Origin of the sequence: Pseudomonas sp. NPDC090201, from assembly GCF_044746825.1 — a bacterium.
In the GTDB taxonomy this organism is placed as follows: domain Bacteria; phylum Pseudomonadota; class Gammaproteobacteria; order Pseudomonadales; family Pseudomonadaceae; genus Aquipseudomonas; species Aquipseudomonas putida_AD.
In genome coordinates, this window is the sequence record NZ_JBIVCX010000010.1 from 82,787 (window position 1) to 140,457 (window position 57,671).

At 62.0% G+C, this 57,671-nt stretch carries 51 protein-coding genes (2 of these 51 running past the window's edge); 2 read left to right on the forward strand and 49 right to left on the reverse strand.

Translation table 11 applies throughout. The annotated features are described in order from the left end of the window. The 17 genes from ACIPOO_RS21735 to ACIPOO_RS21815 all read right to left on the reverse strand — a co-directional run. Positions 1-152: the start of a fused response regulator/phosphatase gene (locus tag ACIPOO_RS21735; protein ID WP_274132379.1), read on the reverse strand. The gene continues 1,561 nt to the left of window position 1, outside the view; 152 of the gene's 1,713 nt are visible here — the first part of the coding sequence; its start codon is at positions 150-152; its stop codon lies beyond the left edge, outside the window. Continuing rightward, positions 152-454 (reverse strand): STAS domain-containing protein, encoded by a 303-nt coding sequence (locus ACIPOO_RS21740; protein WP_274132378.1) that lies wholly within the window; start codon positions 452-454, stop codon positions 152-154. Before ACIPOO_RS21740 ends, ACIPOO_RS21735 begins: the two co-directional genes overlap by 1 nt. A gap of 403 nt (positions 455-857) precedes the next feature. Continuing rightward, positions 858-1,307: a flagellar export protein FliJ gene (fliJ, locus tag ACIPOO_RS21745; RefSeq protein WP_274132377.1), complete on the reverse strand. Its 450-nt coding sequence runs from the start codon at positions 1,305-1,307 to the stop codon at positions 858-860. A gap of 6 nt (positions 1,308-1,313) precedes the next feature. Next, complete coding sequence (gene fliI, locus ACIPOO_RS21750) at positions 1,314-2,672, reverse strand: flagellar protein export ATPase FliI (protein ID WP_274132376.1); 1,359 nt, start codon at positions 2,670-2,672, stop codon at positions 1,314-1,316. Beyond that, positions 2,662-3,477, reverse strand: coding sequence for a flagellar assembly protein FliH (gene fliH, locus ACIPOO_RS21755; RefSeq protein ID WP_274132375.1), 816 nt, complete (start codon positions 3,475-3,477; stop codon positions 2,662-2,664). Before fliH ends, fliI begins: the two co-directional genes overlap by 11 nt. Before the next feature lie 15 nt (positions 3,478-3,492). Then, entirely contained in the window at positions 3,493-4,509 is a 1,017-nt protein-coding gene (fliG, locus tag ACIPOO_RS21760; protein WP_274132374.1) for a flagellar motor switch protein FliG, read from the reverse strand. Further along, the gene (fliF, locus tag ACIPOO_RS21765; RefSeq protein ID WP_274132373.1) at positions 4,502-6,277 is read right to left on the reverse strand and encodes a flagellar basal-body MS-ring/collar protein FliF; all 1,776 of its coding nucleotides are present in this window, start codon (positions 6,275-6,277) and stop codon (positions 4,502-4,504) included. The genes fliG and fliF overlap by 8 nt, the downstream gene beginning before the upstream one ends. A gap of 14 nt (positions 6,278-6,291) precedes the next feature. Next, positions 6,292-6,621 carry a flagellar hook-basal body complex protein FliE gene (fliE, locus tag ACIPOO_RS21770; protein WP_274132372.1) on the reverse strand — a complete coding sequence of 110 codons (330 nt, stop codon included), beginning with the start codon at positions 6,619-6,621 and terminating at the stop codon, positions 6,292-6,294. Between the two features lie 245 nt (positions 6,622-6,866). Further along, a complete protein-coding gene (locus ACIPOO_RS21775) occupies positions 6,867-8,294 on the reverse strand; it encodes a sigma-54 dependent transcriptional regulator (protein WP_274132371.1) in 1,428 nt (475 codons plus the stop codon). Then, positions 8,291-9,532 carry a sensor histidine kinase gene (locus ACIPOO_RS21780; RefSeq protein WP_400609736.1) on the reverse strand — a complete coding sequence of 414 codons (1,242 nt, stop codon included), beginning with the start codon at positions 9,530-9,532 and terminating at the stop codon, positions 8,291-8,293. Before ACIPOO_RS21780 ends, ACIPOO_RS21775 begins: the two co-directional genes overlap by 4 nt. A 122-nt stretch (positions 9,533-9,654) precedes the next feature. Further along, positions 9,655-11,130, reverse strand: a complete 1,476-nt coding sequence (gene fleQ, locus ACIPOO_RS21785) for a transcriptional regulator FleQ (protein WP_274132370.1) — start codon at positions 11,128-11,130, stop codon at positions 9,655-9,657. Positions 11,131-11,300: 170 nt separating this feature from the next. Continuing rightward, positions 11,301-11,597 carry a flagellar protein FliT gene (gene fliT / locus ACIPOO_RS21790; RefSeq protein ID WP_400609738.1) on the reverse strand — a complete coding sequence of 99 codons (297 nt, stop codon included), beginning with the start codon at positions 11,595-11,597 and terminating at the stop codon, positions 11,301-11,303. A 12-nt stretch (positions 11,598-11,609) separates the two neighbouring features. Then, positions 11,610-12,005, reverse strand: coding sequence for a flagellar export chaperone FliS (fliS, locus tag ACIPOO_RS21795; protein ID WP_274132368.1), 396 nt, complete (start codon positions 12,003-12,005; stop codon positions 11,610-11,612). Positions 12,006-12,126: 121 nt separating this feature from the next. Continuing rightward, the gene (fliD, locus tag ACIPOO_RS21800) at positions 12,127-13,551 is read right to left on the reverse strand and encodes a flagellar filament capping protein FliD (RefSeq protein WP_400609740.1); all 1,425 of its coding nucleotides are present in this window, start codon (positions 13,549-13,551) and stop codon (positions 12,127-12,129) included. 77 nt (positions 13,552-13,628) lie between these two features. Next, positions 13,629-14,012: a flagellar protein FlaG gene (locus ACIPOO_RS21805; RefSeq protein WP_274132366.1), complete on the reverse strand. Its 384-nt coding sequence runs from the start codon at positions 14,010-14,012 to the stop codon at positions 13,629-13,631. A 72-nt stretch (positions 14,013-14,084) separates the two neighbouring features. Then, a complete protein-coding gene (locus ACIPOO_RS21810) occupies positions 14,085-14,933 on the reverse strand; it encodes a flagellin domain-containing protein (RefSeq protein ID WP_274132365.1) in 849 nt (282 codons plus the stop codon). 282 nt (positions 14,934-15,215) lie between these two features. Continuing rightward, positions 15,216-16,346 (reverse strand): flagellin, encoded by a 1,131-nt coding sequence (locus ACIPOO_RS21815; RefSeq protein WP_400609743.1) that lies wholly within the window; start codon positions 16,344-16,346, stop codon positions 15,216-15,218. 420 nt (positions 16,347-16,766) lie between these two features. Here ACIPOO_RS21815 and ACIPOO_RS21820 point away from each other — a divergent pair, with 420 nt between their 5' ends. Further along, entirely contained in the window at positions 16,767-17,165 is a 399-nt protein-coding gene (locus tag ACIPOO_RS21820; RefSeq protein WP_400609745.1) for a hypothetical protein, read from the forward strand. Between the two features lie 55 nt (positions 17,166-17,220). Here ACIPOO_RS21820 and ACIPOO_RS21825 read toward each other — a convergent pair whose 3' ends face one another. The 25 genes from ACIPOO_RS21825 to ACIPOO_RS21945 form a co-directional block, all read right to left on the reverse strand. Next, on the reverse strand, positions 17,221-17,472 hold the full coding sequence (locus ACIPOO_RS21825) for a hypothetical protein (RefSeq protein WP_400609747.1): 252 nt from the start codon (positions 17,470-17,472) through the stop codon (positions 17,221-17,223). Then, a complete protein-coding gene (locus ACIPOO_RS21830) occupies positions 17,469-18,764 on the reverse strand; it encodes a motility associated factor glycosyltransferase family protein (RefSeq protein WP_400609749.1) in 1,296 nt (431 codons plus the stop codon). The genes ACIPOO_RS21825 and ACIPOO_RS21830 overlap by 4 nt, the downstream gene beginning before the upstream one ends. A gap of 79 nt (positions 18,765-18,843) precedes the next feature. Beyond that, positions 18,844-19,776: a ketoacyl-ACP synthase III gene (locus ACIPOO_RS21835; protein ID WP_274132361.1), complete on the reverse strand. Its 933-nt coding sequence runs from the start codon at positions 19,774-19,776 to the stop codon at positions 18,844-18,846. Positions 19,777-20,719: 943 nt separating this feature from the next. After that, a complete protein-coding gene (gene pseI / locus ACIPOO_RS21840) occupies positions 20,720-21,772 on the reverse strand; it encodes a pseudaminic acid synthase (RefSeq protein WP_400609751.1) in 1,053 nt (350 codons plus the stop codon). Continuing rightward, positions 21,765-23,267: a UDP-2,4-diacetamido-2,4,6-trideoxy-beta-L-altropyranose hydrolase gene (gene pseG, locus ACIPOO_RS21845; protein ID WP_400609753.1), complete on the reverse strand. Its 1,503-nt coding sequence runs from the start codon at positions 23,265-23,267 to the stop codon at positions 21,765-21,767. The genes pseI and pseG overlap by 8 nt, the downstream gene beginning before the upstream one ends. Next, positions 23,264-23,965 (reverse strand): pseudaminic acid cytidylyltransferase, encoded by a 702-nt coding sequence (gene pseF / locus ACIPOO_RS21850; RefSeq protein WP_274132358.1) that lies wholly within the window; start codon positions 23,963-23,965, stop codon positions 23,264-23,266. The genes pseG and pseF overlap by 4 nt, the downstream gene beginning before the upstream one ends. Further along, the gene (locus ACIPOO_RS21855) at positions 23,962-24,582 is read right to left on the reverse strand and encodes a pseudaminic acid biosynthesis-associated methylase (protein ID WP_274132357.1); all 621 of its coding nucleotides are present in this window, start codon (positions 24,580-24,582) and stop codon (positions 23,962-23,964) included. The genes pseF and ACIPOO_RS21855 overlap by 4 nt, the downstream gene beginning before the upstream one ends. Before the next feature lie 12 nt (positions 24,583-24,594). After that, positions 24,595-25,761, reverse strand: coding sequence for a UDP-4-amino-4,6-dideoxy-N-acetyl-beta-L-altrosamine transaminase (gene pseC / locus ACIPOO_RS21860; RefSeq protein WP_274132356.1), 1,167 nt, complete (start codon positions 25,759-25,761; stop codon positions 24,595-24,597). Beyond that, positions 25,758-26,759, reverse strand: coding sequence for a UDP-N-acetylglucosamine 4,6-dehydratase (inverting) (pseB, locus tag ACIPOO_RS21865; protein WP_400609756.1), 1,002 nt, complete (start codon positions 26,757-26,759; stop codon positions 25,758-25,760). Before pseB ends, pseC begins: the two co-directional genes overlap by 4 nt. Before the next feature lie 24 nt (positions 26,760-26,783). Then, the gene (locus ACIPOO_RS21870) at positions 26,784-29,729 is read right to left on the reverse strand and encodes a TIGR00180 family glycosyltransferase (RefSeq protein WP_400609758.1); all 2,946 of its coding nucleotides are present in this window, start codon (positions 29,727-29,729) and stop codon (positions 26,784-26,786) included. Between the two features lie 58 nt (positions 29,730-29,787). Further along, positions 29,788-30,522 (reverse strand): cephalosporin hydroxylase family protein, encoded by a 735-nt coding sequence (locus ACIPOO_RS21875; RefSeq protein ID WP_274132353.1) that lies wholly within the window; start codon positions 30,520-30,522, stop codon positions 29,788-29,790. After that, a complete protein-coding gene (locus ACIPOO_RS21880) occupies positions 30,519-31,613 on the reverse strand; it encodes a class I SAM-dependent methyltransferase (protein ID WP_400609760.1) in 1,095 nt (364 codons plus the stop codon). Before ACIPOO_RS21880 ends, ACIPOO_RS21875 begins: the two co-directional genes overlap by 4 nt. Beyond that, positions 31,603-32,475 (reverse strand): NAD-dependent epimerase/dehydratase family protein, encoded by an 873-nt coding sequence (locus tag ACIPOO_RS21885; RefSeq protein ID WP_400609762.1) that lies wholly within the window; start codon positions 32,473-32,475, stop codon positions 31,603-31,605. The genes ACIPOO_RS21880 and ACIPOO_RS21885 overlap by 11 nt, the downstream gene beginning before the upstream one ends. Next, positions 32,472-33,707: a methyltransferase domain-containing protein gene (locus ACIPOO_RS21890; protein WP_400609764.1), complete on the reverse strand. Its 1,236-nt coding sequence runs from the start codon at positions 33,705-33,707 to the stop codon at positions 32,472-32,474. Before ACIPOO_RS21890 ends, ACIPOO_RS21885 begins: the two co-directional genes overlap by 4 nt. Further along, entirely contained in the window at positions 33,704-34,264 is a 561-nt protein-coding gene (locus tag ACIPOO_RS21895; RefSeq protein ID WP_400609766.1) for a dTDP-4-dehydrorhamnose 3,5-epimerase family protein, read from the reverse strand. Before ACIPOO_RS21895 ends, ACIPOO_RS21890 begins: the two co-directional genes overlap by 4 nt. Continuing rightward, positions 34,261-35,343: a CDP-glucose 4,6-dehydratase gene (gene rfbG, locus ACIPOO_RS21900; protein WP_400609768.1), complete on the reverse strand. Its 1,083-nt coding sequence runs from the start codon at positions 35,341-35,343 to the stop codon at positions 34,261-34,263. The genes ACIPOO_RS21895 and rfbG overlap by 4 nt, the downstream gene beginning before the upstream one ends. Continuing rightward, the gene (rfbF, locus tag ACIPOO_RS21905; RefSeq protein ID WP_274132347.1) at positions 35,325-36,098 is read right to left on the reverse strand and encodes a glucose-1-phosphate cytidylyltransferase; all 774 of its coding nucleotides are present in this window, start codon (positions 36,096-36,098) and stop codon (positions 35,325-35,327) included. The genes rfbG and rfbF overlap by 19 nt, the downstream gene beginning before the upstream one ends. A gap of 1,411 nt (positions 36,099-37,509) precedes the next feature. Next, a complete protein-coding gene (locus tag ACIPOO_RS21910; protein ID WP_400609770.1) occupies positions 37,510-41,124 on the reverse strand; it encodes a glycosyltransferase in 3,615 nt (1,204 codons plus the stop codon). 123 nt (positions 41,125-41,247) lie between these two features. Beyond that, complete coding sequence (locus ACIPOO_RS21915) at positions 41,248-42,837, reverse strand: flagellar hook-associated protein 3 (RefSeq protein WP_274132345.1); 1,590 nt, start codon at positions 42,835-42,837, stop codon at positions 41,248-41,250. A 13-nt stretch (positions 42,838-42,850) separates the two neighbouring features. Next, positions 42,851-44,899, reverse strand: a complete 2,049-nt coding sequence (gene flgK, locus ACIPOO_RS21920) for a flagellar hook-associated protein FlgK (RefSeq protein WP_400609772.1) — start codon at positions 44,897-44,899, stop codon at positions 42,851-42,853. A 10-nt stretch (positions 44,900-44,909) separates the two neighbouring features. Further along, the gene (gene flgJ, locus ACIPOO_RS21925; RefSeq protein WP_400609774.1) at positions 44,910-46,187 is read right to left on the reverse strand and encodes a flagellar assembly peptidoglycan hydrolase FlgJ; all 1,278 of its coding nucleotides are present in this window, start codon (positions 46,185-46,187) and stop codon (positions 44,910-44,912) included. 10 nt (positions 46,188-46,197) lie between these two features. Continuing rightward, positions 46,198-47,307, reverse strand: coding sequence for a flagellar basal body P-ring protein FlgI (locus tag ACIPOO_RS21930; RefSeq protein WP_274132342.1), 1,110 nt, complete (start codon positions 47,305-47,307; stop codon positions 46,198-46,200). A 13-nt stretch (positions 47,308-47,320) separates the two neighbouring features. Beyond that, on the reverse strand, positions 47,321-48,034 hold the full coding sequence (gene flgH / locus ACIPOO_RS21935) for a flagellar basal body L-ring protein FlgH (protein WP_274132341.1): 714 nt from the start codon (positions 48,032-48,034) through the stop codon (positions 47,321-47,323). 91 nt (positions 48,035-48,125) lie between these two features. Then, positions 48,126-48,914, reverse strand: coding sequence for a flagellar basal-body rod protein FlgG (flgG, locus tag ACIPOO_RS21940; protein WP_274132340.1), 789 nt, complete (start codon positions 48,912-48,914; stop codon positions 48,126-48,128). Positions 48,915-48,962: 48 nt separating this feature from the next. Continuing rightward, a complete protein-coding gene (locus ACIPOO_RS21945; protein WP_274132339.1) occupies positions 48,963-49,703 on the reverse strand; it encodes a flagellar basal body rod protein FlgF in 741 nt (246 codons plus the stop codon). 273 nt (positions 49,704-49,976) lie between these two features. Here ACIPOO_RS21945 and ACIPOO_RS21950 point away from each other — a divergent pair, with 273 nt between their 5' ends. Continuing rightward, positions 49,977-50,153: a hypothetical protein gene (locus ACIPOO_RS21950; protein ID WP_400609777.1), complete on the forward strand. Its 177-nt coding sequence runs from the start codon at positions 49,977-49,979 to the stop codon at positions 50,151-50,153. A 122-nt stretch (positions 50,154-50,275) separates the two neighbouring features. Here the strand turns inward: ACIPOO_RS21950 and ACIPOO_RS21955 are convergent, their stop codons facing one another. The 7 genes from ACIPOO_RS21955 to ACIPOO_RS21985 all read right to left on the reverse strand — a co-directional run. Next, positions 50,276-52,087 (reverse strand): flagellar hook protein FlgE, encoded by a 1,812-nt coding sequence (locus ACIPOO_RS21955; protein ID WP_400609779.1) that lies wholly within the window; start codon positions 52,085-52,087, stop codon positions 50,276-50,278. A 254-nt stretch (positions 52,088-52,341) separates the two neighbouring features. Then, complete coding sequence (flgE, locus tag ACIPOO_RS21960) at positions 52,342-53,664, reverse strand: flagellar hook protein FlgE (RefSeq protein ID WP_274136397.1); 1,323 nt, start codon at positions 53,662-53,664, stop codon at positions 52,342-52,344. Between the two features lie 28 nt (positions 53,665-53,692). Further along, positions 53,693-54,388 carry a flagellar hook assembly protein FlgD gene (locus ACIPOO_RS21965; protein ID WP_274136396.1) on the reverse strand — a complete coding sequence of 232 codons (696 nt, stop codon included), beginning with the start codon at positions 54,386-54,388 and terminating at the stop codon, positions 53,693-53,695. Positions 54,389-54,403: 15 nt separating this feature from the next. Next, entirely contained in the window at positions 54,404-54,847 is a 444-nt protein-coding gene (gene flgC / locus ACIPOO_RS21970; RefSeq protein ID WP_274136394.1) for a flagellar basal body rod protein FlgC, read from the reverse strand. Between the two features lie 3 nt (positions 54,848-54,850). Further along, entirely contained in the window at positions 54,851-55,258 is a 408-nt protein-coding gene (gene flgB, locus ACIPOO_RS21975) for a flagellar basal body rod protein FlgB (protein ID WP_274136392.1), read from the reverse strand. A 738-nt stretch (positions 55,259-55,996) separates the two neighbouring features. Next, positions 55,997-56,824 (reverse strand): protein-glutamate O-methyltransferase CheR, encoded by an 828-nt coding sequence (cheR, locus tag ACIPOO_RS21980; protein ID WP_274136390.1) that lies wholly within the window; start codon positions 56,822-56,824, stop codon positions 55,997-55,999. Positions 56,825-56,868: 44 nt separating this feature from the next. Then, positions 56,869-57,671, reverse strand: partial view of a chemotaxis protein CheV gene (locus ACIPOO_RS21985; RefSeq protein WP_274136389.1) — the 3' portion only. 130 nt of this gene lie beyond the right edge of the window; the window shows 803 of its 933 coding nt (coding positions 131-933); the start codon falls outside the window, past its right edge — the gene reads right to left on this strand; it ends in the stop codon at positions 56,869-56,871.

Below are 57,671 nucleotides of genomic sequence, written 5' to 3' on the forward strand. Positions count from 1 at the left end.
CGCTCGAACAGTCCGACGGCTTCTTCGCCATCGCATGCGCTCTGGACCTCATGCCCCAGGCGGCTGATGATCGCCGAGAGCAGCATGCGGTCGCTGGCGTTGTCGTCGGCGATGAGTATCGTCAGGCGCTCGGGTGGCGCAGAACCCGCCATTAGCCGATGTTGAAGAGTTTGGAGAAGTTGGAAATGGCGAGGATTTTGATGACGTCGGCGCTGCAGTTTTCCAACCGTACATCGGCGCGTTCGCCGCCGGCATGATCGCGCAGCAGCAGGAGCATGCCCAGCGCCGAGCTGTCGAGGTAGTTGGTTTCCTTCAGATCGACTACGTAATGCTTGGCGTCGGTTTCTCGCTCGTACGCACCGCGAAAATCCTGGTGCGTGGAAAAATCGAACCGTCCTTTGATCTTGATGGTCAGCTTCTGCTTGTCAGGAGAGCGCTCGGAAGTAACTGACATTGGCAAATCCCTTATATGAAACGGCGTCAGACGGATGAAGTTTTAGCACCCCTTGTGCGGCGCGGCAAATGGAAGATTCCTACAGTCATGATGGAAGTGATCTGACTGGGGTGGAGTTGGGTGGTTTGGATTGGTGGCCTGACGTCGCGCACCACCGGCCGGGCATGCGGTGCCTGTGCCTGTAGGAGCGCGCTTGCCCGCGATGACGCCCTCGAAATCGCCCCCGCCGGCAAGCCGTGCTGCTACGGGACTGGGGATCATAGAAGTGTGGGAGCGGGCTTGCCCGCGAAGGGGGCGGACCATACGACATTGAAGGGTCCGATATGACGCTTTCGCGGGCAAGCCCGCTCCCACAGGGATTCATCGCTGACGCGCCACACATCACAGCCGACACCTGAAGCGGTTAGAACGGCTGCTGCCGGGGGAGGCGTTGGGAGAGTTCGTCGAGGAGTTTTTGCTCGCGTTTGTCTTCCGCGGCGCGGGCTTCGTCGATGTAGCGTTGCACCAGTTTGCGCAGGCCTTCGACGCGGGCGTATGCCTTTTGCCACTCGCCGCGGGCTTTGTTGAGGTTGTTCTGGTGCCAGGTCAGGCTCTGGCGTTGCTGGCTGACGGCCGTTTCCAGCTGATTGAGAAAGCGCTGGTAGTTCATCAGCCACTGGCCAGACACACCCACCGAGCCTTTGTCGATCCACTGCTGCTGGTAATCGGCGCGGAATTTTTCGAGCTCGCCGAGTTTGTTCTCGGCCAGCCGGACCTGGCCCTGAAAATGCCCCAAACGCTGGGCGGCGGTCTTTTCGGCGCTTTCGGCCATGTCCACCACGGGCGCCAGGCGCGATGCGCGGGTCTGGGCCATGGGTTATCAGCCAGCCGCCTGAGGATTGAAGATGCGCGCCAACTGCGCCTCGCTGCTTTGCATGCTCTCGTTGTCGTGCAAGCCCTGACGCAGGTACTGCACCAGTTGCGGTTGCAGGTTGATCGCAAGGTCTGTCTCGCGGTCGCCGCCGGCCACATAGGCGCCCACGCTGATGAGGTCGCGGCTCTGTTGATAGCGCGACCACAGCTGTTTGAAGTACTGCGCCTGGGTCATGTGCTGCGCATCGACCACCGACGGCATGACCCGGCTGATGGACGCTTCGATGTCGATGGCCGGGTAATGCCCCTCCTCGGCCAGCCGCCTGGACAGCACGATGTGACCGTCCAGCACGCCCCGCGCCGAGTCGGCAATCGGGTCTTGCTGGTCGTCGCCTTCAGACAGTACGGTGTAGAACGCGGTGATCGACCCGCCGCCTTTCTCCGCATTGCCCGCGCGCTCCACCAGCTTGGGCAGCTTGGCGAACACCGAGGGCGGATAGCCCTTGGTCGCGGGCGGCTCGCCGATGGCCAGGGCGATTTCCCGCTGGGCCTGGGCGAAACGGGTCAGCGAATCCATCAGCAACAGGACGTTCTTGCCCTTGTCGCGGAAATATTCTGCGATGCGCGTGCAATACATGGCAGCGCGCAGACGCATCAGCGGCGCGTCGTCGGCTGGGGACGCCACCACCACCGAACGCTTGAGGCCCTCTTCGCCAAGAATGTGCTCGATGAACTCCTTCACCTCGCGGCCCCGTTCGCCGATCAGCCCGACCACGATGATGTCGGCCTCGGTGAAGCGGGTCATCATGCCCAGCAGCACCGATTTACCCACACCGGTACCGGCGAACAGGCCCAGACGCTGGCCGCGACCTACCGTCAACAAACCGTTGATGCAACGAATGCCCACATCCAGCGGCTGGCTGATCGGGTCGCGCTTGAGCGGGTTGATGGTCGGGCCGTCCAGCGGCACCCAGTCTTCGGCCTTCATGCCGCCCTTGCCGTCCAGCGGACGACCGGCGCCATCGAGGACGCGACCGAGCATGGTCATGCCCATGGGCAAGCGACCGGTATCAGGCAGAGGCACCACGCGCGCACCCGGCGCAATTCCGGCCACGCTGCCCACCGGCATCAGGAACACCTTGCCGCCGGCGAAGCCCATGACTTCCGCTTCGACTTCAACCGGGTGATGGCTGTCGTCGTTGATGACCACACAACGGCTGCCCATGGCGGCGCGCAGGCCCTCGGCTTCGAGGGTCAGGCCGACCATGCGCAGCAGGCGCCCTTCCACCACCGGCTGTACCGGCAAGGTAATGGCATCGGCGTAGGTGCTCAGGCGCTTGCCGAAGCTGGTGCGCTCAAGACGCATCGGAGGCGTCCGACTGTTTCTGCAGGGCGCTTTCGGCGCTCTTGATCGCGGCGTCCAGATCGACACTCACGTCCGGTACGGCCGGGTGCAGCGCCTGTTCGTGAAGCTGGTCGAACATCTTGGCGATCGCTACGCTCAGGCGCGTCTCGACGCTGGCATCGATGCGGCTGTGTTCGGTTTCCACGCGGCAACCGCCGGGTTGCAGGGTGTCGTCTTCAAGGATGCGCCAGTTTTCTTCATGGCGATCACGCAGGGCCTTCACCTGGTCGAAATCCTGGGAATTGATCAGGATCCGCACGTTGGTGGCACCCATCGGCAGCATGCGCAGGGCATCCTGCAATACTTTGCCGATCTGGCTGGAATCGGTTTTCAGCTCGCGCTGGATCACCTGGCGGGCGACGTGCTCGACCAGGGTGACCATGGCCTTCTCGATGTGCGCGTCCTGATCGGCGATAGGCTCGAACAGATGGCTCATCAGGGTCTCCAGGCTTTGCAGCTTGGCGGCCAGGGCGATGTCCGCCTCCTGGCGAACCTTGAGCTGGGTGCTGTGGAAGCCTTCCTTCTCACCGATGGCAAAGCCCTCGTTGTAGGCGTCCTGACGGATGCTCTCCAACTCTTCGAGGGTCATGGGCTGGACTTCTTCCAGCGGCACTTCTTCGCTTTCGGCAGGTTCGGGCTCGGGCGCAGGTTCCGGCTCGGGTTCTTCGACATGGGGATCGAAGCTGGGCAAGGCCCAGACATCGAATCCACTGAGGTCCTTGGCGCGGATGAGCTCGCTAGGCGTTTCTTTATCGGAGCTGAACATCGACTGCACCTGCTGTTAAATCATTTCCTCGCCACCTTTGCCACCGAGAACGATCTCCCCGGCCTCCGCCATACGACGGGCAATGGTGAGGATCTCTTTCTGTGCAGTTTCCACGTCGCTGACGCGAACCGGGCCCTTGGCTTCCAGGTCGTCGCGCAGCAATTCGGCGGCACGCTTGGACATGTTCTTGAAAATCTTTTCCTTGATGGCGTCGTCCGAACCCTTGAGGGCCAGCACCAGCACATCGGAAGACACTTCGCGCAGCAAGGCCTGGATGCCACGGTCGTCGACATCGGCCAGGTTGTTGAAGACGAACATGAGGTCTTCGATCTGGGTCGAGAGGTCTTCGTCCACTTCGCGGATCGAATCCATGAGCTGGCCTTCGACCGAACTGTCGAGGAAGTTCATGATGTCCGCAGCACGCTTGATACCGCCCAGGGTGGTACGCGAGGTGTTGGCGTTGCCCGAGAACTGCTTCTCGAGAATCTGGTTCAATTCCTTGAGCGCCGCAGGCTGCACGGTGTTCAGCGACGAGACGCGCAGGATGATGTCCAGACGCACCTTGTGGTCGAAATGGCCCAGCACTTCACCGGCCTGGTCGGCATCCAGATACGCGACGACGATGGCCTGGATCTGCGGGTGCTCGTAACGAATGACGTCGGCGACCGCGCGCGGTTCCATCCACTTCAGGCTGTCCAGACCGCTGGTGTTGCCACCCAGCAGGATGCGGTCGATCAGACCGTTGGCCTTGTCCTCGCCCAGCGCCTGGGTGAGCATCTTGCGGATGTATCCGTCCGAGCCTATGCCGACGCCGGTCTGGTCACCGACCAGATCGACGAACTCGCCCATCACCTGCTCGACCTGCTCGCGGTGCACACTGCGCATCTGCGCCATGGCCACGCCCACACGCTGGACCTCCTTGGGCCCCATGTGACGCAGAACCTGCGCGGCATCCGTCTCACCCAGGGTGAGCAGCAGGATCGCGGCCTTGTCAACGCGGGTCAATTTGACCGCTGCACGAGTCTCACTCATCTGTGTTGATCCACTCTTTTACGACCTGAGCCACACGGGCCGGGTCTTCGGCCACCAGGCTCTTGATTGCGTTGAGCTGCGCGTCATAACCCTCGGTAGGGCTAGGCAGCAGGATGCTTTGCGGACCGCCAAGGCTCACGCGGTCATTGGCCAGCTCGCCGTCCAGGCCGACCATGCCGCCCAGTTCCACGTCACCGTCGGCATGCTTGCCTTTGGGATTGGTGATGTTGTTGAGCACCGGACGCAGCACGCCGAACACCAGCACCAGGATGAAGATCACGCCCATCGCCTGTTTGACGATGTCCCAGAACCACGGCTGCTGATAGAAGGCAATGTCCGGGATCACTTCGCCACGCTCGGTGGAGAACGGCACGTTGATCACGCTGACGCTGTCGCCACGGGCGGCATCGAAGCCCACCGCGTCCTGCACCAGGCGAGTGAAGCGCGCCAACTGGTCGGCGGTCCACGGCACGGTGGTGGTTTCACCATTGGCCGGGTTGACCTTGACCTGATCGTCCACCACTACCGCAACCGACAGGCGATTGATCTTGCCCTGCTGCTGCTTGGTGTGGCTGATGGAACGGTCCAGCTCGAAGTTCTTGGTCGACTGGTTACGCTTGTCCGACGGGTACGGCGCGAGCATTGGCTGGCCGGTGGCCGGGTCCATGATCTGCTGACCGTTGGCGTCCAGCAGTGGCTGGCCAGGGGCAATCGGGCCTGCGGCACCGGCTGCACCACCACCGGTGGTCTGCGGCGCGGTGGCCGGGCCAGGTGGCTGGTTGCTCAGGGCACCGGGCACGCCTTGCGGACCGCTGCTGCTGGAGCGTTGTTCGTTGGTGGTCTGCTCGCTGCGCAGTGCAGGCTGATCGGGGTTGAAGCTTTCGGCAGTGGACTCCACGGCGCTGAAGTCAACGTCGGCCGACACTTCCGCCTTGTAGCGATCATTGCCCAGCACCGGTTGCAGGATGTTCTGCACACGCTGGGTCAGCATGCCTTCCATGCGACGGGTGTAGTCGAATTGCTTGCCGGCCATGGTCAGTTCGGAATTTTCCGCCTGATCGGACAGCAGGTTGCCTTTCTGGTCGACCACGGTGACCTGGGACTTGGTCAGCTCGGGAACGCTGGTCGCCACCAGATTGACGATCGCGGCCACCTGCCCGGGCTCCAGGGTGCGGCCGGCGTACATCTCGACCAGCACCGAGGCGGTAGGTTTGCGATCGTCACGCACGAACACCGAACTCTTCGGGATCGCCAGGTGCACGCGGGCGGCCTTGATGTTGTTCAGGGCAGAAATGGTACGCGCAAGCTCGCCTTCCAGGCCGCGACGGTAACGGGTCGCTTCCATGAACTGGCTGGTGCCCAGGCCCTGGTCCTTGTCGAGGATCTCGAAGCCGACGTTGCCGTCGTTCTGCGCGATGCCGGCACCGGCCAGCTTGATGCGGGCACGGGACAGGTCTTCGGACTTGACCAGCAAGGCGCCGGAGTTGGGCTCGACGGTGTACGGGATGTCAGCCTGGGCCAGGGTATCCATCACCTGCTTGGTGTCCATGCCCGACAGGCTGCCATACAGCGGCTTGTAGTCCGGCTGTTGCGACCAGAGCACGACGGCAAAACCAATCGCCACGCTGGCCGCCAGACCGACCATGAGGCCAACCTGCCGCAGCATGGTCATCTCGGAAAGATTTTGCAGGAACGCCAGGCCGAACATCGGCTTGCTTCCTGTCGCACCCGCTTTTGCGGGCACGTTATCGGCGACGGCTTCAGCCATGACTTAAATCGTCCTCAAACCGGCATTTGCATGATGTCTTGGTACGCCTGCACAAGCTTGTTGCGTACCTGGGTCAGCGCCTGGAACGACACGCTGGCTTTCTGCGAGGAAATCATCACGTCGGTGAGATCCACGCCGCTCTTGCCCATCTCGAAGGCGGTGGCCAGCTGGTTGGAGGCCTGCTGCGTGTCATTGACCTTGTTCACGGCCATGCCGAGCATGTCGGAAAAGCTGGTCGCACCCGCCTGCTGCGGGGCATCGATGGCCTTAGGCTTGGCCATTGCGTCCATCTGCATGGAACGCATGTCCAACATCAAGCGATTAAATTCAACACCCTGGCTCATGGACTTCTCTCTTAAAAGGGCCGCAAATTTTTGACACCGATTCAGCGGTTACCCATGTAGTAGCAACAACAATGCCAGACCAATAGAGGCACTGTGCCAGCTTTTCATGAAAGTATTTGGGTGGTTACCGAATAGACAAACCTGTGGGAGCGGGCTTGCCCGCGAAGGCGCAGCGTCAGGCGAAACGCGCGGCCCGACACACCCCATTCGCGGGCAAGCCCGCTCCCACAGGCTCATTGCAAAGCTCAAGAAGCGAACAGATACCCTTCGACATCCATTCCCGCATCACGCATCTGCGCCAGCTTGTAGCGCAAGGTACGCGGGCTGATACCCAGGCGTTCGGCGGCTTCCTTGCGGCGGCCGCGCTCGGCGCGCAGGGTGTCGATGATCATCTGGAACTCCCGGCGGCGCAGATCTTCCCCCAGCGCACCGGCCATTTCACCGCCCGCCGCTTCCGGCGACGATTCCATGACACCCGGCGTTGTCGGCAGCGTCGGCAAAACCTGAAGGGCCGGCGCTGCGAGTGGCGCCGATGCAAAGCTCACGGGACCGGCCAGGCAGAAGTCCTCGGCCTGGATCACCCCGCCCTGCTGCAGAATCAGCGCCCGCTGCACGGCGTTGTCCAGTTCGCGCACGTTGCCTGGCCAGCTGTACCCGACCAGACACTTTTGCGCTTCGGGCGACAGGCTCACCGGAGCGTGCTTCATTTTATTGACGTGCTTGGCCAGCAGACGCTCGGCCAGCGGCAGAATGTCGGCAGGACGCTGACGCAGCGACTGCCAGGCCAGCGGAAACACCGACAGACGATAGAACAGGTCTTCGCGGAAGCGCCCTGCCGCCACCTCCCCCGCCAGGTCGCGGTTGGTGGTGGCCAGCACGCGAATGTCCAGCTCGATGGGCTTGCGCGCACCGACCCGCTCAACTTCGCGCTCCTGCAACACCCGCAGCAGCTTGGCCTGCAGGCCCATGGGCATTTCGGAAATCTCGTCGAGCAGAATGGTGCCACCATCAGCCTGTTCGAACTTGCCCGGCTGGGCGGCGATGGCGCCGGTAAAGGAGCCTTTCTCGTGGCCGAACAGGGTGGCTTCGAGCATGTTGTCCGGGATTGCCGCGCAGTTGATGGCAATGAACGGCTTGCCTGCCCGGGGTGACTGCTGGTGAATGAAGCGCGCGAGCACTTCCTTGCCGGTTCCCGACTCGCCGGAAATCAGCACGGTGGAATCACTTTTGGCAACCCGGCTTGCCAGGTTGAGCAACTGGACGCTGGCAGGCTCGACCGCAATTGGCCCCTCGCCATCGGCAGGCCCCAGGCGTCCCAGCGCATGTCGGGCCACCAGCGCCAGCAGCGCCTTGGGCTCGAATGGCTTGACCAGGTAGTCGGCAGCGCCCTGACGCATCGCGTCCACGGCTCGATCCACCGAGCCATGAGCGGTCATCAACAGCACCGGCAACTGCGGATAGCGGCTGCGCAACTGGCTGAGCAACTGATGGCCGTCCATGCCCGGCATGTTGACGTCACTGACCACCAGGTTGAACGAGGCTTGCCCTGCTGCCAGCAAAGCTTCCTCGGCCGAGCCGACGGCCTGGTAATCGTGGCCGGCCAGCGCCAGGGTTTCGCCCAGGGCCTCGCGCAGAGAATGGTCGTCCTCGACCAGCAACACCTTGATCGTCATGATGGGTTCTCCACTCCAGCCACTGCACCGCCGGTGCCTGGAACCAGCGGCAAGGAAACGATGGCACAGGTGCCCCGCCCCGGACGCGAGCGAAATTGCACCTGCCCCTGATGTGCCCGGGCGACCGCCGTGACCACCGCCAGCCCCAGGCCCGTGCCCGTGGTCTTGGTGGTAAAGAAGGGTTCGCCGATACGGGCGAGCGCGGCGGCGTCGATGCCGCTGCCGTTGTCACTGATGCACAGCCGCAGCGTCGCGCCGCGACTGTACGCATGAACCTTGATACGCGATGCCCCGGCACTGGCCTGCACCGCGTTTTCGATCAGATTGAGCAACGCCCCCACCAGCGTGTCGCGGTTGCACAGCAACTCGCCGTCGAGGCTGTCGCACTGCCAGCGAACCGCCGCATCGCGCACATGGGTCTGGGCCGCCGACTCCAGCGCGCCGAGCAGACCCGCGGGGCTTACGCGGTCGGTCAAGGGCAATTCGCCACGGGCGAACACCAGCATGTCGCGCACCTGGTGCTCCAGCTCATGCAGGCGCTCTTTCAAGCGGCCGGCGAAGCGCTGCTGGGTTTCGGTATTCAGGGCCTGCTCGGTCAGGTGGCTGGCGTAGATCATGGCCGCCGACAACGGCGTACGAATCTGATGGGCAAGGGATGCGACCATCCGCCCCAGCGACGACAGGCGCTCATGGCGGGCCAGCTGGCTTTGCAGATGACGGGTTTCAGTCAGGTCGTTGAGCAGCACCAACTGGCCAGGCTCGGCGTCCAGGGAGCGGGTGGAGATCGACAGGCGACGCCCGTCTTTCAGGGAGATTTCATGACCGTCGTCTTCGCGAGGCGCGAAACAACGTGCGATGACATGGCGCCACAGCATGCCGATCAACGGCTCACCCAACAGGTCCAGCGCCGCGGGGTTGGCCTCGCGCACCATGCCGTGGGCGTCGATGACGATCACGCCACCTGGCAGCAGGTCCAGCAGGTTCTGCAAACGATTGGCCAGGCGCTCTTTTTCCGCCAGTTCCTGCATGCGCTGGGCGCTGACCACCGCCAGCTCACCCTTGAGCTCGGTGACCCGCGCTTCCAGCAGGCTGTAGGAATCCGTCAATTGCGCCGACATCTGGTTAAACAGGGCGAATGCCTGCTCCAACCCTTGTCGACTTTCCAATTCCGGGGACGGCTGCACTTGCAAACCCGCTGTCGTGGCAGGTTTGGAAGACATCGGAGCGGCCTGGGACATAAATGATCTCTCGCGTGGCGAACCGTCAGTTAAACGGTATGTTGCAAGAGACTTAGCAATCCTCGTGCCGAAAAAAAACCGCTGAAAAATCAGCGGTTTATTTTTGACGCGTCAATCGGGTGTCAGTCGTCGCCCTGATCATCGCCCTCGCGACGGCTCATGCCGTACTTGCGCATCTTTTCCACCAGCGTGGTACGACGGATACGCAAGCGCTCGGCTGCCCGTGCGACGATCCCGTTGGCATCGTCCAGCGCCTGCTGGATGAGGCCCTGCTCCAGACCACCGAGGTAGTCCTTCAGGTCCAGGCCTTCAGGCGGCAACATGGCGCTGTTGGCGAAGTTGGGCGTGTGGCCGTTGATGGCGACGCGCTCTTCCAGGTCGCTGCGCAGGCTGTCGACCAGTTGCTCGTCTTCGTCGTCGACGTAGCGGAATTTCTTCGGCAGTTCAGCGACACCGATCACCCCGTACGGGTGCATGATCGCCATGCGCTCCACCAGGTTGGCCAGCTCGCGAACGTTGCCCGGCCAGCCGTGACGGCACAGCGACATGATCGCCGCCGAATTGAACCGGATCGAGCCGCGCTTCTCGTGCTCCATGCGCGAGATCAGCTCGTTCATCAGCAGCGGGATGTCTTCCACACGCTCACGCAACGGCGCCATCTCGATCGGGAACACGTTCAGGCGGTAGTACAGGTCTTCACGGAAACCGCCGGTCTCGATCATGTCTTCGAGATTCTTGTGGGTGGCCGCGATGATCCGCACATCGACGCTCTGGGTCTTGTTGCTGCCCACGCGCTCGAAGGTGCGCTCCTGCAATACGCGCAGCAGCTTGACCTGCATCGGCAACGGCATGTCACCGATTTCATCGAGAAACAGCGTGCCACCGTTGGCCAGCTCGAAACGCCCTGCCCGGCTGGTGATCGCACCGGTGAAGGCGCCCTTCTCGTGGCCGAACAGTTCGCTTTCCAGAAGCTCGGCCGGGATCGCGCCGCAGTTGACCGGCACGAAGGGCGCATCACGCCGCTTGGAATGGTAATGGAGGTTGCGCGCGACCACTTCCTTGCCCGTGCCCGACTCGCCCAGGATCAGCACGCTGGCGTCGGTGTCGGCCACCTGCTGCATCATCTGGCGCACGTGCTGGATGGCACGGCTGGTGCCGACCAGGCTGCGGAACAGGTTGGGTTCGCGCTGGCGACCGCGCTCGCGGGCCTGATCGTACATCTCGCGATAGACCTGGGCACGGTGCAGGGAATCCAGCAGCTTGCTGTAGCTGGGGGGCATTTCGACGGTGGACAACACGCGCCGACGCAAGTCCTCGGCCAGGTCGACCGAAGAATTTTCGCCCATCAGCAGGACAGGAAGGAACTCATCCCACGCAGCGATGGTCTTAAGCAGCCCCTGGAGACTGCCCGGGGCGTTCACGGTGCCAACCAGCACGCAAAGGACTTCCCGAGTGGACGCCAGAGCGCCTACCACTTGCTGCCAGTCAGTGCTGGAGCAGGACAGGTTCTCATCGCCGAGGAAATTCAGAATGACCGCCATGTCACGGCGGCGCTGGCTATCGTCATCGATTAGCAGAATCTTGATTTCACGCCACATGCAATAGCAACTTCCCTAGTCAACTCGATGCCCGCTCAGGGGCAAGCTTGGCTCTGTATGGGGTGCGATCAACGCCACACAAACCAGAAATTAGTGAACATCACTAGTTAAGTCAAAAAACCGTACACAGTCAATTTTATGGCGCACAATTTTTTCGATCAACCTAAGCGTCAACCAAACAGATGGTATACCTTTGCGGCGCTTTTCGCTCGCTGGATCTGTGACATTTCATCGACAATTGCCTGACGCTCTTCCACCGCAACGTCTATCAACTGGCGGTACACACCCAGCAGCTCCTCCAGATTGCTGCGCAACTGCGGCTCATCGTCGCTGGCCTCGCGGATGACCTCGTCAACGCAGGCACGGCAGGCCAGATCGAGCTTGCCGATGGCCTCCCAGTCACGTTCGGCCAGGGCACCGACCAGAGCTTCGCGGGTTTCTTCGATTCGCTTGAGTGCAGCACTCATGGTGATTTCCTCTTACAGGACAGGTGGCTGATCGCCAATGGCGTCCCAACCTTCCTTCACGGTAGTCAACAATCCGCTGACTTCATCGAGAATTTTCGGGTCAGTCTTGATATTGGCTTCGGCCAGACGCTTCATCATGTAGACGTACAGGTTGTCGACATGCGCCAGTTGTTCGGCCTGCTTTTCCATGTCGAGCCCTTCGCGAAGGCCGCCGACGATCTCGATGGCCTTGCCGATCAGCACGCCCTTGGAGGGAATGTCCTTGCGCTCGATGGCACCCTTGGCCTGGGCGATGCGGTCAAGACCCGCTTCCATCAGCATCTGCACCAGACGGTGCGGTGTCGCGACGGCGGTCTGCGCGTGTGAATTGACCTTCTGATACTGCCGAAGGGCTGCCATCCGGTTCATGTACTTACCTCACACCACTTGAAGTTTCTATATTCAGGATATCGACGAGGCCTTGAGAAACTTTAGGCCCAGATGCCAAAAACCCGGCACTTTGGCCGGGTCCTGGTTTATCAGTCAAGCATCAGCTGGATTTCTGCGCATTCAACGAATCGAAGAACGAAGTGATGCTGGAAGCCGAGGCCTTCAACTGCCCCACCACCAGGTCCATCGCGTTGTATTTGGCGGTCAGCGTCGCGGTCAGGTTGGTCACGCGCAAGTCCAGAGCCGCCTGCTGATCCTGCAGATCGTTCTGCTGGGTGTTCAGGCTGCTCTTGCGGGTGTCGAACATGCCGCCGGTCTGGGTGTAGGGCGTCAGCGCGGCGTTCATGCGTGCGACCAGGCCGTTGCTGTCGGTGGTGCCGCTGAACAGCTGCTGCACGTCACCGGCCAGGCCCTTGTCCATCGCCGCCTTGAACTGGGTGTCATTGAGCGACAGCGTACCGTCGGTCTGCGAAGTGGTGATACCCAACTGCGCCAGCACCGACAGGTCACCAGCGGCACCGGTGGTCACCAGTTCGTTGCGCATGGCGGTCAGGATCGAACGCGGCATCGAGTCGCCGGTCAGCGCAGCCGGGGTCACAGTGGCGCCGGTGGTTGGATCGGGCGTGGAACTGATCGTCGCCTTGGTCACGCTGGACACGGCGGCAACCACTGCGTTGTAGGCAGTGATGAAGGTTTGCAGCGAGGTTTTCAGGCCGTCGGTGTTGGTCGCGACGTTGACGGTGGAAGTGCCTTTGGCCACCAGGGTCATGGTCACGCCACCCAGGGTCGAATCCAGGGTGTTGCTCTTGCTGGTCACCGGCAGACCGTTGATGGTCAGCGACGCGTCCACGGCCTGAGCGCCGATGTAACCGGCCGAGCTTCCCGAGGTCGAATCGAGCTTGGTGTTGGCATTGATCGTGAAGCCTGCGATATCACTGGTGGTGGTGATATCGGAGCCGGCACCGGTGGTGGTCGAACCCAGCACCAGACGCGAACCGTTGGCGTCGGTGATGATGTTCGCACTGATCTTGGTGCTGTCGGTATCGGCGTTGATCTGCTTGACCACCGAGGCCAGGGTGGCGCCGGCAGGAATGGTGTAGCTGGTGGAAATGCCATTTTGAGTGATGGTCAGGTTACCACTCGGAATGGCACTGGCAGTGCCGCCGGAAAAGGCAGCGGTGGCGACGCTGGAACTGGTCGCGATATTGCCGACTTCAACGGTGTAGTTGCCTGGCACCGCATTGTTGTCGGAGGTGACGGTCAGCTTGGTTTCGTCGGACGACTTGGCCGCATAGCCGTTGAATGACGGGTTCTTCGCGTCAGAAAGGCCTTTAAGGGCTGTCTGAAATGCAGACACCGCCGACTGCAGGGTACCGATCCCGGACAGTTTGGTAGTGACCAGCTTGGTCTGCGTGGTGATCTGCGTCTGCTTGGCCAGCTTGTCGGAAGCGACCAGGGCATTGACGATATCGCCAATTGCCAGGCCCGATCCGAGACCGGTGGATGGAGTGATTGGACTAGCCATGTGTGTCTCCCTTCAGTTTGAGTCGGTCTTTTGACTAAGTCACCGTTCAAAAGTACCGCGTTCACGTTTCATGCCACTTACACTTTTGCGTCGAACAACAAGCTGTGAGCGTTCTGCAGGCTGTCGGCGATCTTCAGCGCCTCTGCAGAGGGCAATTGCCGCACGACTTCGCCGGTTTCACTGGCAATCACTTTAACGACGACCTTGCCCGAAGCCTCATCTATCGAGAACTCCAGATTGCGGCGCACCGACTGAACGAACTTTTCGATTTCCTGGACTGCGGCTTTCAATGCGTCGGGATCACTTTCGGAATGCGAGTCTTTACTTGTTTGCGCATCGGCCTTGGCGGTGTCAGGCACCGGGGTGACGGCTTTTTGAGGGGTGACAGCAGGCTTGTCCGCGACCGCAGGCAGGGGTTGTACAGCAGCGTAAGACTGATTGAGCTTGGCGGTCATGTCCATGTCTACTACCTCTCAACGTAAAAAGGCGGAAGAGTACGCAAGCACACTCCTCCGCCAAAACTCATTCCGATATTACTGAAGCAGTTTCAGTACAGCGGATGGCAGTTGGTTAGCCTGGGCCAGAACAGCGGTGGAAGCCTGTTGCAGAGTCTGCTGCTTGGTCAGGTTAGCGGTTTCAGCTGCGAAGTCGGTGTCTTGTACACGGCCTTGTGCAGCAGTGGTGTTTTCCACGATGTTCTGCAGGTTGGAGATGGTGCTGGTCAGACGGTTTTGCGCAGCACCCAGGTCAGCACGGGTTGCACCGATGTTGGCGATTGCCAGGTCGATGGCAGTGATGGCCTTGTCGATGTTGCCGCTGAAGTTGGCGCTGGTACCGGAAATCGAGATGGTACCGCTGCCAGCCGACAGGGATGCGGAGTCAAACTTGCTGCTCAGCACGATGTCGATGTGGTTGGCGGAGCCAGTGTCAGCACCGACTTGCAGGGTCATGGTGCCAGCCGAGCCGTCCAGCAGGTTCTTGCCGTTCAGGTTGGTCGAACCTGCGGTACGGTCCAGTTCCGATTGCATCTGCACGAATTCTTTTTGCAGAGCGTCACGGTCAGCCGAGCTGTTGGTACCGTTACGGGCCTGAACAGCCAGTTCACGCATACGTTGCAGAATGTTGGTCGATTCTTGCAGAGCGCCTTCAGCGGTCTGAGCGATCGAGATACCGTCGTTGGCGTTCTTGATAGCTACAGTCTGACCACGGATTTGCGAAGTTTCGCGAGTGGCGATCTGCAGGCCAGCGGCGTCGTCTTTTGCGCTGTTGATTTTCAGGCCCGAGGACAGACGGGTCATGGAAGTCGACAGAGCGTCAGAAGCGCGGCTCAGGTTTTTCTGAACGGCCAGGGAAGTGGTGTTGGTAGCAACGGTTAAAGCCATGATGAATTCCTCGTTGGTTGGGTGCTGCGGCTATCCGGCCCTGGCAACCGCCGGGTGTGGCCTAGAGAACCTTCGTAATGTTTATCGTCGTATCTGCAAGGAGCTTTAGGGGCTTTTGAAAATTTTTTGCCACCAGAGCGCCACCCCTGCTTTTTTGACGGGGGTTACACAGCGTTTCGGCGCAACCCTGGAAAGCTTTAATCACGCAAGCAACGCGTTGATTTCTCGGGCCTTGAAGCCGCGCACGACATTCGTCGTGCGCGGATCCTGCTTTTGAGATGGTTACTGGAGCAGCTTGAGGACAGCCGACGGCAGCTGGTTGGCCTGGGCCAGGATGGCGGTCGAGGCTTGTTGCAGGGTTTGTTGTTTGGTGAGTTCGGCGGTTTCGGCGGCGAAGTCGACGTCCTGAATTTGCCCTCTGGAAGCCTCGGCGTTCTTCACCATGTTCTGGAGGTTTTCCATCGCACTGGCCATCCGGTTCTGGTTGGCACCGAGGTCTGCACGAGCGGCATTGATTTTACTGATAGCGAGGTCAATCACCGTGACGGTGTATTCAATGTTCTCGATACGCGCAGCTTTGTTGAGGGCGCCGTCTGACGCCTTGGCGTCCCCTACGACCTTTTCAGCGTCAGATAACTTCTTGCGTGCAGTATCCAGGGTGTCGATATCGGTCTGGACAGGAGCAGCGATAGCCGCAAACGCCGCTTCCGCAGCAGTCAGTTCTGTTTTCGCAGTATCAACCGCGTCGGTCATCGCCTGGGTTACGCTATCGGAAATGAGCCGAAAACCTGAGCCATCGATCGACAAAGGGGTGTAGTCCCCTTTCACTATGGCCTTCGACCCTGAAGAGGTAGCGTCTGCCGGTACAGCAGCTCGATCCTCACTCGCAGCCAGGATCGATTCGGAAGCGAAGTCCTGATTGAGCGTGAGACTGATCTTTTCGGTAGCACCAACGTTCGCGCCAATCTGAAAACTTAGCTCCCCCGCACTGCCATCCAACAGTCGAAGCTCTGCACCAAACGTCGTACCTTTTGCAGAGCGTGATATTTCAGCATTCAGCTTTAAAAACTCGGCATTCAAAGCTGCTCGCTCTTTCGGCCCCTTATCCCCGTTCGCTGCCTGCATGGCCAGGTCTCGCATGCGCTGCAAATTATTCATGGACTGGTCCAGCGCGCCCTCAGCAGTTTGAATAATCGACATCGCGGCTCCTGCGTTGCGCATCGCCACAGTCATACCTCTCACCTGAGTAGTCAGCCGAGACGCCAACTGCATCCCTGCCGCGTCGTCCTTTGCACTGTTGATCCGCAACCCGGACGATAGACGAGTCATCGCTGTGCTTAACGAATCAGAAGACCGGTTCAAGTTACGCTGAACACCCAGTGACGCAATATTGGTATTTACGGTCAAAGCCATTTTGAATTCCCTCGTTGATAGAAACGGCAGGTTTTCAAAAAGCGGGGAAGTCCATTTCGCCCGGAAAACCTACAATTGGCTTATCGACGAGGCGCTAACGGGCTTTAGCCAGTAAAAGTTGAAACGGCATAATCACTCCATATGCCATCACGACAAATGCAGGGGTATTCCAGCCTCAACCTACGAACATGAAAAGACTTCCTGGAATAAATGATAAGAACAAAAATAATTTTAACAACCCGATTCATTAACGCTTGTGAAAACCCATTACGCCCAGAAGCTTTCGCCGAACAGGCTCCAACCGAGAACCTTCCTACAACGTCCTGGGAAATGGCTGTCTTTCCTTCGCCAGCAGAACCGGCTTACGTGAAATCGCAGGCCAAATAACGAGACACCATTTATTAACCCAGAGGAAGGCATATGAACACCACGACACTTTTATTCATCACAACACTATCCATTGCAGTGACTGCGACGCACGCCACTGCAACGGAAGTAATTGTAGAAGTACAAAACCTGTCTTCGGAAACGATAAGAACCTACGCTTCGGGGTTTCCGAAAATCCTTTCACCAGGGGAAAGCGAGTCCGTCACTCTGAACTTTCCAGACCACACGAGCGACGTCAATATCACTTACACCGGAGCATCTGGAAAGTCTTGCAACTTTCGTGGATGGCACAAATATTACGGAGGCAACACCACAAAATGGGACGCCAGTTCGACAGGCTCGCAAAGCTACAATAACTGCGGGGCAGTACGCTCGGTGAGCAGGTGGTCCTCACCTTTCAATTATCGCCTGCGTTTCTGGATGACTGACTGATACTCCACGTCATCTCGAGGGTTGGCCAGGCTGGCCAGCCCTCATCCCGAAGACCTCACACAATCGCCACCAGCTCATACTCCAAAGCATCCGCCACAGCTAGCCAATCCTGGCATTCCTGGCTCTGCAGTATCGCGCTCATGATCCGGGCCAGATGTGCCTGATCCTCTGGCGGGCGGGCCGAGAATAGCGGCATCGCCGCATCGATCACATCCACCATTTTCAACGCCCCTTCGATATCCCGCCCCAGCCGGAACAGGTGCGCGCAGTGGACGGCGTCTTCGATGATTTGGGTCCGGGAGGTCATGGTGCGGTCCAGTCTGGGTCGAATTCGGTGCCGGCGATCAGTGCGCCGTCGCGGCTGGTGTTGAGGAATTTCACCTCAGGATGGAGTGTGATGTAGCGCTCGAGTTCGATCAGGTAGCTGCGGAAATTGAGCTGGGTCTTGACCTTGTTGCCGCGCCCGTCACGGACCCAGTGTTTGGCGATGCTCATTTCGGGGCCCAGTTCGCCGTCCTGCCAGCCGGTGTGGGTCCTGTCGCCGGGAAAGGCGAAGTCGGCGCCGAACAGGGTGATGCGGGCGGCGCCCATCTTCACCGCCAGGTCGATGGCCGGATGGATGACGCTCCCGGCGGCGAGCAATTGCGCCTTGGGGATGTCCTGGCGAATGGCGGTGTACATGGGGCTCGCCGAGTAACCGACGTAGCGCGGGCCCTGCCAGGCGCTGAGCAGCTCGGCGTCGAGCCGCGGCAAGTAGACCAGCGCGACGTTTGCGCTGGCTTCGGGGGGCAAATGACGCTGGGTGATGTTGTGATCGATACTGACCACCAGATCCGGCCGAATGCCGTGGCGGCTCAATGGGACCAGCGCCGTGTCAACGCATATCAACAGCGGCCGCTCGGTCGAATCGCTGATGAGGTTCAGCCGTGGCAAATGCTGTTGCAGGCTTGGCCCGGTGGCGATCACGAAGACGTCGCGTCCGAGCGCAGTGCCAAACAGTTCGCCCACATCGGTGTCGCTGCGCAGCAGTGCCCTGCCCTGCTCCAGCCGCGCGATGTTGTCGGGGTGGTCGGCTGCGAACTCGCGGTTGTTGAAGCTCAGGTGGATCTCGCTCACCAATCGGTCCCGGATCCGGGCGCTGCTGTCTTCGGCCAGCACCAGCTCGGCGGGGAGCGCGAAGAACGGCAATTGAATTTCCGCGTGCCCGTCGGCATAGGCCAGGCTCACACGGGGATCTGTGAGCCAGTCATCCTGTTCCAGCAGGCGCAACACCAGGGCGAAGATCGCGCCGTTGAGGATGTGCAGGTGCAGGTTTTGCAGCGTGGAGGACGCCAGCAGGACGCGCTGCAGATCCCCAAGCCCTGTGCCATACACATGGATCTCGGCGCTGTCGGCGGGCAGGCTCGCCGCCTGCAACCGCGCCTCGGCGACCCGGTCGTGGCGGCTGGTGAGCTGAATGCCGGCGATGCTCAGGGTCGAGCCATGGCCTTCGAGCAGTTGCGCGGGCACGGCTTCGGCGTCTTCAGCCGACAACCGCTGAGCGACCTGGGGCCAGCGCTGTTCGATGATCGCGAAGTTGCGCTGGAAAATCTCGCTCATGCGCGCGGTCCTTGGCAAACGATGGAAATAAAAAAACGGCGACCTGAAATTCAGTGTCGCCGTTTTGACTGACTCAGGGTCAAGGACGATAAATGATCGCCGAGCCCCAGGACAACCCTACACCGAAGCCTGAAATGGCCACGCGCTTCCAGCTGGCGTTGAGAAGGTGCTTTTCCAGCAGCAGCGGAATGCTCGACGACACGGTGTTGCCGGTCTCGAGCATGTCCTTGACGAATTTTTCCGGGTGGCTGCCGTCTTCGAAGCGGCGGGCCACGGCGTCAACGATGGCGGCACTGCCCTGGTGAATGCAGAATGCGTCGATCTCGGACGATTGCAGGCCCGAATCGGTGAGCAGTTCGTTCAGGTGCGCAGGCACCTTGACCAGGGCGAAGTTGAACACCTGCCGACCGTTCATGTAGAACGCGCCGTTGGTGGTCTTGAGGAATTCGGCGCCAGAGCCATCGGTGCCGAACTTGGACTTGCCCAGCTGCCATGGCGCGTTTTCGCCCATCCAGGTGGCCGTGGCGGCGTCGCCGAAGAGCATGGTGGTGTTGCGATCTTCGGGGTCGACAATCTTGGAATACGGATCGGCGGTAATCAGCAAGCCGTTTTTCAGGCCTGCGGCTTCCATGAAACCCTTGAGCGCGTAGATGCCGTAGACGTAACCCGAGCATCCCAGGGAGATGTCGAACGCGGCGACGTGGGTCGGCAGGCCCAGTTTGTGCTGAACGATGGCTGCGGTGTGCGGCAGCCCTTCTTCATCACCGTTCTGGGTGACGACGATGACCACGTCGATGGCGTCGCGGGAAAGTTCGGGGTTGTTGGCGAACAGCTGGTTGGCGGCTTCGACGCACAGATCGGAGGTTTCCTGTGTGTCGTCCTTGCGAGGCAGAAAAGCAGAACCGATCTTGCCAAGGATGAAGTCTTCATCCTTCCCGAATTTGGCACCCTGAGCGTAATTGTCAACGCCGGCTGCTGGCACGTAACTCGCTATGCTTTTAATGCCAATCATCATGGCTTCCCAATCAAAAACTGCTGAACATCACCCGCAGCCCTGGGGGCGGGGCATTGAAATCCGGGGCTTGAGGCCGAAAAAATGGCAAATGCGAAGGCGCCGGGCTGTCCGGAATGTCTGTGGAATCAGCCTGATGCTTCCATTACCTGCAAGCACGATACAGTGAAGATGCCCGTTATGACTCACAGGTCACCAAAAGTTTTACAAGCTTTTAGCTGACCGGTCGGTGCTGTGCAAGGGTGGCGTGTGTTTCGGACAGTCAATTGACATGAAAGGGTCATGAGGGTGTGCGTGTCAGGCGCGGTGTTTTGCAGGGCTGGACGACCCCCATCCAGTAGCAGCAGGCTTGCCGGCGGAGGCATTTGATCGTTCCCACGCTTTGTGTGGTAGCTGCGCTCGCGACGCTCCGGGTCTTTTATCGACGCTGAGATGGGGTGTATATCGGTTTTCGCGGTGGTTGGACTGGTGGGTTTCGCCCCTTACGGGCGACCTACTTTCTTTCGGGAAAGTAGGCAAACCATTTGCTCCTGGCTGGGGTCCTTCGGACTTCCCTCGACTCCGGCGCCGTTCCGGGGGCACGCCATGATGGGCCATCCATGGCCCGCACGGCTTTCGCGGCTTCCTGCCGCTCATCCCCCTGCACGACGCCTGCGCTCGGCCTGGCGCCTTTACGTCGCGTTCGGCGGTGTCTGGGCCATCGCGCATGAAGATCAAAAGCGAGATCAAAATCTAAAGCACAACTCCGACCCGTAGCAGCACGGCTTGCCGGCGGGGGCGTTATTGAAGCCGCCTTGCCATCAGGCCATGAACCCATTCCTGTGGGAGCGGGCTCGCCCGCGATGGGGAATATCAGGCACCACCACGCTGTCCGGGCCACCGCCTTCGCGGGCAAGCCCGCTCCCACAGTTTTATGATCGTAGTCCGCAGTGACCTCGGGCGATCAGCCAACGATGTCCCAGCTAAGTGCCGTTCCGCGCTTGATCGGCTGGCGCGCCTTGCGGCCGAGCACGGTGTCGATGTGTTTGGGCGCCAGGCCAAGGCCGGGCCGGATGGCGCGGACGTTGTCGGGGCTGAAGACTTCGCCCTCGGCCATGTCCCTGACCACGTACAATGAGCGCCGGAACACCAGGGACTTCTGCTCAGCCTGGGTCGCGCCGTAGCGCACCTGGCCAAGCCCCTGCCAGGCACGTTCGGTTTCGATCACCAGGCTGGCCATTTCGGCAGGTTCCAGGGAAAAACTCGCGTCCACCCCGCCGTCTGCGCGGTCGAGGGTGAAGTGCTTTTCGATCACCGTCGCACCCATCGCCACCGCCGCGACAGACACCCCGCCCCCCATGGTGTGATCGGACAGTCCCACCTGGCAGCCAAACAACCCGGCCAGATGGGGGATGGTGCGAATATGGCTGTTCTCGGGCGATGCCGGATAGGTGCTGGTGCATTTGAGCAGCACCAGGTCCTTGCATCCGGCCTGGCGGGCAGCACGCACGCTTTCGTCGAGTTCGGCGAGGCTGGCCATGCCGGTGGAGATAATCATCGGCTTGCCGGTGGCCGCCACTTTGCGGATCAGCGGAATGTCGGTGTTCTCGAAACTGGCGATCTTGTACGCCGGCACGTCCAGGCTTTCGAGAAAGTCCACCGCCGTCTCATCGAACGGCGTGGAAAACGCCAGCATCCCCAGCGCCCTGGCGCGCTCGAAGATCGGCGCATGCCATTCCCACGGCGTGTGGGCCTTTTGATACAGGGCATACAGCGAGGACCCCGCCCACAGGCTGTTGGGGTCCTTGATGAAGAACTCGCCTTCGGCAATGTCCAGGGTCATGGTGTCGGCGGTGTAGGTTTGCAGCTTGAGCGCATGGGCCCCGGCCTTCGCGGCGGCGTCAACGATACGCAGCGCCTGATCCAGGGACTGGTTGTGGTTGCCGCTCATTTCGGCGATGACAAAGGGCGCCGCATCGGGGCCGATGATTCTTGAACCGATCTTGAAGCTATTCATCGCTGATCACTCGCTGGTATTGCTGGCCGGCCTGCAGATAACCGGCCTTGGTAAAAAGAGAATGGGAGGCGCTGTTGGCGTCCATCACCTGCGCCGCGATCATGCGGACCTGCGGCCAGTGGCGGTGCAGGAAACGCTCCCCGCTGTTCAAGAGTGCCGCGCCCCAACCCACGCCGGTCTGCCCCTCGAACAGGTAGATCGAGACCTCGGCCGTTGCGTCCTGTAGATCGTAGCGCACCACGCCAACCGGCCCCTGGGCGGTTTCGGCGATCAGGATCAGCCGTTGCGGGTTCTCAAGGCTGCGTGCCAGCCAGGCCATATGGGCATCCCAGTCGATCGGCTCGGGGTTGAACGACCAACGGCGCACATGCTCTGCATTGCGGCCTTCGAAGAGTAAAGCGGCGTCCAGCCCAGTGGCCTGGCGCAATTGCAGCAACGGCCCCATCAGCGCAACGGCCAGCCGCCGGGCACCGTTGCCGTCCACCAGTGCGCGAGAGTGCATGGCATAGCTGCGGCGCAGCTCCTGGTCATCACGCAGCGTCGAAATGGCCTGCACCAGGCGCTGCGGATCCAGCGTTTCGTGGGGCCCCAGATACAGGTGCCCGCCCGCCTCGGCCATCAGTTGCGCATTGAGCTGCTGATTGTTGGCGACCGAGATGCAGATCGTCGGCAAGCCCAGCGCCGCCCGCTCCCAGGTGGTGCCGCCGCCCGCCCCGATGAACAGATCGACCTGTTGCATCAGGCCGAGAAAATCACTCACCAGCGTGTGCAATCGCCAGTTCGGACGGGACTCGACCAACGCCCACATAGCGTCCCACTCGGGGTTGTGCAGCCCGGCGACGAAGTCCACTTCAAGATCGTCGAACCCCTGCAGCGCCAGCATCGTGGCATAGACCTGCCGCGCTGCATCGAAGCCGCCGAAGTTGACCATCACCCGCTTGACCACAGGCTTGATGGCGATGGCCTCGCATCGAAATTCGTCGCGCATCAGCGCGTAGTGCGGGCCCAGGAAGGTGCGGCAGTCGGCATCGACCCAACGCGCATAGGGCCGCTCCTGGGCCTGTGCGCTGTAGTTCTGATCGAGCAGCACGTTTACCGCGTGGGGCCGGTTGGCCAGGTCGTCGATGGCCATCAGCCGGTCGGCGAATTGACGGGCTGCCTTTTCCCACCGCGCATCCAGACCGTAATGGTCGACGATGAGCCAGTCGAAGCGTGGTTGCTCGCCAAGCGCCTGCGCCAGCGCATCGATGTCGGCCTGCCACGGCAGAGAGGCTTCGATGTCCACCCCGCCTTGCTCCTGAGGGTAGCGCTCGGGCAAGCCATGGGCGACGTAGCCCTCATCGGTCAGGCGTTGCAGCAGATGGCCCGGCAGTTGCCGGCAGGCGAACGCCACCTCGGCGCCGTCCTTGCGCAGCACCTTGGCCAGGGTCAGGCAGCGGGCGATATGGCCGCTGCCGATGTTGATCGAGGCGTCGGCGCGAATCAGCACTCTCATGAATCGAGTTCTCCCCCCGCCTTGAGCGCGGCATACAGGTATTCGGCGCGCAGCCAGTCTTCTTCGTTATCGATGTCCTGAACCAGATGCCGGGGCAGGATCACCGGCAGGCTCGCCTCGGAAAACAGCAGGTCACCGCGCAGCCAAGCCTCGGTACGCCCCCAGTAGAACTGCCCGGCGTCCTGATACGCCACCGGCAGGTCCTGTGAGCGAACATTACGGAATTCAGGGTACAACGCTTGCAGCGCGCCACTGTCGTTGAGCGTCAGCGCGCGCTGGATCGGAAAGCCGAAGCTGCACACCGAGAACGCATAGGATTTGTCCGGTGCCGCCTCGAGCAGTTCAAGCCCCTGACGCAGGAAGCGCGCCTGCAATAAGGGCGCGGTGGCGTAGATGCAGCAGGTATAATCGAAGCGCTGCCCCATCGCGCCGATGGCATGTTCGATCACCTGTGCGGTGCCGGTGTAAGCGTCGGCCAGTTGCGCCGGGCGCATGAACGGCACCTGCGCACCGCAGGCCCGCGCGACCTCGGCGATTTCTTCGTCATCGGTGCTGACCACCACTGCATCGAACACCCCTGAAGCGAGCGCCGTGCGGATGGAACCTGCGATCATGGGTTCGCCGTTGAACAGCTTTATGTTCTTGCGCGCGATCCGCTGGCTGCCACCGCGTGCCGGAATGATCGCCACGGCACTCACGAACGTTTTTCCAGCAAGAACCAGGTGATGTCGTCCACCGGAAACTGCGGATCGCGGTGATAGCCGAAGCCGTAGTCGACAAGCTGCAGATCGGCGAAACGATCCAGCATCTCCCCGGCGAAATCGCGCTTGAACAGCTTGCCGCTGTTGCCGCGATAAGCGACCTCCACCGGCGCACGGTTGTAGTACTCGGCAATCAGCACATAGCGCTTGCTCAGGTGATAGAGCTGGTCATAGGCCTGGCTCAACAGCTCGGGTGCCAGGTGAATCAGCACGCCCTTGCTCAGCGTCAGGTCGTACTGGCGCTCGCGGGGGAAGTCGAACAGCGAACCGTGCCAGACGCTGGCGATCTCCAGTGCCTGGGCCTGGGCGTGGGCCATGGCGTTGATCTCGACACCTGCCAGTTCGCAACCCGGCAACAACTGACGCAGGGCCTGCAGGTTGTTGCCGGTGTTGGTGCCCAGTTCCAGCAGCGAACCGAGCTTCTGGGTCCGGCCCAACGCCTTGGCGAACAGCGCAAGGTTGGCCGAGATCAGCGCCTGGCCCTGGTTGCGCCCCACGTATTGGTCGCCGAAGTCGCCTTGCCAGAATTGCTCTTGTTCAGTCAGTTCACGCATATGCTGCATCCATCAATCTGAGGTAACCAGCAGCGTCTTGAGCTGCCCGATCACGAAGTCTTGTTGTTCGTGCGTCATGGCCGGGAACAGCGGCAGGCTGATGGCCTGGGCGTAGTAGGCTTCGGCCTCGGGGAAGTCTCCGGCGATGAACCCCAGGTCCCGATAATACGGCTGCAGGTGCACGGGGATGTAATGCACGTTGACCCCGACGCCGGCGGCGCGCAAGCCTTCGAACACTTCGCGGTGGCTCACGGCCAGGCGCTGCGTCTGCAAACGTACCACGTAGAGGTGCCAGGCCGATTCGGCGTCGGCCTGCGCCGTTGGCAGGTCAAGGGGCAGGTCCGCCAGCAACTGCTGATAACGCGCTGCCAGTTCACGCCGGCGCGCCAGGAAGCCATCGAGCTTGCCCAGTTGCGACAGCCCGAGCGCTGCCTGCATGTCGGTGATGCGGTAATTGAAGCCCAGTTCCACCTGCTGGTAATACCAGGGGCCGTGGCTGGGTTCGTCCATCTGTGCAGGGTCGCGGGTCATGCCGTGGCTGCGCAGGCGGCGCAGGCGCTCGGCCAGTTCTGGGCGATTGGTCAGCACCAGCCCGCCCTCCCCGGTGGTGATGATTTTCACCGGATGAAAGCTGAACACCGTCATGTCGGCGAACTCGCCACAGCCCACCGGCCGTCCGGCGTATCGGGCGCCGACAGCGTGGGAGGCGTCTTCGATGACGATGAAACCGTAGGTTCTGGCCAGCTCGGCAATCGCCCGCATGTCGCAGCTCTGGCCCGAGAAGGCCACTGCCACCAGCACCTTGGGCAGCTTGCCGATGCGCTCGGCTGCACGCAGCTTGTGCTCAAGGGCGTTGACGTCGAGGTTCCAGGTCAAGGGGTCGATGTCGACGAAATCGACATCGGCGCCGCAGTAACGCCCGCAGTTGGCCGAGGCCAGAAAGGTGTTGGGGCTGGTCCACAACGCATCCCCTTCCCCTAGCCCTGCGGCCAGGCAGGCGATGTGCAGGGCTGCGGTGGCGTTGCTGACAGCGATGCCGAAGCCGGCTTCGCAACGCTCGGCCATGGCCGCTTCGAAGCGCTCGATGGTCGGCCCCTGGGTCAGCCAGTCCGATTGCAGCACAGCCACCACCGCGTCGATGTCGGCCTGATCCAGGCTCTGCCGCCCGTAGGGAATCATGGCGTGATGCCGGCGTGCAGGTCGCCGATCTGTTTGACCGACATGAAATCCGGATTGGTGTCGGAGCGGTACTCGAAGTCATCGGCCACCGCACGCCCGGCGGCTCCGGTCGCATCGATGGCGAAATCGGTGTCCACGTTGTTGAAGCGGATCGACGGCACGATGGTGTAGTGATCGTCGAACTCCAGGGTCATGCGCGCATCGTCCTGGGGCACCATCAGTTCGTGCAGTTTCTCGCCGGGACGAATGCCCACCACCTTGTGCGGCAGGTCAGCGGCCATGGCCTGGGCCAGATCAACGATGCGCACCGACGGAATCTTGGGCACGAACACTTCGCCGCCGTGCATGCGCTCGAAGCTCTGCATGACGAAATCCACGCCGTGGTCCAGGGTGATCCAGAAGCGCGTCATGCGCGGGTCGGTGATCGGCAGCTCCTTGGCGCCGCCTGCGATAAGCTTGTTGAAAAACGGCACGATCGAACCCCGCGAGCCTGCCACGTTGCCGTAGCGCACCACGGCAAAGCGGGTCTGCTCCTCACCGCCGATGTTGTTGGCGGCCACGAACAGCTTGTCCGACAGCAACTTGGTCGCGCCGTACAGGTTGATCGGGCTGGCGGCCTTGTCGGTGGACAGCGCGACGACTTTCTTCACGCCGTTGGCAATGGCTGCCGCGATGATGTTCTCGGCGCCGTTGACGTTGGTGCGGATGAATTCGGTCGGGTTGTATTCCGCTGCGGGCACGTGCTTGAGCGCGGCGGCATGGACCACATAGTCGATGCCGCGCATGCCTTGCACCAGCCGCTCGGCATCGCGCACGTCGCCCAGGAAATAACGCATGCAGGGTGCGTTGAATTCCTGCTGCATCTCGTACTGCTTGAGCTCGTCGCGGGAAAACACCACCACTCGCCGCGGCTGGTAACGCGCCAGCAGCGTGCGGATGAACTGGCGACCGAACGAGCCGGTCGCGCCTGAGATGAACACTGATTTGCCGTTGAACATGAGTGCGTCCTTTTTCCCGTGCGACTACGCCAGGAATTCCTGCCAGTGGGCACCACTGGCCTGACCGAGAGAATAGGCCTTGCCGGTCTGTGCCAGATTGGGGTTGTAGGCCGGGTCCCGGGCGAAGGCGTCAGCCCATTTCTCCCGCAGCGCCGCCAGGGCCTCGGGTGCATCGGGCAGCACGCCCGGGTGGGTGAGTTGCACCTGCGGCGTCCAGACCAGCAGATAACCTGCCTGAGCGACTTTCAGGCTCAGGTCGACGTCGGCAAATGCCTCGGCCAACGGGCCTTCGTCCAGCCCGCCCACGGCATCGAATACCTCCTTGCGCACCATCATGCAGGTGCCGGAAAGCGCCGAGTGATTCTGTTCGACCACCGCGCGGTACATGTAGCCGTCTTCGTCCTTGCCCTGGCCCACGAACGGTGAACCAATGCCGCCGTCGAAGCCCAGCAGCAGCCCTCCCTGGGTGACCTTGCCGTCTTCGTCCAGCAGTTTCGCGCCCACCGCACCGACTTCGGCGCGCAGGCCCTGGTTGAGCAGCGAGCCCAGCCAGTTGGGGCTGATGAGTTGGGCATCGGCCGCCATCAGCACCAGATACTCGCCGTTGGTCTGGGCGGCAACCGTGTTGACGAATGCGCCATGGCTCAGGCCATCGCGGTTGGCGACCACCTGCACCTGGGCTGCGATCTTGCCCTGCTCGTTCAGCCAGGCAGCCAGCTCGACTTCCTGCGCCGGCGCCACCGCCACCAGCACCTCGTACAAGCTGTAGCGGGTGCGCTGCAGGATGCTGGTCAGGCAGTTCTGCAACGCCGGCAGCCCGGCCTCGCCATTGAGAATGATCGACACCAGTGGTCGCGCGGTATGACGGTAGTCGATCTGATAGACACCCGGTTGCGAGGAGCTGATCAACGCTTTGTAACCACGGGCCGACAGGTGACGGCTCAGGGCCATGCGCTCCTGTTCATTGTCCTTCATGGGCTGTGCGTGACAGATCAGCAGCGGCTCGTCCAGATGGGCCAGGCCGTTCATGCCCTCCTCCTCGACCAGGCGCAGCAGCAGGTCGAATTCCAGCGCCTCGCTGAAGTCCGCCGAGTAGCCACCGACATCCAGCAGCACATCACGGCGCACCAGCCAGTGGCGGGCCATTACCGACGGCACCGCTTGCAGCAGGTCGAAGTTGAAACCGGGGCGCAGGACATCGGCCAGCGCATGGCTTTCCAGACGCTGGACTTCGTCCACGGACACCGCGCGACATCCAGGCGCGCCTTGCAGCTCGAGGCTCGCGCGCACCAGGCCGCCGGGGGTGAACACATCGCCCACCTGCGCCAGCATTACCCAGTCGCACTCGGTCTGGCGCGCCATCTGGTTGAGTTTGTCGACGTAGTTGTTGCGGGTCACTTCGACGAAATGCAGGGTGTTGTTGACCGCCGTGGCGGCAGGCGGTTCACCGGTGGTGAAGACCACGATCTTGAAGCGCTTGCAGTAGCCTTCGACCAGGCTGTCGAGGGTGGCCTGCAACTGCTCCATGTCGTTGTCCAGGTCCAGCAGGAACAGACCGAACTGCGGCCCGCCGCCCAGCTCTGCCAGGTGCTGGCCCAGCGCTGCGCCTTGCGCTGCATCCGGGCTGCGCTCTTGCAGCCACTTGAGGACACGGCCCGACTGCATGCTGTCGAATGTCTTGCGGTAATCGTATTCCGAGGCGGCGGCCAGGCGTTCGGCCCAGGCGGCCATGGTCAGCGCGTCTTCGCGAGCTTCTTCCACCCCCGCTTCGCTCTGCTGGCTCAGGCGCAGCGCCAGGGCGTTGACCACTTCGCGATTGAACGGGCTGAGTTCCACCGCCTGCCACAACCGGTTGAGGATGGTTTCGAGCACGTCATTGTCGTGGATCTGCAGCAACGCCTGTTGCCGCACCCACACGCCTTCGAGTTCTGCCAGTTGCAGGTGCCCGGCAGGCATCGCGTGCAGGAGAAATTCATACTCGGCCAGGGTGTCGAAGAACGGCTTGTTGTAGAACGGCATCTCGACGTACTGACGCGGCCCGAAGGTGCGGTCAGGCGGCAACAGCGGGTCAGTCCAGACCGAGCGGAAGATCGGCTCGATGGTCAGCGACGCGCGTTCGCGCAAGCCCTGGGCCATGGCATCGAACGCGCGCAGGGCGATCTGCTTGCCGTGCTCGGCGTCGCTGGCGACCACCTGGGTCGGCAACGCGGCAAGAAACTCGGCATAGGCCTCGCGCTCGGCGACGGTCTTGGGGTCCAGGTAGCTGAGTTTGTGGTAGACGTCGGTGCGGTGCTCGGACTCGCCGACGTTGACCTCGCGCACCACGTAGGGAATCGGCAGCACGCGTGCCTTGCCGCGCGCCAGCAGGTAGTACACGTGACCGATTTCCATCCACTCGAAGCCACGATCGGGCATCGCCTCGAAGAAGTCCTTGAGCAGCCCGGTGCGGGTCACGGCGTAGAACGGCGGCAGGTACTGCCCCATGTACGAGACGATGCGGTCTTCGGCGCTCTCGTCGTCGTAGTCTTCGCGCACCTTCTTGTCCCGGCGCAGGTAGCCGACGCTGTTGGCCTGCGACACGTACATCATGCAATAGCCGTGGCACAGGCCGTAGTCGGGGTTGCTCTCCAGGAACGCCAGGGTCTGGTGCAGGGAGTCATGCACGATGAAATCGTCGTCGGCGGCCAGCACCATGTACGGCGTTTCGACCAGCCCGACGCCGTGGGCCAGCTTGGCCTGGAAGCCCCAGTAGGCGAATTGCGAGACGTGCTGGTAGTCCACGAACGGATGGCGGGTCTCGGCGCTATCCAACGCCTGGGTGGACGAGTCCAGCACCAGCACACGGCACGACAGCGCGCTGTAATAGGCCATGGCCCGGCGCAGGAACGCCGGGCGGTTGTGACTGAGCAATACCACTGTCAGCAGCTCGTTGAGCGAGGCTGCCACTTCCAGACTGTTACGACCTTTCATACCTTCATCCTGACACTGACGAGCCGCTCGACCGAGGCGCAAGCTCTGAATTCATGGGTTAGCGAACGCGACGCAGGTAGCCGTCGGAGGCAACGGTGATCAGCAGCTTGTTCTGCACCGAAACGTCGATCTGGAAGTCGTCGTTTTCCTTGAGGTAGGCCCACACGGCGGTCTTGGGGTTGTCACCCTTGCCCCATGGACGGTCCGGAAAGGCGTCTTCGGGCATGTCTTCGACAACGGTGTCCATGACCACGCAATAGCTGTCGACCGACACCAGCGGTGCGTACAGGCGCAGTTCTTCGAGCACGTGCTCGTGGGTGTGGTTGGAGTCCAGCACCACCATGACCTTCTTGCCGGCAACGCGCGCGCGGACCTGCTCGACCAGCGCAGGATCGATGCTCGAACCCTGGATCATGCTCACGCGGTGGCTCATCGGGTGGGCTTCGATCGCCTCGCGGTTGTGCTGGCGGATGTCGATATCGATGCCGATCACTTCACCGTGGCCGATCAACTGCAGCAGCGAGGCGTAGTAGAGGATCGAGCCGCCATGGGCGATGCCGGTTTCGATGATCACGTCCGGGCGCACTGCCCAGATCAGCTCCTGCATGGCGATCATGTCCTGCGGGGTCTGAATGATCGGACGGCCCATCCACGAGAAGTGGTAGGTGTACTTGTGCCTGGCCGACTCGTTGTAGAACTGCTGACCCAGCGCGACGAGGCTCTTGTCCTGGCCCTGGGCAGCCACTTCGGCCTTGCACTCTTCCTGAAACACTTGAGCGGGGTTTGTAGTCATTGGTTTGCAGCCTCGATCTGGGAATGGAAAACGGCGTCGTCCACGGCGTGATACACGCACGCGCCGCCCGTCATCCGTTTGATTTCTTCTAGGTAATTGGAATTCATCACGAACAGGTGCGTGCCCGCGGGCCAACTGCTCATGGCTTCTTCGGGGGATGACACGCGCAGTCCGCTGAGCGGCAGAAACTGCCCCTGCTTCTGTGGATTGATGTCCACCACGTAATCGACTTCGATGCCCATGCGTTGCAGGAACAGCGAGAAAATCACGCCCTTGGACGCCCCGCCCCACACCGCCACGCCCTTGTGCGGCGCAGCCTTGATAACCTCGATGGCGCGGTTCAGGCTGCTGTCGAAGGCCGCGGGCATGCTCACTGCGGTGGTGGCATTGGCGACGGGGCGGCGCAGGCTCGCAAGGTTGGCCACCACGTACAGGAACTGGCCGTTGAACAGGTAGCCGGACTCCTGGACGTTGCCGAACATCTGGCGCAAGTCTTCGAGGCGGAAGTAATTGACGTGTTCGTAGAACAGGTCGAACCAGGCGCGATGCTCCAGGATCCAGTCGAAGCATGGCACCTCGATGTAGATCTGGCCGCCATGGTTGGCCGCCGCGATTTGCGCCAGAAACGCCATGGGGTCCGGAATGTGTTCGAGCACGTGGCGCAGCACCACACCGTCGGCACGAATGCCCAGGCGCGGGTTGAAGGTGTCCTTGATGACCGCCGGGTTATCGCCCTCGTAGGCCGGGTCGACGCCGCGAATGTCATAGCCCCTGCCAGCGAGCATCTCCAGAAAGTAACCCTTGCCGCAGCCGACTTCGACCAGCACCTTGCCGGTGAAATGACGCGCCAGGATGCCTTCCACGACCTCGAGATGCTGCTTGAACAGCGCCGAGTGGGCCTGTTCGTTCTGGTAGTTGCTGTCATAGATCAGCTTGGCCGGATCGAAGGCCTGGTTGTAGATCAGGCCGGTTTCTTCGTCCTGGACCAGCACCAGATCGGCCCTGCCCGACTGCCGCGCCGAGTGCGGTTCGGCGAAGGTGCGGTTCTGCAACACCGGCAGATCCATCGCCCGATACAATTCACGCACCATCAGAGCCCCCTAACAATTGCTGCAGCCGATCCCGGGTGCCCCAGAACGCCATGGGTTCATGAGCCGAGTAGCCGTAATGGCCAAGGTTGAGTGAAATCTTTGCGCCGCGCGCCTGCAGGTAGTCCTCGACCAGCGCCCGCACCGACACGGGCCGGCCGCTGCAGCAATTGAACACGCCGGCGAACTGTGGATGCTCCAGCGCCGTCACCAGGCAGGCCGCCGCGTCTTCCACGGCCAGGTAGTCGCGCAGTTGATCCCCCGGGGACATGTCGAACTGCGTATCGCCAGCCTGGATGGCTCTCTCCAGGGCCGCCAGCAGGCTGTTGGGGTTCTGCCCTTCGCCGTGCAGGTAGAACAGCCGCGCCCACTGCAAGGTGAACGCTTCGGTGCGGCTCAGGGCTTCCAGAAACTGGCGCAGGGTGTTCTTGGCCAGGCCATAGGGATTGACGGGCTGGGCAAGCGTCGACTCGCTCAGCGGACCGCTCTGCAGCCCGTACTCGAAGCAGGTGCCGGTGACCAGAACCTGGCTCACACCACTGCGCACCACCTGCTTGATGAAGGCGTAGTCGGCGGGCAGGTTGACCTCGAAATGAAACAGCCCCGCGTAGTTCGGCAGCCCCGGCCAGGCGAGGTGCATCAAGGCGGCGACGCCTTCGCTCAACGCAGGCACATCGGTGGCGGCGGCATGGATGTCCGCGGCGACGAATTCGACTGCGGCATCGCCATACCACGGCATGCTGCGTGCCTTGTCGGCGTCACGGGCCACGGCACGCACGGCAAATCCGCGCGCCAGCAACGCCTTCACCACGTGCCGGCCGATGAAACCGGTCGCACCGGTCACCAGAACTGTTCGATTGCTCACAGGAAGGTCAACTCCGGCACGGCAATCACGAAACGGCCGCCCCAACCGTGCACGTGGCTCTGCTGCTCGCCGATCTCCTTGAGCAGGTTCCACGGCAGCACCAGCACGTAGTCCGGCTTCTCGATGGCGATGCGTTCGGGGGAAACCACAGGGATGCGGCTACCCGGCAGGAATTTGCCCTGCTTGTGCGGATTGGCGTCGGCGACCCAGGCCAGCAGGTCCGGCTTGACACCGGCATAGTTGAGCAAGGTGTTGCCCTTGGCCGCCGCACCGTAGCCCACCACGCGCTTGCCCTCTGCCTTGGCCTTGAGCAGGAAGCCCAGCAATTGATGCTTGATGCGTTCGGCCGCAGGCGCCAGGGATGCGTAGAACTGCGGCGTTTTCACCCCGGCGTCCAGCTCGGCCTGCAACTGCTGCGCGACCGCAGGCTGTACCGCTTGAGCGCCGGGTTGCGAAAGGCTGCCACGTTGCACGAAGACCCGCAGCGAGCCGCCATGGGTCGTGAGTGATTGCACATCGAAGACCTGCAGGCCGTTGCGTTCGCACAGGGTCTGCACGGCAGTCAACGACAGGTAGGAATAATGCTCGTGATACAGGGTGTCGAACTGCTGCCCGGCGATCAGCGCCAGCAGTTGCGGGAATTCGAAGGTCGCAACACCGGTTGGCTTGAGCAGCGTGGCGAACCCGCGCAGAAAGTCGTTGATGTCCGGCACATGGGCCAGCACGTTGTTGGCCGCCATCAGGTCCGCCGACCAGCCTTCGGCAACCAGCGCCTGCGCGGTGGCCTCGCCGAAAAACACCTCGCGGATTTCCAGGCCCTTCTCCCGCGCCGCCTCGGCGGTGCTGCGGGTCGGCTCGATGCCCAGGCAGCCGATGCCACGACCGGCCACGTACTGCAACAGGTAACCGTCGTTCGCCGCGATCTCGACCACGCGGCTGTCAGCGTTCAGCGCGAAGCGCTCGACCATCTCGCCCACGTACCGCTCGGCATGGGCCAGCCAGGAACTGGAGAACGAGCTGAAATAGGCATAGTCGGCGTCGAACAGGCTTTCGGCGCTGGTGTAGTCATCGGTCTGCACCAGCCAGCACTGTTCGCACACATCGACCTTCAACGGCACCCACTGCTCGGCCTGGGTCAGTTGCTCGGGCCGCAGGTAGGCGTTGGACGGTGGCGCAGTGCCCAGATCGATCAGCGGCAGCGAAAGCTTCGCACCGCAACCACGGCAATTCATAAACGCACTCCAGCAAAAGTCGAGTCCAGCATTGGATGGCCAGCGTCGCGAGCCGACAGATTCTTGACAGGCAACAACCAGGCAATGTCCAGCCGTGGGTCGTTTGCCGACAGACCGGCCTCATGCTCGGCCGAATAATCGGCGCTGTGCAGGTACAGAAGCTCGGCGTCGTCGGTCAACGCCTGGAATCCGTGGGCGAAGCCTGCAGGAATCAACAGGCTGCGCCCGTCGCCAGCTTCCAGTCGCTCGGCATGCCACTGCAAGAAGGTTGCCGAATCCGGGTTCAGGTCTACGGCCACATCCCAGACGGCGCCGCGCAGGCAGGTAATCAGCTTGGCTTCGGGGGCCTGGGCCTTCTGGTAATGCATGCCGCGCACCGTGCCCTGCTCGGTGGTGCGGGAATGGTTGATCTGGCGAATGTGAAAAGTCTGGCCGAACGCGGCCAGGCTGCCCTCGCAGAACAGCCGTGAAAATTGCCCGCGCTGATCGGCGTGACGGCGGTGCTGGACGCTGAACAGCCCTTTGAGCGGCAAGGCGCGCAATTGCATGTCGATCATGTGCGCTCCATGTACTGGTTCAGTTGCGAGAGGGTGAAGTCGCGCATGTCTTCGCCGGCCTTCCACGCCAAGTGCCAGGCCAGGGTGTTCTGCAGGCATTGCTGCAAGGACCAGCGCGCTTGCCAGCCGAGCAACTGCCGCGCACGGCTGCTGTCCAGGCGCAACAGACCGGCTTCGTGCAGCTCGCTGGTTTCCACCCGCAGCCCCGGCGCCTGAGGCCAGTGGCTGGCGAGGGTTGCGACCACTTCACCGACGGTGCACATGTCGCTGTCGCTGGGGCCGAAGTTCCACGCACCCGCCATCTGCGGGCCTTGCTCGAACAGCCCCTGGGCGAGCAGCAGATAACCCGCCAGCGGCTCCAGGGCGTGTTGCCAGGGGCGCACGGCCTGCGGATAACGCAAGGTCACAGGCTCCCCCGCCGACCATGCCTTGAGCACATCGGGGATCAGGCGGTCGGCGGCGAAATCACCACCGCCCAGCACATTGCCCGCGCGGGCGGTGGCGATGGCCAGGCCGTGCTCGGCGTATTTATCGGGATGAAAAAACGATGCGGCATAGGATTGCGCGAGCAATTCGCAGCACGCCTTGCTGCTGCTGTAAGGGTCGTGGCCGCCCAGGGGCTCGTTCTCACGATAGGGCCACAGCCACTCCTGATTGGCGTACACCTTGTCGGTGGTCACCAGCACGCAGGCGCGCACGCAGCCGACCTGACGCACCGCTTCAAGCAGGTTGAGGGTGCCCATGACGTTGCTCGAGTAGGTGCCCAACGGGTCGCGATAGCCTTCGCGCACCAGCGGCTGGGCCGCCAGGTGCAGGACGATTTCAGGCTCGACGTCTGCGATCACCTCCAGCAGTGCGCCGAGGTCGCGCAGGTCGCCACGGCGGTCGTCGATGCCTTCAGCCACACGGGCAAGCTCGAACAGGCTCGGCTCGGTGCCGGGGTCCAGGGCAAAGCCGGTCACCCGGGCACCCATGCTGCCCAGCCACAGCGCCAGCCAGCTGCCCTTGAACCCTGTGTGTCCAGTGAGCAGGACACGCTTGCCCTGCCAGAACGCCGGGCTCAGCTCCACTGCTTCCATGGAGCCTCCCCGCTCTGCCAGAGTTCTTCGAGCTGATTCTTGTCACGCAGGGTGTCCATCGGGTGCCAGAAACCTTCGTGCTGGTACGCGCGCAGTTGATCCTGGGCAGCCAGTTGCGCCAGCGGCTCGGATTCCCACGAGGTCATGTCATTGGCAATGAACGGCAGCACCCGGGGCGACAGCACGAAGAAGCCGCCGTTGATCCAGCCACCGTCGCCACGGGGCTTCTCGGTGAAACCCAGCACGCGGTCGCCATCGCGATCCAGCGCACCGTAGCGTCCTGGAGGCTGAACGGCGGTCACGGTGGCCATCTTGCCGTGGCCACGGTGGAAATCGACCAGCGCGCCGATGTTCAGGTCCGAGACGCCGTCGCCATAGGTGAAGCAGAAGGCTTCTTCATCTTCGACGTAGCGCTGGGCGCGACGCAGGCGGCCGCCGGTCATGGTGTCATCCCCGGTGTCGATCAGGGTGACGCGCCATGGCTCGCTGTAGTTCTGATGCACGTCCATGCGGTTGTTGCGCATGTCGAAGGTGACGTCGGAGGTGTGCAGGAAGTAGTTGGCGAAGAAATCCTTGATCGCATAGCCCTTGTAGCCGAGGCAGATCACGAAGTCGTGAATGCCGTGGGCGGAGTACTGCTTCATGATGTGCCAGAGAATTGGCTTTCCGCCGATCTCGATCATGGGCTTGGGTTTCAGATGCGACTCTTCGCTGATACGGGTACCGAGACCGCCCGCCAGAATTACTGCTTTCACTGCACTTCCCCTCATGTTTCGTTCAGGGCTCAAGCTGGCGCTCTTCGCGCCTCGCAGGCCGTCTGGACCAATCACCGAAATCGACATCGCACCGTGCAGGGCAACGCCTGGAATGCACGATTTATGGCGATATAAGGGAGGTCTTGCAGGAAGCGCGCCAGTTTTGCGGCGTCTGTTTTTCTGGCATACGACCGCTGACGCCGGCAAGCCGGACTGCTACCAAAAGCGTCGGAGGACGCGAGATCCGGGTACGCCGCCGGTCCGTAGCAGCACGGCCTGCCGGCGGAGGCGTCCGCAAGATCGACCCGCGGGCAAGCCCGGCTGCTACGGGATTGGGTGCACCCAGAAATCCTTGAATGTGCCGGCAATCTATGGTTGAGCCGACAATCTGTGGTTGTGCCAGCAATCTGTGGTTGTGCCGAGAATCTGTGGTTGTGCCGACTATCTGTGGGAGCGGGCTTGCCCGCGAATGCGTCAGACCTGACGTTTCGATATCGCCTGCCCCACCGCTTTCGCGGGCAAGCCCGCTCCCACGACTCCGACCCAGACAGAAATCGCCAACACCCCGCAACCCCGTAGCAGTCCGGCTTGCCGGCGTCGGCGCCCGCGATATCGCTGACGCGGGATCCGGGTCGCCGCCGATCCGTAGCAGCACGGCTTGCCGGCGGGGACGGCCGCGAGATCGACCCGCGGGCAAGCCTGGCTGCTACGGGATCGGGTGCACCCAGGAATCCGTGAATGTGCCGGCAATCTATGGTTGTGCCGACAATCTGTGGGAGCGGGCTTGCCCGAGAATGCATCAGACCTGACGTTTCGATATCGCCTGACCCACCGCTTTCGCGGGCAAGCCCGCTCCCACCATTCCGACCCACACAGAGATCTCCACCACCCCACAAACCCGTAGCAGCACGACTTGCCGGCGGGGGCGGCCGCGAGATCGCTGACGCCGGCAAGCCGGACTGCTACCAAAAGCGTCGGAGGACGCGGGATCCGGGTACGCCGCCGGTCCGTTGCGGCACGGCTTGCCGGCGGGGGCGTCCGCAAGATCGACCCGCGGGCAAGCCCGGCTGCTACGGGATTGGGTGCACCCATGTATCCGAGAATGTGCCGGTAATCTATGGTTGTGCCGAGAATCTGTGGGAGCGGGCTTGCCCGCGAATGCGTCAGACCTGGCGTTTCGATATCGCCTGACCCACCGCCTTCGCGGGCAAGCCCGCTCCCACGACTCCGACCCACACAGAAATCTCCACCACCCCACCAACCCGTAGCAGTCCGGCTTGCCGGCGTCAGCGCCCGCGATATCGCTAACGCGGGATCTGGGTACGCCGCCGATCCGTAGCAGCACGGCTTGCCGGCGGGGGCGGCCGCGAGATCGACCCACGGGCAAGCCTGGCTGTTACGGGAGCGGGGGTCAGTCGGCTAGCCAGCCGTTGACCCAATGCTGCAGGTTGTCGTCGCGCAGCATGTAGTCGCGCAGCACCGCTTCGCGCAGGGCGTCGCCCTGGCGGTAGCTGGCGTCCGGGTCGGCGAGGTGGCTGCGGATTGCCTCGAGCCATTCTTCCGTACTGTTGGTGTAGATCCGCGTGCACGGCAGGTAACCACGGTAAGCCAAGGTGTCGGTGCAGATCACCGGGTAGCCGCAGGCGCCGTACTCCAGCAACCGCAGGTTGCTTTTGCAGTCGTTGAAGATGTGATGCTCCAGCGGGGCGAGCGCCAGGTCCAGATTCAGGCTGGCCAGTTTGGCCGGGTACGCCTCCAGCGCTACCACCGTGTGAAATTCGCGCACGTAAGGCCGCAAGGCATCCGGGCACATGCCGAAGAATACCCAATCCACTTCATCTGCCAGCTCACGCACCACCTCGGCGATGATCTCAAGGTCACCCGAGTGGCTGGTACCGCCGCCCCAGCCGACCCGTGGCTTGACCGACGTTCGGCGATGGCTGCGCAGACCGCTCCACCAGTGAGGCGAGAGCATGTTCGGCACCACGCGAATGTCGGTGTGCATCTCGCTCAGGGCATCGGCCAGCGGCTGGGTCGATACCACCACCCGGTCGCACAGGCTGATGCCACGGCGCACCAGGCGCTCCATCTCCAAGCGGTCGGGCATGTTGCGGATGTGCGCGTTCTTCTTGGGCACATGGATGACGTAGTCATCCAGCTCGAAGATGCGTCGCGCCCTGGAGTAGGTTTTCAGCCCTACGATCTCATCAATGGGGGCTTCGCTGTAGCGCCCCTGCAGCACGATGATGTCGGGCGACTGGCGCTCGATATCGATCATGCTCGGCAGGTTGTAGTTGATCACGCCCACCGCCCTACCCGCCGCTTCCAGCTCGATCAGCGGCTGGGTGACGCGGTAGTGACCGATGGCCGACGCGTTGATCGGCAAGGCCAGGATGCGCGGCAGTTGCGTGGTGGAAAACGGACTCCAGCCAGTGGTCAGCCCCGGCTCCAGGTTGAAGCTGGTGCCGCCCAGGCTGTTGAGCGCAAGGTTGGGGTTGTACGCCGGATCGCGGGCCACTACCGGCAGCCAGCGCAGGTAGAAACGCTCCTGTTCCAGAATCTGCAATTCGCGAAGCTCAGGCGTTGCGATCACCGGCGGCTGGCTGCCCAGGGCAAGCAACGCGTGCGGAGTCCAGACCACCAGGTGACCGCTCTCGCGCACCCGCAGGCACAGGTCGACATGGCTCAGGCCCTTGCCGTACTGAACCTCGTCCAGACCGTCCAGCTCGGCGAACAGGCGCTTGCGAATCATCAGGCAATCGCCGCCGACCGCAGAGAGGTCGCTGACCACCTGCAGGCGTTGCAGGTAGCCGCTGGCATTGATGTTCTCGCCGTGGAACGGCACACCGGCCGGGCCATGCAGGCCCAGGATCAGCCCGGCGTGCAGCACCTGCCCATCGGAGCCGAACAGCTTGGCGCCGACCACACCGACTTCCGGGCGCTGAGCCTGACTGACCAGCTCGCCGAGCCAGTCGCCATGGGTAATCATCGCGTACGGATTGAGCAGCAGCAGGTAGTCGCCGCGGGCATCGCTGGCAGCCTGGTTGTACAGCGCGGCCACAGGTTCGGTCTGCGAATGGCGCAGCACCCGCAAGCGGTCGGGGTCCAGTTGCGCCATCGCCGCCAGCCACGCCCGGGCCTCGGGGGTTTCGCTGGCATTGTCGACGATCAGCAGTTCATAGCGGCCGTAGGCGGTTTTCTCGAACAGGGTTTCGACGCAGCGCTGCAAGGCCGGCAACTGGTCCTTGACGATCAGGATGATCGACACCAGCGGCTGTTCGCGGTGCAGGTACTCGATGCGGTTGAGCAACGCCAGGCTCTGGCCCGGACGAATGTCGTGGGCGATGCCACAGCGCTGCAAGTGCGCCTGGACCACTTGAAGGTTCTGCTCGGCGACCTCCGGCAGCGCCAGCCAGCGCGGTAGCGGGAACGACGATTCCAGCAGCAGTTCGCTGACATGGCCAATGGCTGCGTCGCCGTCCTGCTCGAACAGCCGCCACAGGGCGTCGTGGGGTGCCAGCACGCCAAACCGCGGATCAAAACCGCCGGCATCGAGCAACGCACGGCGGGAAAACGCCAGGGCGCGACCGACATAAGGGTAGCTGCGCAGCATGTCGAGGTTGAAGTCCGGCTTGAACACCGGCTCCGCCGACTCGCCCTCGCGCAGCGAGCCTTCGTCGCTGTACAGGCACTGCAGCCCGGGGTTCATGGCGATGCGCTCGGCCAGCATCAGCAACGCCGGCTTGACCAACCGGTCCCCTGCCTGCAGCAGGTAGCACCACTGGGCCCCGTCGAGCTGCGACAACAGCGGGTTGAGCTGGGCGTAGGGGTCGTCCTGCAGCGGCAGGGTGAACACCCGTTTTTCAAGCCGGGCTTCGGTGCAGGTGCGCGACAGCACGACGATCAGTTCCGGCGGATACAACTGCTGGTCGAGGCTGTCTAGGGTCGTTGCCAGGCTGGCGCGACCACCCGTTTCGTCGATGATGACCGGAACGATCTTCGGCCGCGACGGCCACTGGGCGATGACGTTGGGCAACTGGCTCTGCTGCAGCGGTGTCAGCATGCGGCAGCTCAGCCACTGGTCATACAGTTCGGCGAAACTCTCGCTGTCGATGCCGACCCGCCACTGCTGGGTGCTCTGCTTGGTGCCGAGCGAACGGCTCAGCGGCAGCTCATCCCAGGCACGAGGTTGTGCAGGGCCGCCCGCCAGTTCGTCGTCGGTCAGCGGCTGGTAGCGCACCCAGCCCTTGGCCGGTGCCTGCTCGCCACCACGGGCTTCGAGCATCTGCAGCAACCACTCGCGCTCTTGCAGGGCGGCGTCCTTCATCGATTGCTGATGGCTCAGCCGATCCTGATGCAGACGCTCGACGCTCAGCACGTTGTTGAGCACCACCACGTTGCTGCGCCGCATCAGGCAGATGTACAGCGCCAGGTCCAGCGAGGCGACGAAGCCGTGCTCCGGCTGGGTCAGTGCCGGCAACAGTTCTTCAAGGTCCCTGCGACGGAACATCGAACTGCTGAAACCACCGACGAAGTTGATCGGAAACGCCTGGAAGATCCCCAGCAGGTCCTCGCCCTTGTACACCGCGCCACGAGGGGCCAATGCACTGTTTTCAAGGCGGGCCGGAAGCTGCACGTCATCGGCGTCCCAGAACAGGCGCAAGGCCAGTACCAGATTCACGTCCGGATGCATGTCCAGCTGCCGCGCCTGCATCTGCACCGCCAGCGCGAACAACTGGTCATCGTCGCAGAGAAACTTCACGTACTCGCCACGGGCCTGCGCCAGGCACGCCTGCAGGTTGCCGACAAATCCCAGCCGCTGCGGGTTGCGCACGTAACGCAGGTCGACCCGAATGTTCTGGGCAAAGGCTTCGGTGATGCGCTGGATCTCGTCGCCGCGCGAGTCGTCGCAGACAATCACTTCCAGGTTCGAGTAGGTCTGGCTGAGCGCGCCCTGTAACGCACGCTGGAAGAAACGGGAATTGAAGGCGGGTATGACGATGCTGACCAGAGGAGCTGATTTCACAGGCGGACTCACGAGCGGCGCGCCCCTCTCGGCTGAGAGCGGGGCTTAACCGCTGAAAAAAACGGTTGACGCTCGGCGGTGGCGGCGCGGGAAGAATTCGCGCACCGCCCTCCGGTCAGGCGATTACAACTTGCTGAACAGGTTCAGCGAGGACAGTTGGGTGAACACCAGTTGCGAGGCTTGCAGCATGTTCTTCTGCAGGGTCAGCCTGGCAATGGCATCGACCGGGTCGGAGGCGGTGATGGTGCCCGACTCGGTAGTGCCGTTGTCGATCAGCGTCTGGTTGGTGACACCTTGCGAGGTGGCCGTGGCTGCGCGCGCACCACCGTCGGCGACCGCATCGCCGATCTGGCTGGCGGCGCTGGTCAGGTTGCCGATGGTCGAGGTCAGGGTGGCCTGCAGCTTCTGCTTGGCGATCGGATCACCGTCCACCTTGCTGTTCAGGGCATTGATGACCGTGCCCAGGGTGTTGAGGATGTTCTGGCTCTGGGGTGCGGAACCGGTGGCGGTGAATTGATCGCCCGCCTGTGGCGCGCCGCTCAGGGTGAAGGTCACCCCGGCTGCGGTCGCCGTTGGCGGGGTGCCGGTCAGGGTGCCGCTGGACACCGGCTTGCTGGTGGCCGGATCGTAGGGCGCCGCGTACAGATCAAAGCTGGTGGCACTGGAGAAACGCAGGATCGCACCACCGGACGGGAAGGTGCTGTCGTAGTTGGCCTGGTTGGTGACCGTCGTGCCGCTGATCACGGTTGACGACGGGTTGGCCGGCAAGCGTGCAGTGGTGACGGACGTCGGCGAGACCGCCAGCTGGAAGCTGTGGCCTGCGATGGCGGTATCGGCCGCGCCTGAGTTGGTGTACTGCGCCTGGGTCAGGTTGACGTTCAGGTTCAGCTCCAGGCCACGGAAACCGATGCTCTGGTTCTCCGGGCCGGTGGACTTGAACTTGCCGGCCGACGAGGCTTCCGCAGTCACGTCGTTGCCGTTCTTGTCGAGGATCTGGTACTGGGTGCTGCTCTGGAACGTGATGCTGTACGGCTGGCCGCTCAGGAACTTGGTGTCGTAGTCAGAGCTGTTGCTGACGCTGCCGCCGGACAGCGTCAGCACGCCGTCGTCAGTGGTCGGGGACGTCAGGGTCGCCGAGGTCCGGGTGGTGTTGATCGCCTGCTCGAACGCATCCCAGCCAGTGATGTTGCTGGCCATGGAAATGCCGCTGCCGATGTTCAGCATGTTGCGGGTCTGGTCGCCCTGATAGCTGTAGCTGCCATCGGGGTTGATCGCGTAGGGCGGTGTGCTCGACTTCGAACCCGAGAACAGGTAGTTGCCTTCCGAATCCTTGGAGTTCATCAGGCCCAGGATCTGGTCCTGCAACTGTTTGAGCTCCGAAGCGTTGGCCTGGCGGTTCTGGTCGGTGTTGGTGCCGTTGCTGGCGGACAGCACCAGCTCCTGGGCGCGCTGGATCGCCGAGGTGATGGCGGTCAGCGCGGTCTCGGTGTTCACGACGCCGGTGTTGATGTTGTCGATGTTGGACTTGTACTGCAGCAGCATCGAGTTCTGTTGCTGCAAGGCCAGTACGCGCGCCGCGCCCACAGGATCGTCGCCCGCGGTGTTGAGCTTGATCTGGCTGGAGACTTCCTCGCCGGTCTTGGTGACGTTGGCGTAGGTGCGCGAGTAGTTGCTGGCGCTGGTTTCGTAAAACTGGGTGGTGGAAATACGCATGGTTTACGACCCCTTAAAGACTGTTGATCAGCGTGCTGAAGATGGCTTGAGCGGCTTTGATGATCTGCGACGAGGCCGTGTAGTACTGCTGGTACTTGACCAGGTTGGCCGCTTCTTCATCCAGCGACACGCCGGACACGCTGTCGCGCGCGCCCTTGGCCTGGGCCAGCACTGCGGTGGTGGCGGTAGCGTCGGCCGAAGCCTGCTTGGCTTTGGCACCGACCGAGGAAATCAGGTTGGCGTTGGCGCCGCTCAGGGTCATCCCGGTGCCGCTGCCGCCGGCGGTATCGACGGTCTGTTTGGTCTGCAGGGCCAGCGTGGTCTCGGCATTGCGGTTGTCCGAGGAACCGGCGCCGGTCATGTCGATGCTGAAAGTGTCCCCTGCCTTCGGCTCGCCATTGATTGACATACTGATGGAGAACGACTGCGCCGCACCCGACGAGTCGGTGTAGCCCACTGCCAGGTTAAGGTCGTTGTTCTGCTTCTGCACGATCGTGCCGGTGATCGGGTTGCCGTTCTTGTCTTTGACGGCTGCCCCGCTGGCGTCAACCAGCGAATAGGACTGCGTGCCGTCCGCTGCGACGGCGCCCATCATCAGGCGCATCGGCGTCGAGCCGTCGATGGCCTTGCGCAGGTCGGCGGTGCCGGTGGCGTCGTAGATATTGGTCGGGGTGTTCAGCACAGGCTGGGTGAAAGTCCCGTTGCCCTCGTTGCCTGCACCTTTGGTGGCCGTCAACGGCGCCGCCAGCGCGATGGTTTTCGGGTCGGTCATGACCGTCTTGATGCCACCCGCCGCCGACGCGGTCGGGCTGACCTTGAAGCTGTCGCCGGCAGTGACCGCACCGCCATTGAGCTTGAGCGAGAAGCCATCGATAACCGGTGGCGGCGTGGTGCTCAGGTCGTAGGCGCCCATGTTCTGGCCGTCCGGCAGGCGAGTGACGCTGTAGCCGGTGGCGCTGGTGAACGTCACCTGATAGTCGTTGGTGGTCAGCGCGCCGGTGTTGGCGATGGTCACGTCCAGATTGCCGGAACCTGCGCTGTTGCCTTTGTTGGCAAGGCTGCGCTGGCTGACCAGGCTTGGGTCGTTGATGCTGGTGAACATGCTGGAGCCAAAGTTGCCGTTGGCATCCACGCCCTGCCCCATCTGCTGGTTGATCTGGTCGGAGACCACCAGCGCCAGGCGACCGAGTTCGTTGGCCGCAGGCTGCAGCACGTCACTGCGATAGCGCAGCAGACCGCCGATGGTGCCGCCGGTGACCACCGACGACACATCCACGCTGCTGTTCTGATAATTGAGCTTGACCGAGTACACGTTCGGGTCGCTGTCGCTCGGGCCTGCGGTCAGCGTGCCGGCCTTGCCACCGGTGACCAGCGGCTGGCCGCTGCCGATGTAGACGTCATAGTTGCCGTTGTTCTCGACCACCTTGGCGCCCACCAGGTCGTTGAGCTGGCGCACGGCCTCGTCCCGGGCATCGAGCAGGGAGTTGGGCTCGCCGCCGGTGGCCTTGGCCTGGGTGATCTGGGTATTGAGGTCGGCAATCGAGGACGCCAGCGAGTTGACCTGTCCGGTGAGGGACGTCAACTGACTGTTGATGCTGGTGTTCTGGTCCTTCATCTGCGAGGAGATGGCGTTGAACTGCCCGGCGAGCGACTTGGCGCTGGCCAGGAAATTGGCGCGGTTGGCCGCGACGGTCGACCCGCTCGACAGCGTCTGCAAGGACGAGAAGAAGTTGCTCAGGACGGTGCTGATCCCGGTCGAGCTGTCGGACAGGATCGAGTCGAGTTGCTTGGCCTGACCCAGATACGCCTGGGCATCGGAGTTGAGCGATGTACTGGACTGCACTTGGGTGTTCAGGAAGCCGTTGTAGATCCGACGCACGTCCGACAGCGTAGTACCGGTGCCGATGAAGCCCACACCGATATTCTGCTGAGCACTGGAGGTGGTCATCACTTGCTGGCGCGAGTAGCCCAGCGTGTCGACGTTAGCAGTGTTGTTGCCGATGGTGGTCATCGCTGCACTGCTGGCGTTCAGTCCCGAAAGCCCAATTGAGATCAGTGACATGGTTCAAACCTTATAAAGTCGTGGAAGAGCCCGATGCGGTTGCAACGCTCTGGTAACTCTTCATCTGTTTCGCTATTTGGGAAATCTTGCTGGCATAGCCCGGATCCGTGGCGTACCCGGCCTTCTGCAGTTCTTTCACAAACTGTTCCGGGTTATCGGCCGATTTGAGCGTGGCTTGATAGCGATTGTTGTTCTGCAGGAAGCTGACCAGATCGTGGAAGCTGTCGGCGTAGGAGTCGTAGGAACGGAAGTCCGCCGTCTCCTTGACCATCTTACCGTCGCGAAACTCGCTAGTGATCGCCCGCGCTTCAGGCCCCTGCCAGCCACCCTGGGCCTTGATGCCGAACAGGTTGTGGCTGCTGCTGCCATCGGATTGACGCATGATCGATTTGCCCCAGCCGGTTTCCAGCGCCGCCTGGGCCACCAGCACGGTCGGATCGACGCCGATCCGCGCGGCGGCGTCCTTGGCCAGCGGTAACATGGTGGCGACGAACTCGTCGGCATTGGCGAACGCCGCCTTGCCCGGCGCCAGCGGAGTCTGCACGCGGTTGCGCACGTAGCTGTCGGCCTGGGCGGTGTACTGCGGGCCGATGGTCCAGTCGCCATTGCCCGAACTGCCTGCCTGCTTGGCGGCGGCCACGGCATTGGACACGGCAATGCGGTTTTTAAGCGTGGTCGCACTGGCCGCAGCATCACCTGCGGTGTTCGGCACGATACCGGCCATGATGCGGTCGGTCAGCTTGCTTGGCAGCGACAGGCGACGGGCGTTGAGCGCGGCCACATCGTTGTGCACGCTGCCATCGGCGTTGGTGCCAAGGGCGGTGGAAGCCGGCGCGACCGAACGGGTTGCCCACAACGGACGCTGGGCGATACGGGTCGCCAGGCCACCCTGGGCGTGAGTCGCGTCGGCGGCCGTCGGCGCCGCCGGGTTGAGCTGGTTGGTCGCAGGGCCCGCATCGCTCTTGTTCTTGGAGAGCTGGCGCATCAGCACTTCCTGAAGGCCGATACCGCCCCCCTCACGGGACATGCTGACCGCCAGTTGCTGGTCGTACATGTCCTGATACTGCCGGGTCGCGGCAGTGTTCATCGGGTTGTCCTTGGCCAGCACTTCGTTGGCCGAGCGCATGGCTTTGAGCATCTGGCTGACGAACAGCGACTCGAATTCCTGCGCCACCTTCTTGAGGTTCGCTTCGCTGTCACGATCGCCGTTCTTCATGGCGGTCAGGCGATTGAGGTCGGTATACGCCCCCGAATCGACTGTGCTCGTGCCGCCAGTTGGAATACTCATCGGTCAGTCCTTAAATCACGATCAGGTCGGCTTGCAGGGCGCCGGCCTGTTTCAGTGCTTCGAGAATCGCCATCAGGTCGCCAGGGGCTGCGCCGACCTGGTTAACCGCACGCACGATTTCGTCCAGGGTGGTACCCGGGCCGAACTTGAACATCGGATGCAGTTCCTGTTGTGCATTGATCTTGGAGCGCGGCACCACGGCGGTCTGGCCGTTGGAGAACGCACCCGGCTGGCTGACCACAGGGTCTTCGGTGATGGTCACGGTCAGGCTGCCGTGAGTCACGGCGGCCGGCGAAACCTTGACGTTCTGGCCGATGACGATGGTGCCGGTACGCGAGTTGATGATGACCTTGGCCGAGGTCTGGCCCGGATCGATCTCCAGGTTCTCCAGCACCGACAGGTAGTCCACGCGCTGGTTGGGGTCCAGCGGCGCTGTCACGCGCACCGAACCACCGTCCACCGCTTGCGCGACGCCTGGGCCGAGCATGTCGTTGATCTTGTCGACGATGCGCTTGGCCGTGGTGAAGTCGTTGCGGTTGAGGTTCAGGGTCAACGAGTTGCCCTGGTTGAAACCGCTCGGCACCGCACGTTCGACCGACGCACCGCCAGGGATACGACCCGAAGACGGAACGTTGACGGTGATCTTCGAACCGTCGCGGCCTTCGGCGTCAAAGCCGCCGACCACCAGGTTGCCCTGGGCGACCGCATAGACGTTGCCGTCGATACCCTTCATCGGGGTCATCAACAGCGCACCGCCGCGCAGGCTCTTGGAGTTACCGATGGACGACACGGTGATGTCGATCTGCTGACCGGGCTTGGCGAACGGCGGCAGGTCGGCATACACCGCCACGGCCGCGACGTTCTTCAGCTGCACAGTGCCCGAGCCCGCCGGCACCTTGATGCCGAACTGCGAGAGCATGTTGTTGAAGGTCTGCAGGGTAAACGGTGTCTGGGTGGTCTGGTCACCCGTGCCGTTCAGGCCCACCACCAGGCCGTAGCCGATCAATTGGTTGGTGCGCACGCCGGAAATGCTGGCGATGTCCTTCAGGCGTTCGGCATGGGCGCCGATGGCCGTGGTGAACAGCAGCGCTGCCGCTATCAGTTGCTTGAACGTGATCATGGCTATCCCGGTATCAGAAAGGGAACAACGGGCTCAGGAAGAAACGGTCGAACCAGCCAGGCTGACTGGAATCGGCGAACGCCCCTGTACCGGAATACGTGATGCGCGCATCGGCCACACGAGTGGACGACACGGTATTGTCGGTGGCGATGTCGTCTGCACGAATCAGGCCAGCGATGCGCACCAGCTCATCGCCGGTGTTGAGCGTCATCCACTTCTCGCCACGCACCGACAGGATCCCGTTGGGCAGCACATCGGCCACGGTCACGGTGATGGAACCGGTCAGGCTGTTGCTCTGCGCTGCCTTGCCGTCGCCCTTGGTGGCGCGGTCGCCGCTGTAGCCTGCGTTCAGGCTCAGGTCACCGCTGCCCACCGGGTTGTTGGTGCTCACACCGGCACCGAACAGCGAGGTCAGGCCGACGCTGGTCTTGCTGGTCTTGCTGATCCCGGAACTGGCCGCCTTGCTGGCCGCCATCCGCTCGGACAGGGTGATGGTGATGATGTCACCCACCCGGTAAGCCTTGCGGTCGCCGTACAGGTTCTGCTCGAAGCCTGCCTGATAGATCGAGCCATTGTTCGCCGCCGAAGGCAGCGGCGTTCGTGGCAACACCGGCGCATAGTAAGGGTCATTGGGCTTGGCCGAAGGCGCAACGCAACCGGTCAGCAGCGCGAGCCCGCAAAGCGGTGCTGCCAACAGGGAAAGCCGCAGTACAGAAAGCCGTTTCATGACACTTAAAACCTCTCGGTGTAGCAAGGATTGACCAGGTGTTTCGTTAAAGACCATCAGGTGTTTCAGGATCCGCTTGAAGGTGACCGACTTACAGGTTTTGGGTGACGTACTGCAGCATCGAGTCGGCGGTCGAGATCACTTTGGAGTTCATCTCGTAGGCGCGCTGGGTGGTGATCATGTTCACCAGCTCTTCAACGGTGCTGACGTTGGAGTTTTCCAGGGTGTTCTGACGCACCACACCCAGGCCGGTCAGGCCAGGCGTACCGACTTGCGGCGCGCCGCTGGATGCGGTTTCCAGGTACAGGTTGCCGCCCTGGGACTGCAGACCGGCCGGGTTGATGAAGTCGGCGGTCTGGATGTTGCCGATCACCTGTGGCGTGGCAGTGGCGGCGGAAGTGGTCACCGACACAGTGCCGTCTTCGCCGACGGTGAAGGTCTGCGAGTCCTGGGGCACGACAATCGCAGGCTCCAGCGCGTAACCGTTGGCGGTCACGATCTGGCCGTTCTGGTCCAGGTGGAAAGTACCATCGCGGGTGTAGGCCACGGTGCCGTCCGGTTGACGGATCTGGAAGAAGCCACGGCCGTTGATTGCCATGTCCAGCGGCTGGTTGGTGGTCTGAAGGCTGCCGGCTGTGAAGTTCTTCTGGGTGCCGACGATGCGCACACCGGTACCCAGCTGCAGGCCCGATGGCAGCTCGCTGTCCTGGGTGGACTGAGCACCTGGCTGACGCTTGATCTGATAGAGCAGGTCCTGGAATTCGGCGCGATCACTCTTGAAGCCAGTGGTCGAGACGTTGGCCAGGTTGTTCGAAATGGTCGTCAGGTTCATGTCCTGAGCGGCCAGGCCGGTTTTAGCGACGTAAAGTGCCGGAAGCATGTATTGAATCTCCTCGAGCGCCTGATTATCGGCGCAAGCTGTCAGTCATTAGCCCATTTGCAAGACGCGAGCCATCGACTCGTCGTCCTGCTCAGCGGTCTTCATCATCTTGATATGCAGTTCGAACTGGCGGGACAGCGCCAGCACCGAGGTCATTTCCTCGACGGCGTTGACGTTGCTCGACTGCAGGAAACCGGATTCGACCTGCACGTTGGCATCGGCCTGCGCCGGTTTGCCGTCTTTGGTGTGCATCAGGCCGTCGGGGCCTTTTTCCAGGTTGGCAAGGTCAGGCCGGACCAGCTTGATGCGGTCGATCTGCGCCATCACCTGCGGGCTCTCACCCAGGGACTGAACGCTGATCGTGCCGTCGGCGCCGATTTCGATCTGCTGCTGTGGCGGCACGGCAATCGGCCCGCTGTTGCCCATGACCGGCAAACCATTGCCATCACGCAACACGCCGAGGGCGTCGATATTCATGCTGGAGGTGCGGGTGTAGGCTTCGCCGCCATCGGGTGTCTGGACCGCCATCCAGCCGTCGCCCTTGACGGCAACGTCCAGTTCGCGACCGGTGTCGATCATCGACCCCTGGCTGAAGTCAGTGCCCGGGCGCTCGCTCATGGCATAGGCGCGAGACGGGTTGACCTCGCCAAATACCGGCATCGAGCGGGCCTGTTCCAGGTCGCGCTGGAACCCGTTGGTCGAGACGTTCGCCAGGTTGTTGGCATGGGCCTTTTGCGCGATGGCGTTTTCCGACGCACCGCTCATGGCCACGTAAAGCAACTTGTCCACAGTCTTCCTCCTCCGACAGACGCTTGCCGCCTGTAGCTGTACTGAGCAGGTCATAGCAATGATCGCGCCAGTTTTTCAGAAGAGATACAAATGGCTGATTTCCCAGTGATTGCGGGCGCAAATCGGACCGGGTCGGCAGCGGTGATTTGATCGGCGACGGCGGACCGCCACTTTCGATAGAATCGCCACAGCCTGCGCGCCAAAAAAATTTCGCGCAGGGAGCGATAATTGCAGTGCCTGGGTTATCGGGCCTTTTGCCAACAGGAAATTGTCATGCGCTTGCCGCTCACCTTCACCCTCCTCCTCGCCTTCACCACCCTGGCCGTCGCGGCGCCAGCGCCTTATTACCTGTGGCAAGGCAAGACCAAGACCGTTTGCGCCCAGACCAGCCCCGGCAAAGGCTGGACCCGCATCAGCGGCGCGTTCGTGAAGTCTGATTGTTCGATCTGAATGACGATAATTCACCCCTAGCAGCACGGCTTGCCGGCGACGGCGGTGTGTCAGGTACGGTGATGCCGAACCCATTGACGCCATCGCGGGCAAGCGCGCTCCTACAGGTGGCGGTGCAGGGATCAAGTCGCGCGAATCAGGGTCTGCATGAGTTCAGCTTCGGTCGACAGGCTTTTGGAATTGGCCTGGTAGGCGGTCTGGGCCTGGATCAGTTCCACCAGTTCCCGGGACATGTCCACGTTCGAGCCCTCCAGCGAGTGGCTGACCACCGTGCCCAGTCCTCCAATGCCGGGCGTCTCGAAATTCGCCATGCCGGACGCGTGCGTCTGCACCCAACGGGTCCCGCTGATCGGTTGCAGGCCCTGTTCGTTGGCGAAGCTGGCGAGCATGACCTGGCCGATCTTGCGATGCAGGCCGTTGGTGTAGCCGACGCTCATGATGCCCGACTTGTCGATAGACAACCCCGACGCCACCCCAGACGCATGACCATCGACCACCACATTGGAACGCCCGGTGTCGGCCCGGTGCTGGCTCAACTTGCTGTAGTCGAGCAGGATACCGTCGCCGCTGGCCACCGCACCGCTGCTGCCCCAGCGGCCGCCCGGCTTGTTGCCGTCCAGGGACTTGGCCGGAATCCAGCCGCTGAGGGTCAGCTTGCCGTTGGCCGCCGTCAGCCCCGGGCCGCCACTGAGCAATTGCATCGAACCATCGGCGTTGAACAGCATGCTGGCCGTCAGTGGATCGGTGCTGGCCGGATCCTGCGGATTGCGCCCGTCGATCAGCACGTGCATTTTCCAGCTGTTGCTGCCGTCCTTGACGAAGTACTGGCTCAGTTCGTGCCGGTTGCCGAGGCTGTCGAACAGCCCGGTGGGGATGACCCTGTTGAAGGTGGTCACATCGGAAGGATTGAACGGTGGCACGGGCCTCGCCATCGCTGGATCAGCCGGATCGAGCAGCGGCGCGCCCGCCTCGGTCAGCGGCAGCTTGATGGGCCCCGCATTGCTCGCCGGGCTGGGTTTCCAGCTGCCGTTTTCCTTGATCGCCGGCCGCCAGTCATGCAGCGCAAGCTCAGTGTCACTTTCCACGCTCACCACCGCCGAGGCACCGCTCAGGTGAAGCTTGCCGTTGGCGTGGGTGCGCAGACCTATTTCCAGCGGTGAGGTGGTCGAGGGATCCAGCGGGTTGATCCCGTCGATGAGGATGTACGAGGTCCAGTTGTTGTCGTCGGTCTTGACGAAGTACTGCTTGAGTTCGTGGTCTTGCGGCGGGATTGCCGCTCGGGCATGAGTGGTGATGACCTCTTCGCCCTTGTGGTTCTTGCCCTTCTCTTCCTTGATCTCCGGAGCGCCGGCGTCCTTGATGGTCTGGGTGGTCACGCGCGTGTAGGTGCGCGGATCGTCAGGATTGAAACGCAGCAGCGCCGCCAGCGATGCCGCCGAGGAATCCAGGTTCAGCGTCTGCTCGATCTTGCTCGTGGCCTTGGGCGCCATGTTCGCGGTGTCCATCTTCAGGTCGCTGCGCACACCGCCGATGACCTGGCCATCGGCATTCACGGCGTAACCCTGCAAGCGGCTGCCGTGTCCGTCGACGATGAAGTTTTCCGCATCCTTGTTGAAGGCGCCCGAACGGGTATAGCTGATGGTGCCGCCGTCGCTGACCACAAAGAAACCCGAACCCTGGATACGCAGATCCAGCGGGCGCCCCTCACTGGTCTGGGCCCCGCCGGCGGCGAAGTTCTGCGAGACATTGGTCAACTGCACCCCGTCCCCCACTGCCGACCGGCTACCGCCCAGGGTCGCCGAGCCATACACCGCAGAGAATTCCGCGCGAGAGGATTTGAAACCCGAGGTGTGTACGTTGGCGATGTTGTTGCCCGCTACTTCCATGCGCTTGTGCGCCGCGTTCAATCCGGAAACCGCAATATTGAATGACATGAACACTCCCTGAGTCGTTTTCACGACACATCCGTCAATGCATTGATAGTCGCGGGCAAACGGATGCGGTCGAACACGGCGGCTCAAACGCATTCATTTGCCAGCGGTTTTATGCTCGCAAAAACGGAAGTAGGAATTTTCCAGTTATCGAGTGGGATCCCTCCTGTTATTTCAGACCCGCGAAACACCACCCATTGTCCATAAAAAAGCCCCTCCGAAGAGGGGCTCTGTCAACGCCTGTCCAGCAACCGTTATCAAGTCATCTGGATGGTGGTCTGCATGATGGTGCTTTCAGTCGAAATGGTCTTCGCGTTCGCCTGATAGTTGCTCTGCGCCTTGATCAGCTGAACCAGTTCGGTCGTCAGGTCAACGTTGGATTCTTCCAGCGCAGAACCGGTAATGTTACCCAGCGTACCCGACTCCGGAGCGCCGGTGACCGGAATGCCCGAAGCGTAGGTTTCACGCCACATGGTGCCACCGGCCGGGGCCAGGCCCTGGACGTTGGCGAACGACGTCAGCGCAACCTGACCGATAACGCGCGACTGGCCGTTGGTGTAGGTGGCGAACAGGTTACCGGTGGAGTCAACGTTCATCGCGCTGATCTGGCCGGTGTAGTTGCCGTCCTGATTCTTGGCGATGGCGCCGCCGGCTGCGTTGGTCTGGGTGGTCGCCAGCATGTCCAGCTTCATGCCGCCCGTGGCTGCCGCTGCACCGTTGGCTGCCCAGGTGGTGGTCGAACCGACGGTCTTGCTCTGGGCCGGAATCCAGTTGGCGACGGTGAACGTGCCATCAGCGTTTACCACCATGTTGGCGGTGGACGTTGGCGCAGGGGTGGTCACCAGGTTACCCGCCGAGTTGAACGTGAGGTTGGTCACGTCCGGGGTGGTGGATGCCGGGTTGGAAATGCTGCGACCGTCGATCATCGAGTACATGTCCCAGGTATTGAGTCCCGTCTTCCGGAAGTACTGGTCGAGGGTGTGCTCGTTGCCCTGGCTGTCGTAGATCTTGGTGCTGTAAGTCAGGTCGTAGGTTTCGACCTTGGCCGGATCGAACGCGGCAGCGGTGTTGATTTCCTTGCTCGAATCCAGGTTGGAGCTGATGCTGATGCTGGTGGTCGCCTTCGGCGCCATGTTCGAGGTATCGACCTTCAGGTTGGTAAGGACGCCCGTCTTCACATTGCCGTTGGCATCAACACCGAAACCCTGCAGGTTGTTGCCGTTGGTGTCGATGATGTTGCCGGCGGTGTCGGTGTGGAAGTTACCGGCACGGGTGTACAGCTTCTCGCCATTGTTGCTGACCATGAAGAAGCCGTTGCCGTTGATCGCCAGGTCCAGGTCACGGCCGGTGCCGGTGGTCAGGGAACCCTGGGTGAAGTTCTGGGTCACCGCCGCGGTGGTCACGCCGCTGCCGACGTTGGTGCCGCCGGAAGTACCACGAATGGATTGCGCGTACTGGTCGGCGAATTCCGCACGGGAAGACTTGAAGCCCACGGTCGCGACGTTGGCAATGTTGTTGCCGGTGACGTCCAGACTTTTATTTGCTGCGTAGAGCCCACTCAGACCGATATTGAAAGACATGTATCACTCCTGCGCCGTCGATCCGGCTCTAGATTCCGATTTGTTGAACTTTGGACAAGGCAACGTTGCTGCCATCGGCCAGGTTGAGAGTCATTGCAGTGCCCGCCGAGCCCATGGTCACGCTGCTGACGGTGGCCGGCAGGTAGGTCTTGACCGTGGAGCTCTTGCCATCCAGCGCTGCTGTGGCCACGAAGCTGTAGTTGCCGGAGGCCAGTACGTTGCCGTCCTCGTCCTTGCCGTCCCAAGTGAAGCTGGCGTTGCCGGCCTTCTGCTCGCCCAGATCGAGGGTGCGGACCACCTCGCCCTTGCTGTCATAGACCTTGACCTGAGTCACGGTGCTGCTGTTAGGCAAGACGGCCTGACCGGTAATGCCCTTGGTGGTGTCGACACTGGTGGAGCCGGCGTCGACTACCACGGTGCGGCCCACCAGCGAAGACGCCTGCAACGCCTGGGACGACTGGTACATGCCGCCAATGGCGTCGACCGAGGTGCTCAGGTTCTGCATGGTTTCAAGACTTGAGAACTGCGCCAGCTGGGCCACGAATTCGCTGTTGTCCTGTGGATCGAGCGGGTTCTGGTTCTGCATCTGGGTGACCAGCAATTGCAGGAACGAATCCTTGCCCAGGGTGCTGGAACCGGTGGTGCTGTCGCCAGCCTTGCCGGAAGTGGCCGACTGGAGCGACTTGAGGTAGTCGCTGGTGGTCGTGTCGTTGGTAACGGTCATCGCATGCGCCCCTTATCACTGACCCAGGGTCAGGACCTTCTGCATCATTGTTTTGGCGGTGTTCATGACTTCCGCGTTGGTCTGGAACGAGCGACTCGCCGAGATCATGTCAGCCATTTCGTTGACGACGTTGACGTTCGGGTAGTAGACGTAACCGTTCTTGTCGGCAGCCGGGTGATTTGGCTCGTAGCGGGCTTCCAGGTTGGAAGCGTCCTCGACGATCCCGGACACCTGCACGCCGGTACCGGCCTGGCCCTGCTCTTCGAACAGCGAAGCGCTGCCGCCGGCTTCCTGGCTCTGGAACACGGTGGAGAAGACCGGGTGACGGGCACGGTAGGTCTTGTCCAGGCTGGACGACACGGTCTCGGCGTTGGCGATGTTACTGGCGACGGTGTTCAGGCGAGTGTTCTGGGCACTCATGCCACTACCGGCAATATTGAAAACACTGGATAGAGACATGAATTACTCTCCGCGCAGGGCTGCTACCAGCCCTTTGAACTTACTGTTGAGCAAAGTGAAACTGGCCTGAAAGCCAATCGCGTTCTCGGCGTAGTTGGCGTTCTCGACCTGTGAATCGACGGTGTTCTGGTCAAGCGACGGCTGCGACGGCGTGCGATACAACAGGCTCGCATCGCCGGTGCTCATGCCTTCGGCCTCGATATGACGGTTGTTGGTCATGTTCAGGGCGAAAGTACCGTTGTTGGCCTTGTCGCTTTCGGCGGCCAGCACCTTGGAAAAGTCCAGGTCGCGCGCCTTGTAGTTAGGCGTGTCGGCGTTGGTGATGTTGTTGGCCAGCACTTCTGCACGTTGAGCGCGGAAGTTCAGCGCTTTCTCGTGAATGCCCAGTGCCTTGTCGAAGCTGATGCTCATGTCGGGAACCTTTATCGGTTGACCAGATGTTCGTGACTGCAGGTCTTAGAGCAAGCGGCGTGCCAAGTTGTGAAATGGCCGTATTTGCTGGGGTTCGAGGCAAGTGGCAATGGGCGATGCCAGAAAAGCGGCAAACGATTTCCGCAGGAAGAAGGCAAAGCGGCAAGGGTTGTGTCGTTTTTTTGCCGTTTGCCTACGGATACCGCATGCCTCCCGTAGCAGCACGGCTTGCCGGCGTCGGCGATCATGAGGACGTCCCCGCCGGCAAGCCGTGCTGCTACGGGACGGTGGTGTGTATTAGATTTTGATTTTGATCTTCATGCGCGGTGGTGCAGGCGCCGCAGAGCGCGACGTCAAGGCGCCAGGCCGAGCGCAGGCGTCGTGCAGGGGGATGAGCGGCAGGAAGCCGCGAAAGCTGTGCGGGCCAGGGACGGCCCATCACAGCGTGCCCCCGGAACGGCGCCGGAGTCGAGGGAAGTCCGAAGGACCCTAGCCAGGAGCAAATGGTTTGCCTACTTTCCCGGAAGAAAGTAGGTCGCCCGTAAGGGGCGAAACCCTAGAGTCCAAACACCGCGAAAACGGATCAACCCCCAATCCCAAAGTTACCCAGCGACGCGGAGCGTCTAACCAGGCGTTCCCACGCAGAGCGTGGGAACGATCAACCGCGTGGAAACGATCAACAAAAAACCCGGCCACCATCGCCGGGTTTCAAGCAACCAGTCCAATCACCCACCAGCCCTACTTGGCCTGATAAATGATCCCCGGACTGCACTGCACCATCTGATAATGATCCGGCAACCCGTTCAACGCCTCCGACGCCCCCAGGAACAGATACCCGCCCGGCTTCAACGTCGCATGAATACGCAACAGAATGTCCTTCTTCACCTCAGCCGAAAAATAGATCAGCACGTTGCGGCAGAACACAATGTCGAACTTGCCCAACGCCGCATAGCTGTCCAGCAGATTGAAGGAACGAAACTCCACACGATTCTTGATCGGCGCCTTCACCGTCCAGCGCCCCGGCGTCTTCTGATCGAAATAGCGCTGCAAGCGATCCGGCGACAAACCACGGCCAATGGCCAGGCTGTCGTATTCCCCGGTCTTGCAGTTGGTCAGCATGCTGCCCGACAGATCGGTCGCGACAATCTGCGCCCCCGACTTCAAGAGCCCGGGATTGCTGCGCTCGAACTCATCGAACGACATCGACAGCGAATACGGCTCCTGCCCCGACGAACAGGCCGCCGACCAGATGCGCGGACGCAACCCCGGCGACGCCTTGAGCTGCTCGGGCAGCACCTTGTTCTTGAGCACCTCGAACGGGTAGGTGTCGCGAAACCACAGGGTTTCGTTGGTCGTCATCGCATCGACCACCTGCTCGCGCAGACCACTGCGCGGCTGGCTCTGGATACGCTGGATCAACTCGCCCAGCGACTTGATGCCCTGCTGCTCCATCAGCTTGTTCAGGCGACTGGAGACCAGGTACTGCTTGTTTTCACCCAGCAAAATGCCACAGGCTTTTTCCAGGAAGACCCGGAACTGCTCAAAATCCAAATTACCTGTAGACATGCCGCCTCTCAAATCATGTGAACAGCCAGGAGGGAGTCCCCTCCTCAGCTGATATCTGCCGCCCTGATACGATCTACCACTCTAGCTGCCAGATCGTCCGGCCGGAACTTGGCCAGGAAATCGTCGGCACCTACCTTCTTCACCATCGCCTGGTTGAACACCCCGGACAAGGAAGTATGCAAGATAATGTGCAGCTTCTGCATGCGCGGATCGTTGCGGATCTCTGCAGTCAAGGTGTAGCCGTCCATCTCCGGCATTTCAATGTCGGAGATCATCATCAGGAATTCTTCTTCCGGTTTCTTGCCCTCGTCCACCAGCTTGCGCAGGAATTCGAGCGCCTGGCGACCGTCATTCAACGCGATCACTTCAACGCCCACGGTCTGCAGGCAACGGGTGACCTGTTTGCGCGCAACCGAAGAGTCGTCCACGGTCAGGACCCGCAGCGACAAGGCCTTGTGCGCGACTTCTTCAGTCACAACGCCCGCCGAAATGTTTTCCGACACCGGCGCCACTTCGGCGAGGATCTTCTCCACGTCGATGATTTCCACCAGCTGGTTGTCGATACGCGTCACCGCCGTGAGGTAGTGATCGCGACCGGTACCCTTGGGTGGCGGATGAATGTCTTCCCAGTTCATGTTCACGATGCGTTCGACCGAATGCACCAGAAAACCCTGAATCTTGGTGTTGTACTCGGTAATGATGACGAACGAATTGGCGATGTTGGCCAGAGGCGCAGCCCCGGTTGCCATCGACAGATCGAGAATCGGAATCGTCCCGCCACGAATATTTGCCACTCCGCGCACAATCGGACTGGATTTGGGCATGAGGGTAAGTTTTGGGCACTGAA

Bases quoted from the DNA above. Each gene is read 5' to 3' on its own strand.
- pseI (WP_400609751.1), bottom strand. From the start codon at position 21,772: ATGAATAGCTTCAAGATCGGTTCAAGAATCATCGGCCCCGATGCGGCG.
- fliJ (WP_274132377.1), bottom strand. From the start codon at position 1,307: ATGGCCCAGACCCGCGCATCGCGCCTGGCGCCCGTGGTGGACATGGCC.
- ACIPOO_RS21870 (WP_400609758.1), bottom strand. From the start codon at position 29,729: ATGAAAGGTCGTAACAGTCTGGAAGTGGCAGCCTCGCTCAACGAGCTG.
- ACIPOO_RS21780 (WP_400609736.1), bottom strand. From the start codon at position 9,532: ATGTCCCAGGCCGCTCCGATGTCTTCCAAACCTGCCACGACAGCGGGT.
- ACIPOO_RS21895 (WP_400609766.1), bottom strand. From the start codon at position 34,264: ATGATCGACATGCAATTGCGCGCCTTGCCGCTCAAAGGGCTGTTCAGC.
- flgE (WP_274136397.1), bottom strand. From the start codon at position 53,664: ATGTCTTTCAATATCGGTCTGAGTGGGCTCTACGCAGCAAATAAAAGT.
- fliT (WP_400609738.1), bottom strand. From the start codon at position 11,597: ATGAGTGCTGCACTCAAGCGAATCGAAGAAACCCGCGAAGCTCTGGTC.
- ACIPOO_RS21880 (WP_400609760.1), bottom strand. From the start codon at position 31,613: ATGGTGCGTGAATTGTATCGGGCGATGGATCTGCCGGTGTTGCAGAAC.
- ACIPOO_RS21825 (WP_400609747.1), bottom strand. From the start codon at position 17,472: ATGACCTCCCGGACCCAAATCATCGAAGACGCCGTCCACTGCGCGCAC.
- flgJ (WP_400609774.1), bottom strand. From the start codon at position 46,187: ATGAGTATTCCAACTGGCGGCACGAGCACAGTCGATTCGGGGGCGTAT.
- ACIPOO_RS21890 (WP_400609764.1), bottom strand. From the start codon at position 33,707: ATGAATTGCCGTGGTTGCGGTGCGAAGCTTTCGCTGCCGCTGATCGAT.
- pseB (WP_400609756.1), bottom strand. From the start codon at position 26,759: ATGTTCAACGGCAAATCAGTGTTCATCTCAGGCGCGACCGGCTCGTTC.
- rfbG (WP_400609768.1), bottom strand. From the start codon at position 35,343: ATGGAAGCAGTGGAGCTGAGCCCGGCGTTCTGGCAGGGCAAGCGTGTC.
- ACIPOO_RS21835 (WP_274132361.1), bottom strand. From the start codon at position 19,776: ATGATTGGCATTAAAAGCATAGCGAGTTACGTGCCAGCAGCCGGCGTT.
- cheR (WP_274136390.1), bottom strand. From the start codon at position 56,824: ATGTCTACAGGTAATTTGGATTTTGAGCAGTTCCGGGTCTTCCTGGAA.
- ACIPOO_RS21965 (WP_274136396.1), bottom strand. From the start codon at position 54,388: ATGACCGTTACCAACGACACGACCACCAGCGACTACCTCAAGTCGCTC.
- fliD (WP_400609740.1), bottom strand. From the start codon at position 13,551: ATGGCTAGTCCAATCACTCCATCCACCGGTCTCGGATCGGGCCTGGCA.
- flgC (WP_274136394.1), bottom strand. From the start codon at position 54,847: ATGTCTCTATCCAGTGTTTTCAATATTGCCGGTAGTGGCATGAGTGCC.
- ACIPOO_RS21820 (WP_400609745.1), top strand. From the start codon at position 16,767: ATGAACACCACGACACTTTTATTCATCACAACACTATCCATTGCAGTG.
- flgH (WP_274132341.1), bottom strand. From the start codon at position 48,034: ATGAAACGGCTTTCTGTACTGCGGCTTTCCCTGTTGGCAGCACCGCTT.
- ACIPOO_RS21955 (WP_400609779.1), bottom strand. From the start codon at position 52,087: ATGTCATTCAATATTGCGGTTTCCGGATTGAACGCGGCGCACAAGCGC.
- fliE (WP_274132372.1), bottom strand. From the start codon at position 6,621: ATGAGCCAGGGTGTTGAATTTAATCGCTTGATGTTGGACATGCGTTCC.
- ACIPOO_RS21815 (WP_400609743.1), bottom strand. From the start codon at position 16,346: ATGGCTTTGACCGTAAATACCAATATTGCGTCACTGGGTGTTCAGCGT.
- flgG (WP_274132340.1), bottom strand. From the start codon at position 48,914: ATGCTTCCGGCACTTTACGTCGCTAAAACCGGCCTGGCCGCTCAGGAC.
- flgB (WP_274136392.1), bottom strand. From the start codon at position 55,258: ATGAGCATCAGCTTCGACAAGGCACTGGGCATTCACGAGAAAGCGCTG.
- pseC (WP_274132356.1), bottom strand. From the start codon at position 25,761: ATGATTCCCTACGGGCGGCAGAGCCTGGATCAGGCCGACATCGACGCG.
- ACIPOO_RS21805 (WP_274132366.1), bottom strand. From the start codon at position 14,012: ATGGACATGACCGCCAAGCTCAATCAGTCTTACGCTGCTGTACAACCC.
- fliI (WP_274132376.1), bottom strand. From the start codon at position 2,672: ATGCGTCTTGAGCGCACCAGCTTCGGCAAGCGCCTGAGCACCTACGCC.
- ACIPOO_RS21915 (WP_274132345.1), bottom strand. From the start codon at position 42,837: ATGCGTATTTCCACCACCCAGTTTTACGAAACCAGCGCCAGCAACTAC.
- pseG (WP_400609753.1), bottom strand. From the start codon at position 23,267: ATGAGAGTGCTGATTCGCGCCGACGCCTCGATCAACATCGGCAGCGGC.
- ACIPOO_RS21830 (WP_400609749.1), bottom strand. From the start codon at position 18,764: ATGAGCGAGATTTTCCAGCGCAACTTCGCGATCATCGAACAGCGCTGG.
- ACIPOO_RS21875 (WP_274132353.1), bottom strand. From the start codon at position 30,522: ATGACTACAAACCCCGCTCAAGTGTTTCAGGAAGAGTGCAAGGCCGAA.
- fliS (WP_274132368.1), bottom strand. From the start codon at position 12,005: ATGAACCGGATGGCAGCCCTTCGGCAGTATCAGAAGGTCAATTCACAC.
- ACIPOO_RS21740 (WP_274132378.1), bottom strand. From the start codon at position 454: ATGTCAGTTACTTCCGAGCGCTCTCCTGACAAGCAGAAGCTGACCATC.
- fliF (WP_274132373.1), bottom strand. From the start codon at position 6,277: ATGGCTGAAGCCGTCGCCGATAACGTGCCCGCAAAAGCGGGTGCGACA.
- ACIPOO_RS21775 (WP_274132371.1), bottom strand. From the start codon at position 8,294: ATGACGATCAAGGTGTTGCTGGTCGAGGACGACCATTCTCTGCGCGAG.
- ACIPOO_RS21930 (WP_274132342.1), bottom strand. From the start codon at position 47,307: ATGATCACGTTCAAGCAACTGATAGCGGCAGCGCTGCTGTTCACCACG.
- fleQ (WP_274132370.1), bottom strand. From the start codon at position 11,130: ATGTGGCGTGAAATCAAGATTCTGCTAATCGATGACGATAGCCAGCGC.
- fliG (WP_274132374.1), bottom strand. From the start codon at position 4,509: ATGAGTGAGACTCGTGCAGCGGTCAAATTGACCCGCGTTGACAAGGCC.
- fliH (WP_274132375.1), bottom strand. From the start codon at position 3,477: ATGTTCAGCTCCGATAAAGAAACGCCTAGCGAGCTCATCCGCGCCAAG.
- flgK (WP_400609772.1), bottom strand. From the start codon at position 44,899: ATGTCACTGATCTCAATTGGGCTTTCGGGACTGAACGCCAGCAGTGCA.
- ACIPOO_RS21810 (WP_274132365.1), bottom strand. From the start codon at position 14,933: ATGGCTTTAACCGTTGCTACCAACACCACTTCCCTGGCCGTTCAGAAA.
- ACIPOO_RS21855 (WP_274132357.1), bottom strand. From the start codon at position 24,582: ATGCGTGAACTGACTGAACAAGAGCAATTCTGGCAAGGCGACTTCGGC.
- ACIPOO_RS21950 (WP_400609777.1), top strand. From the start codon at position 49,977: ATGCGCTTGCCGCTCACCTTCACCCTCCTCCTCGCCTTCACCACCCTG.